The sequence below is a fragment of the Paenibacillus sp. LPE1-1-1.1 genome (genome assembly GCF_040676435.1).
In the GTDB taxonomy this organism is placed as follows: domain Bacteria; phylum Bacillota; class Bacilli; order Paenibacillales; family Paenibacillaceae; genus Pristimantibacillus.
Genome location: NZ_JBEGHY010000048.1, coordinates 1 through 57,671, shown reverse-complemented (window position 1 = coordinate 57,671; position 57,671 = coordinate 1). Strand labels below are relative to the sequence as shown.

The 57,671-nt window shown below is 49.6% G+C and carries 55 protein-coding genes and 2 riboswitches (1 of these 57 running past the window's edge); of the genes, 54 read left to right on the top strand and 1 reads right to left on the bottom strand.

Annotated features, from left to right (window positions below; translation table 11 throughout):
- The 12 genes from MRBLPE1_RS32985 to urtE all read left to right on the top strand — a co-directional run.
- Positions 1 to 280 carry the 3' end of a 50S ribosomal protein L25/general stress protein Ctc gene (locus MRBLPE1_RS32985; RefSeq protein WP_364154782.1) on the top strand. Its footprint begins 371 nt before the window's first position, so only the last 280 of its 651 coding nucleotides appear in the window; its start codon lies beyond the left edge, outside the window; the stop codon is at positions 278 to 280.
- Positions 281 to 459: 179 nt separating this feature from the next.
- Positions 460 to 1,020 carry an aminoacyl-tRNA hydrolase gene (pth, locus tag MRBLPE1_RS32980; RefSeq protein WP_364154780.1) on the top strand — a complete coding sequence of 187 codons (561 nt, stop codon included), beginning with the start codon at positions 460 to 462 and terminating at the stop codon, positions 1,018 to 1,020.
- Between the two features lie 63 nt (positions 1,021 to 1,083).
- Positions 1,084 to 1,314, top strand: a complete 231-nt coding sequence (locus tag MRBLPE1_RS32975; RefSeq protein ID WP_364154777.1) for an anti-sigma-F factor Fin family protein — start codon at positions 1,084 to 1,086, stop codon at positions 1,312 to 1,314.
- A 108-nt stretch (positions 1,315 to 1,422) separates the two neighbouring features.
- Positions 1,423 to 4,950, top strand: a complete 3,528-nt coding sequence (gene mfd / locus MRBLPE1_RS32970; protein ID WP_414698955.1) for a transcription-repair coupling factor — start codon at positions 1,423 to 1,425, stop codon at positions 4,948 to 4,950.
- 71 nt (positions 4,951 to 5,021) lie between these two features.
- Entirely contained in the window at positions 5,022 to 6,092 is a 1,071-nt protein-coding gene (locus tag MRBLPE1_RS32965) for a peptidylprolyl isomerase (protein WP_364154771.1), read from the top strand.
- An 86-nt stretch (positions 6,093 to 6,178) separates the two neighbouring features.
- Complete coding sequence (locus MRBLPE1_RS32960) at positions 6,179 to 7,765, top strand: AraC family transcriptional regulator (RefSeq protein ID WP_364154768.1); 1,587 nt, start codon at positions 6,179 to 6,181, stop codon at positions 7,763 to 7,765.
- A gap of 135 nt (positions 7,766 to 7,900) precedes the next feature.
- Positions 7,901 to 8,905, top strand: a complete 1,005-nt coding sequence (locus tag MRBLPE1_RS32955; protein ID WP_364154766.1) for an ABC transporter substrate-binding protein — start codon at positions 7,901 to 7,903, stop codon at positions 8,903 to 8,905.
- Positions 8,906 to 9,247: 342 nt separating this feature from the next.
- Entirely contained in the window at positions 9,248 to 10,522 is a 1,275-nt protein-coding gene (gene urtA / locus MRBLPE1_RS32950; protein WP_364154763.1) for an urea ABC transporter substrate-binding protein, read from the top strand.
- A gap of 108 nt (positions 10,523 to 10,630) precedes the next feature.
- Positions 10,631 to 11,536, top strand: a complete 906-nt coding sequence (urtB, locus tag MRBLPE1_RS32945) for an urea ABC transporter permease subunit UrtB (protein WP_364154760.1) — start codon at positions 10,631 to 10,633, stop codon at positions 11,534 to 11,536.
- Between the two features lie 21 nt (positions 11,537 to 11,557).
- A complete protein-coding gene (gene urtC / locus MRBLPE1_RS32940) occupies positions 11,558 to 12,640 on the top strand; it encodes an urea ABC transporter permease subunit UrtC (protein WP_364154757.1) in 1,083 nt (360 codons plus the stop codon).
- The gene (gene urtD / locus MRBLPE1_RS32935) at positions 12,612 to 13,385 is read left to right on the top strand and encodes an urea ABC transporter ATP-binding protein UrtD (protein ID WP_364154754.1); all 774 of its coding nucleotides are present in this window, start codon (positions 12,612 to 12,614) and stop codon (positions 13,383 to 13,385) included. Before urtC ends, urtD begins: the two co-directional genes overlap by 29 nt.
- Positions 13,363 to 14,058 (top strand): urea ABC transporter ATP-binding subunit UrtE, encoded by a 696-nt coding sequence (urtE, locus tag MRBLPE1_RS32930; RefSeq protein ID WP_364154752.1) that lies wholly within the window; start codon positions 13,363 to 13,365, stop codon positions 14,056 to 14,058. The genes urtD and urtE overlap by 23 nt, the downstream gene beginning before the upstream one ends.
- A 76-nt stretch (positions 14,059 to 14,134) precedes the next feature.
- On the opposite strand, the gene MRBLPE1_RS32925 is transcribed toward urtE, so the two are convergent.
- The gene (locus MRBLPE1_RS32925; RefSeq protein ID WP_364154749.1) at positions 14,135 to 14,500 is read right to left on the bottom strand and encodes a MerR family transcriptional regulator; all 366 of its coding nucleotides are present in this window, start codon (positions 14,498 to 14,500) and stop codon (positions 14,135 to 14,137) included.
- Positions 14,501 to 14,735: 235 nt separating this feature from the next.
- Between MRBLPE1_RS32925 and MRBLPE1_RS32920 the strand changes: the two genes are divergently transcribed.
- From MRBLPE1_RS32920 to MRBLPE1_RS32715, 42 genes are all read left to right on the top strand, one after another.
- On the top strand, positions 14,736 to 15,608 hold the full coding sequence (locus MRBLPE1_RS32920; RefSeq protein WP_364154746.1) for an SPFH domain-containing protein: 873 nt from the start codon (positions 14,736 to 14,738) through the stop codon (positions 15,606 to 15,608).
- Positions 15,609 to 15,620: 12 nt separating this feature from the next.
- Positions 15,621 to 15,794, top strand: coding sequence for a toxin-antitoxin system HicB family antitoxin (locus MRBLPE1_RS32915; RefSeq protein ID WP_364154743.1), 174 nt, complete (start codon positions 15,621 to 15,623; stop codon positions 15,792 to 15,794).
- Between the two features lie 208 nt (positions 15,795 to 16,002).
- Positions 16,003 to 16,162: riboswitch (guanidine-I (ykkC/yxkD leader) on the top strand.
- Between the two features lie 47 nt (positions 16,163 to 16,209).
- A complete protein-coding gene (locus tag MRBLPE1_RS32910; RefSeq protein ID WP_364154736.1) occupies positions 16,210 to 16,983 on the top strand; it encodes an ABC transporter ATP-binding protein in 774 nt (257 codons plus the stop codon).
- 61 nt (positions 16,984 to 17,044) lie between these two features.
- Positions 17,045 to 17,167 carry a hypothetical protein gene (locus MRBLPE1_RS32905; RefSeq protein ID WP_364154733.1) on the top strand — a complete coding sequence of 41 codons (123 nt, stop codon included), beginning with the start codon at positions 17,045 to 17,047 and terminating at the stop codon, positions 17,165 to 17,167.
- A gap of 297 nt (positions 17,168 to 17,464) precedes the next feature.
- On the top strand, positions 17,465 to 18,007 hold the full coding sequence (spoVT, locus tag MRBLPE1_RS32900) for a stage V sporulation protein T (RefSeq protein ID WP_364154730.1): 543 nt from the start codon (positions 17,465 to 17,467) through the stop codon (positions 18,005 to 18,007).
- Positions 18,008 to 18,230: 223 nt separating this feature from the next.
- Positions 18,231 to 19,991 (top strand): polysaccharide biosynthesis protein, encoded by a 1,761-nt coding sequence (locus MRBLPE1_RS32895; protein ID WP_364154727.1) that lies wholly within the window; start codon positions 18,231 to 18,233, stop codon positions 19,989 to 19,991.
- Between the two features lie 190 nt (positions 19,992 to 20,181).
- Positions 20,182 to 21,675 (top strand): nucleoside triphosphate pyrophosphohydrolase, encoded by a 1,494-nt coding sequence (gene mazG, locus MRBLPE1_RS32890; protein ID WP_364154724.1) that lies wholly within the window; start codon positions 20,182 to 20,184, stop codon positions 21,673 to 21,675.
- Between the two features lie 183 nt (positions 21,676 to 21,858).
- Positions 21,859 to 22,131, top strand: coding sequence for an HU family DNA-binding protein (locus MRBLPE1_RS32885; RefSeq protein WP_053373361.1), 273 nt, complete (start codon positions 21,859 to 21,861; stop codon positions 22,129 to 22,131).
- Between the two features lie 3 nt (positions 22,132 to 22,134).
- Complete coding sequence (locus MRBLPE1_RS32880) at positions 22,135 to 22,419, top strand: RNA-binding S4 domain-containing protein (RefSeq protein WP_364154720.1); 285 nt, start codon at positions 22,135 to 22,137, stop codon at positions 22,417 to 22,419.
- Between the two features lie 137 nt (positions 22,420 to 22,556).
- Positions 22,557 to 23,291 (top strand): hypothetical protein, encoded by a 735-nt coding sequence (locus tag MRBLPE1_RS32875; protein WP_364154717.1) that lies wholly within the window; start codon positions 22,557 to 22,559, stop codon positions 23,289 to 23,291.
- Positions 23,292 to 23,462: 171 nt separating this feature from the next.
- Entirely contained in the window at positions 23,463 to 23,750 is a 288-nt protein-coding gene (yabP, locus tag MRBLPE1_RS32870; protein ID WP_364154714.1) for a sporulation protein YabP, read from the top strand.
- Entirely contained in the window at positions 23,747 to 24,355 is a 609-nt protein-coding gene (gene yabQ, locus MRBLPE1_RS32865; RefSeq protein ID WP_364154711.1) for a spore cortex biosynthesis protein YabQ, read from the top strand. Before yabP ends, yabQ begins: the two co-directional genes overlap by 4 nt.
- 8 nt (positions 24,356 to 24,363) lie before the next feature.
- Entirely contained in the window at positions 24,364 to 24,672 is a 309-nt protein-coding gene (locus tag MRBLPE1_RS32860) for an FtsB family cell division protein (protein WP_364154708.1), read from the top strand.
- A gap of 148 nt (positions 24,673 to 24,820) precedes the next feature.
- Positions 24,821 to 25,339 carry a S1 domain-containing RNA-binding protein gene (locus tag MRBLPE1_RS32855; RefSeq protein ID WP_053373356.1) on the top strand — a complete coding sequence of 173 codons (519 nt, stop codon included), beginning with the start codon at positions 24,821 to 24,823 and terminating at the stop codon, positions 25,337 to 25,339.
- A gap of 502 nt (positions 25,340 to 25,841) precedes the next feature.
- Positions 25,842 to 28,334 carry a stage II sporulation protein E gene (spoIIE, locus tag MRBLPE1_RS32850; protein ID WP_364154705.1) on the top strand — a complete coding sequence of 831 codons (2,493 nt, stop codon included), beginning with the start codon at positions 25,842 to 25,844 and terminating at the stop codon, positions 28,332 to 28,334.
- Positions 28,335 to 28,848: 514 nt separating this feature from the next.
- On the top strand, positions 28,849 to 29,574 hold the full coding sequence (locus tag MRBLPE1_RS32845) for a VWA domain-containing protein (RefSeq protein WP_364154703.1): 726 nt from the start codon (positions 28,849 to 28,851) through the stop codon (positions 29,572 to 29,574).
- Positions 29,558 to 30,481, top strand: a complete 924-nt coding sequence (locus MRBLPE1_RS32840; RefSeq protein ID WP_364154700.1) for a protein kinase domain-containing protein — start codon at positions 29,558 to 29,560, stop codon at positions 30,479 to 30,481. The genes MRBLPE1_RS32845 and MRBLPE1_RS32840 overlap by 17 nt, the downstream gene beginning before the upstream one ends.
- Before the next feature lie 42 nt (positions 30,482 to 30,523).
- A complete protein-coding gene (tilS, locus tag MRBLPE1_RS32835) occupies positions 30,524 to 31,936 on the top strand; it encodes a tRNA lysidine(34) synthetase TilS (protein ID WP_364154697.1) in 1,413 nt (470 codons plus the stop codon).
- A gap of 51 nt (positions 31,937 to 31,987) precedes the next feature.
- The gene (gene hpt, locus MRBLPE1_RS32830) at positions 31,988 to 32,527 is read left to right on the top strand and encodes a hypoxanthine phosphoribosyltransferase (RefSeq protein WP_364154694.1); all 540 of its coding nucleotides are present in this window, start codon (positions 31,988 to 31,990) and stop codon (positions 32,525 to 32,527) included.
- A 98-nt stretch (positions 32,528 to 32,625) separates the two neighbouring features.
- Entirely contained in the window at positions 32,626 to 34,626 is a 2,001-nt protein-coding gene (ftsH, locus tag MRBLPE1_RS32825; RefSeq protein WP_364154691.1) for an ATP-dependent zinc metalloprotease FtsH, read from the top strand.
- Between the two features lie 349 nt (positions 34,627 to 34,975).
- Positions 34,976 to 36,031, top strand: coding sequence for a BMP family lipoprotein (locus MRBLPE1_RS32820; protein WP_364154688.1), 1,056 nt, complete (start codon positions 34,976 to 34,978; stop codon positions 36,029 to 36,031).
- Between the two features lie 179 nt (positions 36,032 to 36,210).
- Positions 36,211 to 37,755 carry an ABC transporter ATP-binding protein gene (locus tag MRBLPE1_RS32815; RefSeq protein WP_364154686.1) on the top strand — a complete coding sequence of 515 codons (1,545 nt, stop codon included), beginning with the start codon at positions 36,211 to 36,213 and terminating at the stop codon, positions 37,753 to 37,755.
- Between the two features lie 5 nt (positions 37,756 to 37,760).
- Positions 37,761 to 38,843, top strand: coding sequence for an ABC transporter permease (locus MRBLPE1_RS32810; RefSeq protein WP_364154683.1), 1,083 nt, complete (start codon positions 37,761 to 37,763; stop codon positions 38,841 to 38,843).
- A 1-nt stretch (position 38,844) separates the two neighbouring features.
- Positions 38,845 to 39,807: an ABC transporter permease gene (locus MRBLPE1_RS32805; RefSeq protein ID WP_364154680.1), complete on the top strand. Its 963-nt coding sequence runs from the start codon at positions 38,845 to 38,847 to the stop codon at positions 39,805 to 39,807.
- A 357-nt stretch (positions 39,808 to 40,164) separates the two neighbouring features.
- The gene (gene nadA / locus MRBLPE1_RS32800; protein ID WP_364154678.1) at positions 40,165 to 41,103 is read left to right on the top strand and encodes a quinolinate synthase NadA; all 939 of its coding nucleotides are present in this window, start codon (positions 40,165 to 40,167) and stop codon (positions 41,101 to 41,103) included.
- A 132-nt stretch (positions 41,104 to 41,235) separates the two neighbouring features.
- Positions 41,236 to 42,849, top strand: a complete 1,614-nt coding sequence (gene nadB / locus MRBLPE1_RS32795) for an L-aspartate oxidase (RefSeq protein WP_364154675.1) — start codon at positions 41,236 to 41,238, stop codon at positions 42,847 to 42,849.
- Positions 42,842 to 43,726, top strand: a complete 885-nt coding sequence (gene nadC, locus MRBLPE1_RS32790; protein ID WP_364154672.1) for a carboxylating nicotinate-nucleotide diphosphorylase — start codon at positions 42,842 to 42,844, stop codon at positions 43,724 to 43,726. Before nadB ends, nadC begins: the two co-directional genes overlap by 8 nt.
- Positions 43,723 to 44,496, top strand: coding sequence for a type III pantothenate kinase (locus tag MRBLPE1_RS32785; protein WP_364154669.1), 774 nt, complete (start codon positions 43,723 to 43,725; stop codon positions 44,494 to 44,496). The genes nadC and MRBLPE1_RS32785 overlap by 4 nt, the downstream gene beginning before the upstream one ends.
- Positions 44,496 to 45,401, top strand: coding sequence for an Hsp33 family molecular chaperone HslO (gene hslO / locus MRBLPE1_RS32780; RefSeq protein ID WP_364154666.1), 906 nt, complete (start codon positions 44,496 to 44,498; stop codon positions 45,399 to 45,401). Before MRBLPE1_RS32785 ends, hslO begins: the two co-directional genes overlap by 1 nt.
- A 17-nt stretch (positions 45,402 to 45,418) precedes the next feature.
- Entirely contained in the window at positions 45,419 to 46,411 is a 993-nt protein-coding gene (locus MRBLPE1_RS32775) for a peptidylprolyl isomerase (RefSeq protein WP_364154663.1), read from the top strand.
- 127 nt (positions 46,412 to 46,538) lie between these two features.
- The gene (gene cysK, locus MRBLPE1_RS32770; protein WP_364154660.1) at positions 46,539 to 47,477 is read left to right on the top strand and encodes a cysteine synthase A; all 939 of its coding nucleotides are present in this window, start codon (positions 46,539 to 46,541) and stop codon (positions 47,475 to 47,477) included.
- Between the two features lie 125 nt (positions 47,478 to 47,602).
- The gene (locus MRBLPE1_RS32765) at positions 47,603 to 49,195 is read left to right on the top strand and encodes an anthranilate synthase component I family protein (RefSeq protein ID WP_364154657.1); all 1,593 of its coding nucleotides are present in this window, start codon (positions 47,603 to 47,605) and stop codon (positions 49,193 to 49,195) included.
- Positions 49,192 to 49,773 (top strand): aminodeoxychorismate/anthranilate synthase component II, encoded by a 582-nt coding sequence (gene pabA / locus MRBLPE1_RS32760; RefSeq protein WP_364154654.1) that lies wholly within the window; start codon positions 49,192 to 49,194, stop codon positions 49,771 to 49,773. Before MRBLPE1_RS32765 ends, pabA begins: the two co-directional genes overlap by 4 nt.
- Entirely contained in the window at positions 49,770 to 50,645 is an 876-nt protein-coding gene (gene pabC / locus MRBLPE1_RS32755) for an aminodeoxychorismate lyase (protein WP_364154651.1), read from the top strand. The genes pabA and pabC overlap by 4 nt, the downstream gene beginning before the upstream one ends.
- 62 nt (positions 50,646 to 50,707) lie before the next feature.
- Positions 50,708 to 51,556, top strand: coding sequence for a dihydropteroate synthase (gene folP / locus MRBLPE1_RS32750; protein ID WP_364154649.1), 849 nt, complete (start codon positions 50,708 to 50,710; stop codon positions 51,554 to 51,556).
- Between the two features lie 72 nt (positions 51,557 to 51,628).
- Complete coding sequence (gene folB / locus MRBLPE1_RS32745) at positions 51,629 to 52,015, top strand: dihydroneopterin aldolase (protein ID WP_364154646.1); 387 nt, start codon at positions 51,629 to 51,631, stop codon at positions 52,013 to 52,015.
- Positions 51,993 to 52,541: a 2-amino-4-hydroxy-6-hydroxymethyldihydropteridine diphosphokinase gene (folK, locus tag MRBLPE1_RS32740; protein WP_364154644.1), complete on the top strand. Its 549-nt coding sequence runs from the start codon at positions 51,993 to 51,995 to the stop codon at positions 52,539 to 52,541. The genes folB and folK overlap by 23 nt, the downstream gene beginning before the upstream one ends.
- Positions 52,493 to 52,705, top strand: coding sequence for a helix-turn-helix domain-containing protein (locus tag MRBLPE1_RS32735; protein WP_364154641.1), 213 nt, complete (start codon positions 52,493 to 52,495; stop codon positions 52,703 to 52,705). The genes folK and MRBLPE1_RS32735 overlap by 49 nt, the downstream gene beginning before the upstream one ends.
- A 31-nt stretch (positions 52,706 to 52,736) precedes the next feature.
- Positions 52,737 to 53,732, top strand: a complete 996-nt coding sequence (gene dusB / locus MRBLPE1_RS32730) for a tRNA dihydrouridine synthase DusB (protein WP_364154638.1) — start codon at positions 52,737 to 52,739, stop codon at positions 53,730 to 53,732.
- A gap of 346 nt (positions 53,733 to 54,078) precedes the next feature.
- Positions 54,079 to 54,555 (top strand): transcription elongation factor GreA, encoded by a 477-nt coding sequence (greA, locus tag MRBLPE1_RS32725; protein ID WP_053373331.1) that lies wholly within the window; start codon positions 54,079 to 54,081, stop codon positions 54,553 to 54,555.
- A gap of 177 nt (positions 54,556 to 54,732) precedes the next feature.
- The gene (lysS, locus tag MRBLPE1_RS32720; protein WP_364154635.1) at positions 54,733 to 56,241 is read left to right on the top strand and encodes a lysine--tRNA ligase; all 1,509 of its coding nucleotides are present in this window, start codon (positions 54,733 to 54,735) and stop codon (positions 56,239 to 56,241) included.
- A gap of 179 nt (positions 56,242 to 56,420) precedes the next feature.
- Positions 56,421 to 56,499, top strand: a riboswitch (cyclic di-GMP riboswitch).
- A 13-nt stretch (positions 56,500 to 56,512) separates the two neighbouring features.
- Positions 56,513 to 57,322 (top strand): transglutaminase-like domain-containing protein, encoded by an 810-nt coding sequence (locus MRBLPE1_RS32715; protein ID WP_364154633.1) that lies wholly within the window; start codon positions 56,513 to 56,515, stop codon positions 57,320 to 57,322.
- Positions 57,323 to 57,671: the final 349 nt, after the last annotated feature.

Here is a 57,671-nt window from a genome sequence, read left to right as displayed (position 1 = left end):
GATCCTGCATGAGCTTGAGGTGCAATGCTTGCCGGGCAATATCCCTGATGCCCTATCGGTTGATATCTCGACATTAGACATAGGCGGCAGCATACTGGTAAGCGATCTGCAGCTCCCTAAGGGCGTAGAGGTCTTCGCGGACCCGGAGCAGGTTGTAGCAACGATACTTGCACCGCAAAAAGAGCTTACCGAGGAAGAGGCAGAAGACGCTGCCGTGGAAACGGCAGAGGCGGAATCTCGCTCCAAGGAAGCGAAGCTTGAAGGCGTTAAGAGCCTGTAGCTGATTTTTGGAATTGGCAGCATCCAGCATAATACGGCGCCGTCCTTTTATAGGGCGGCGTTGTTTGCGATTGCGGTAAGAGTTATCGCTGCGATGAGCGTGCCTTCTTCGGTCACCTTCACATATTTACGCTTGCAACAGATTATGATACATTTGTCCGTAAAGGAGTGGAGCAAGCAATGAGGTGGATTGCAGGGTTGGGAAATCCCGGCGCGGCTTATCAGAATACGAGACATAATGTCGGGTTTATGGTCATTGACGAGCTGGCAAAGCGCTGGGGTGTTAGCGTAACGCAAAGCAAATGCAAAGCATTAATCGGTGAGGGAAATGTACAAGGCACGAAGGTCGTTCTCATTAAGCCGATGACATATATGAATTTGTCCGGGGAATCCGTTCGGTCATTCCTGGACTATTTTAAGGCGGAGGTTGAAGACGGGGTCATTGTCTATGATGATCTGGATACCGAAATCGGAAAACTCCGGCTGCGCTATCAAGGCAGCGCAGGCGGGCATAACGGCATAAAATCGCTCATCCAGCATTTAGGCACGCAGACATTCGACCGCGTTCGTATGGGGATCTCGCGTCCGAAGCCGGGGATGAATATTGCGGATTACGTGCTCTCTACCTTTCCAAAGGGCGAGCAGGAGTTATTGTCAGCCATGATTTCAGATGCTTGCGATGCGATCGAGTTTAGGTTGAAAGCGCCTTTTGAAGAAACGATGGCAAAGTTTAACCGATAATCTGTTAGATTGCGTAATTACGGGCATACTGAAGGGTATAACGACCCTTCAGGAGGCATACATATGGCTGTAAACTATATCTGTCGGCACTGCAGAACGTCAATTGGATCACTCAACGGGTCAAATTTAACCGAGCATCAGCTCGGTTTCCATTTCTTGACCCCTGAAGAACGCAGCGATATAATAGCGTATGACCCAAATGGAGATGTGACGGTAAAGGTGGTCTGCGATTATTGCCGCGAGGCGATTGACGCGAACCCGGAGCTTCATTTGGTAGCAAATCCGTTGCAATGACGGAAAGTGAATAATTTGAGCCTTAGCGTTGGCTGAGGCTTCTTTTCAATGTACAGGGAGCGATCGTATCACTCTCCGATTGTGTATAGAAACGGGGTGTCGCAAAAGTTGAAAGCGTTAATCAATGCTTTTGCCGCGGATGCGGACGTTCAGTCCGTCATATCCGGTATTCGTAAAGGCATGCGTGAACAGATGATATCTGGGCTCGCAGGCTCTTCCAGGCAGGTGCTCATAGCAGCCCTGCAGGAAGAAGTAGATCGTCCAATGCTTGTTGTTACTCATAACATGTTCTCTGCGCAGAAGATTGCGGAAGATTTGCAGGAATGTCTTTCTCCAGACCATGTGTTGCTTTATCCCGCGAATGAGCTGGTAGCTGCCGAAGCGGCGATCTCGAGTCCCGAGACGCTTGCGCAGCGAATGGATGTGCTGATCAAGCTGTCCAAAGGCTATCGCGGGATTGTTGTCGTGCCATTCTCAGGGGTACGGCGTTATTTGCCTATAAGCAGCGTGATGGCGGAAGCCCAAATCGCGGTTAACGTGGGCGATTCTCTTCCGATTGATACTTTTTTGCGTCAAATGACGGCGCTCGGTTATACGAGGGCAGACCGCGTGGAACTGCGCGGGGAGATGAGCGTTCGCGGCGGCATTGTGGATTTTTATCCGTTAACGGCTTCCCATGCCTACCGGATCGAGTGGTTCGGAGATGATATTGACTCCATTCGCGCCTTCGATCCAGCCGATCAACGTTCTTCCGACCGTTTAGAGTCCTATATTGTTCCTCCATGCCAGGAGCTGCTCGCCGATGGCCATCGGATGGAGATTGCAGCCAATCATGCGCAGCGGCTGCTTGAGAAGCAGCTCGATAAAATGACGGACCGCACGGCAAAAGACCGTCTTCGCACGGAGCTTGGCGGCGAGATCGAACGTATGCGCGAGCATGTTTATTTCCCGGAAATTTATAAATATGTATCTTTGTTATACCCGGAGCGTCAAACCATTCTTGACTATATGCCGAGTGACACGCTGCTCATACTAGACGAGCCGACGCGTTTAATAGAGACGTCTAAGCAGCTGGAGCGGGATGAAGCGGAGTGGTCGATGCATTTGCTGCAAAACGGCAAGTCGCTTCCGGATCTTGCTTTAGCGCGCGATACGGAGGAGATCCTTCACCATCGCCCGTTCCCGACGCTTTTCTTGTCATTGTTTCTAAGGCAGATCCCGCATTCGCAGCCGCAAAATATTTTGAACATGACCAGCCGTTCGATGCAAAATTTCCATGGGCAGATGAATTTGCTCAAGACCGAAATGGAGCGCTGGCATAAGACGGGCGCAACGGTCATGATGCTGGCCGGCAATGCCGAGCGCATGGAGCGCATGCGCCGCGTTCTTGATGATTACAGCATTGAGATGCCTACTCTGCTGGAGGGAAATTTGCAGTCGGGGTTTGAGCTGCCATCCGCCCATCTAGTCATTATTACAGAAGGCGAGATGTTCTCGCAGAAGCAGCGCAAAGCAAGAAGAATGGACAAAAAGGTAGACAATGCCGAACGTATTAAGAGTTATACGGAGCTCAAGGTCGGTGACTACGTTGTTCACCACAATCACGGGATCGGTAAGTATGTAGGTATCGGAACGCTCGAGATTGCAGGCATTCATAAAGATTATTTGCATATTCTTTACGCTGGCGGCGATAAGCTGTCCGTTCCAATCGAGCAAGTGGACATGATTCAGAAATATGTCGGCAACGAAGAGAGAGAGCCGAAGGTCAATAAGCTTGGCGGCAGCGAATGGACCCGTGCGAAGAGCAAAGTAAAAGCCTCCGTTCAGGATATCGCTGACGATTTGATCAAGCTGTATGCGGAGCGGCAGACGGCGCCAGGCTACTCTTTTGGACAAGATACCTCTTATCAGAACGAATTCGAGGCTATGTTTCCTTATGATGAGACGCGTGACCAGCTTCGGGCCATTGAAGAGATTAAAAAGGATATGGAAAAAACGCAGCCGATGGACCGTCTCCTTTGCGGTGACGTGGGTTACGGCAAAACCGAGGTTGCGATCCGTGCAGCGTTCAAAGCGGCGATGGACAGCAAGCAGGTAGCGGTACTTGTACCGACCACGATCTTGGCGCAGCAGCATTATGAGACATTCCGCGAGCGTTTTGCGGGTTATCCGATTAATGTACAGGTACTGAGCCGCTTCCGTTCGCGGAAAGAACAAAATGATACGATGAAGGGGCTGAAAGCGGGAACGGTTGACGTCGTCATCGGAACGCATCGCTTGCTTTCACAGGATATTATTTTTAAATCACTAGGGCTATTGATTGTCGATGAGGAACAGCGCTTTGGCGTATCCCATAAGGAAAAGCTGAAGAAGCTGAAAACCAATGTCGATGTGCTTACGTTAACGGCTACTCCGATACCGAGAACGCTGCATATGTCGATGCTCGGCGTAAGGGACTTGTCGGTTATTGAGACGCCGCCTGAGAACCGGTTTCCCGTACAAACCTATGTGGTCGAATACAGCCCGTCCCTTGTTCGCGAGGCGATCGAGCGCGAGCTTGCGCGCGGCGGCCAGGTCTATTATTTATATAACCGGGTACAGGGCATCTATCAAATGGCAGAGCAGATTAATGCGCTTGTGCCAGGTGCTAGAGTCGCTGTTGGCCATGGGCAGATGTCGGAACAGGAGCTGGAGAAGACCATCCTCGATTTCCTTGATGGTGAGTCGGATGTGCTCGTCAGCACGAGCATTATCGAAACCGGTGTTGATATTCCGAACGTCAATACGTTAATCGTACATGATGCGGACAAAATGGGACTCTCTCAGCTCTATCAGCTGCGCGGCCGTGTGGGACGTTCAAACCGGATCGCATACGCTTATTTTACGTATCAACGGGATAAGGTGCTCACGGAGGTAGCGGAAAAACGTTTGCAATCGATCAAGGAGTTTACGGAGCTTGGGTCCGGCTTCAAAATCGCGATGCGGGATCTATCGATCCGCGGAGCGGGCAACCTGCTTGGGGCGGAGCAGCATGGCTTTATCGCTTCCGTAGGATTCGATATGTACTCGCAAATGCTTGCCGATGAGATTGCCAAGCGTAAAGCGGAAATGAGCGGCGAAGAAATCAAGGAAGAGAAGCCGGTTAGCACCATAATCGATGTCAGCATAGATGCTTATTTGCCTTCCGACTATATTTACGACAGCATCCAAAAAATCGAAATTTACAAAAAGGTTGCGGCCATTCGAACGTTTGAAGAGTCGGATGATGTTATTGACGAGCTAGTCGACCGCTTTGGCGATTTGCCGCAAGCAGTAAGCAATTTGCTGGCAGTGGCGAGAATGAAGGTATACGGCACGATGTACGGCATTGAGCAAATAAGCGGCAAGGGCGATGACATCTTGCTCCGCTTCGCAGCTGCCGAGAAACGCCGTATCGATCGTAAAAGGGTTGATCAGCTCTGCCTGAAGCACGAGAACCGTTTCAAGCAGGGAAGCGATCAAGAACCTAATCCAAGCATCCTGCTGCGCGGCAAGGGATTGAATATGGAGCAGAAGATTCATATGATCGAACAGTTTTTGCAAGGATACAAGGATACGCTCCTTTTTACGGACCAATTGCAAAACGTGACGCCATAGACAATATTCGCTTTATATGTCCCTTTTCTGATACAATACTATCAAGTTCACAATATGAAAGGGGATTCAACATGTTACACAATTCACGCAAATTGGCATGGCGCAAGGGCGCGCTGCTTATCGTGGCAGTGCTGCTGGTCATGACAATGGCGGCATGCGGCGCGAAAGAAACAGAAGTTGCAACGTATAAAGGCGGTAATGTAACAGATAAGGAATTCAACAAGTATTTGGATGTATTCACTGTTATCCAGCCTACCTATGCGCAGCTTATTGAAATTCCGCAATTTAAGGAGCAGTTGCTCCAGCAGTATATTTCTTACAAAATTTTAGGCAGCCAGGCTTCCAAGGAGGCCGTTAAAGAGGCTGAAACGGAAGTAGAAGAACAAATGAAGCAGTTCAAGACAGAGCTTGAGACGAATACAGAATTGAAAGCCGCGCTGGATGAGAAGAAATTGAAAAACAAAGACATGGAAAACTATTTGCTGCTTACTTCGAAAGTAGTTGCACATATGAATTCCCAAGTAACGGAAGAGCAAATGAAAACGGAATATGAAACGAACGGCGCTGATTACGCGACGGTAACGGTTCGTCATATTTTGGTAGCAACAAAAACAACGGACGAAACCACGCAAGAAGAGAAAGAGCTTCGTACGTCGGAAGAAGCTTTGGCTCGTGCTAAAGAAGTGAAACAAAAGCTTGAAGCAGGCGGAGACTGGGCGGCCCTTGCGAAAGAGTACTCCGACGATCCAGGCTCCAAGGAAACGGGCGGCCTATACGCTGACAAGAAAAACGGAAGCTGGGTTGAGGAGTTCAAACAAGCCGCTTACAAACAAGAAGTTGGCGTGATCGGCGATCCGGTAGAAACGGAATACGGCTACCATGTTATTCTTGTCGAGAAGCGCGATACGCCGGCATTCGATAAATTGAGCGAAACGGATAAAGATGCAGTAAAAAGCGCAGTAGCGTACACGCTCATGAACAAATACATGACGGACGAGCTTCCGAAGCAAGAAATCGTTAGTAAGCTTCCTAAAGCTGAAGAGGAGACTCCTGCAAGCGATGCTCCTGCCGGCGAAGAAACACCTGCGACTGATGCTCCTGCAACAGAAGCGCCTGCAACAGAAGCTCCTGCAGCAAAATAATTAGAGCATTAGCTCATCAGACCCTTTAACCCATTGTGGTTAAGGGGTCTTTTTACAAAACTAAGCAAGGTAGGATGGGCAGCCTGATGAAGACAAACCAATATTTGCTCCGCAAGGCAGAAAGCATCGTACTAAAAGCCCCTGAAACATCTGCCTTAATGAAGATTAGTTCGCCAACCATCATGATTCTTAGCGAGGGCTGCGGAACGATGGCCATAAACGAGAGGGCTTTTGAGCTTAGCTTCGGCTACCTCTTATTCGTACATGCCGGGGCTAATGTTGAAATAACTAGCTTAAACAGCAGTAATTTGCATATGTATGTGATTCAATTTGATCAATATAAAAGGGTTATTAATGAACGCGAGCAGCTGCTTTACTACAATGACGGAGAGGGACTTCCTGAAAACGGGCTTTTAGCTGCGCCTCGGTTTGGCATTGTGCTCGGGTTGTTTAAAGCGATTATCGAGACCGGCATGCAGCCCGAAGGGACCGGTAATCCGTTTGACGAGCAGCGGCTGCTGCTTGAGCTGTTGCACGAGGTGTTCATTGCCGGCCCCAAAATACCCTATTATAATCAAGAAACGCCGGTTCAAAGGGCTATTCACTATATTAAGGAAAACTACAATACCAAGCTGAAGCGTCCTTTTCTGGCTCAATTAACCGGCTATCATCCCCATTATTTATCCAAGCAGTTCAACAAAGAAACGGGCCAAAGCATATCGGACTTCATTCTACAGCTGCGAACAGTCAAAGCGAAGGAGCTTCTCTCTACAACTAGCAGCCATATTAATGAGATAGCTTCTGTTGTGGGGTATCAGGATGCTTTGTATTTCAGCCGCAAATTTAACCAGGCGACGGGCATGTATCCGACGGAGTTCCGCCTAATGCCAAAACGTATCGTTGCCTTTCAATATATCGGTACCCTTCTGGCTTTAGGCATTGCACCCGTTGGCGTGGAGTCGCGCATTCTGCATTATTCCCAGCAGCTTAAGCATGAACTGGCAGGCGTGCCGGGCTTTGCGGAATGGGATTTCAATCAAGTCCGCATGCTTCGGCCCGATATCATTGTAGCGCCGAATTATTTAAGACCGGATCAGCTTCAGCAGTTGCGTGCCCTTGCTCCTGTCCTTTCCCAGCCGTGGGAAGAAGTTTGCCCGATTGAGCGTATTCGCAAGATGGGACAAATTCTTGGGAAGCAAATGGAGGCGGAGACTTGGATTTCCGGCTTTAACCAGTTGGCGGACCAGCTTAAAAATAGACTGAAGCAGATATGGCGGCCGGAAGAGACCGCGGCAGCCTATGAAATTGCGGATGGGCATATTTATGCGCTGTCCCGGCAGGATCGCGGGGCTTTCGCTATTTATGATGTTTTAGGGTTGCGGCCGCCCGAAGCCTTACTAAACAACGTATTAAATGCCGGAAAAAGCAAAAGGATAACGCTTGATGAACTGCAAGGCTATGGCGCCGACCATATGGTCGTAAGCGTTTATGAAGAGGATGGAATGGAGAAAACAACAAGGTTGCTGGCAGATCCGGTGTGGAAGCAGCTATCTGCCGTCCGAAATAACCGGGTTTACACGATTCCTGTCAATAAATGCTTCTCCAACGACGGCATATCCTTACAGAAGCTTACAAATATGATTGCTCAACTCCTTCTTTCCCGAAGCGGCTGAGGTGACAATAATCCATGTAATAAGGTGACTTCTATCTATGGACGATTACTGCAGGCATTTGATATGCTTCTAACGATAATGATTCCCATTATCAAATGAGAGGTTTATCGTCCAAAGAGAAAAGGGAGGCACACCATGTTAAAGAAGAATTCAACCATCATGATTAGCGCGCTTATTCTAATATTGTCAGTCCTCGTATCTGCCTGCGGCGGAACAAACAATACCGAAGGAAGTCAAGCAACGACGAATTCGCCAGCAGCGGAGTCCGAGACCCCTGAGACAGAGGCGCCGGCAGCCCAACTGCGCAGCTATGAAACGGCAAAGGGAGCCGTAGAAATTCCAACAAAGCCGCTAAGAGTGGTTACGGACTATTACGGCGGCGAGTTACTTGCCGTAGGGGCTAACGTAGTAGGCGTTGAGCCAAGCGCCTTCGATAATCCATTTCTGAAGGAACAGCTTAAAGGCGCGGAGGATGTTGGCGCACCAATTAACGTGGAGAAGGTATTGGAGCTCAAGCCCGACTTGATCGTCGTTATGTATGACGAGAGCTACGAATCATTATCGAAAATTGCTCCTACCCTGCATATTCCCTATGGTACCGCGACAAATATTTATGAGACAGTAAAATTGTTTGGCGATATTGCCGGTTCTCAAGACAAGGCGAAGCAGTTTATAGCTGATTTTGATAAAAAAGCGGCTGAGGGCCGTGAAAAGCTAAAAGGCGTGGTGGATGAGAATGCGACCTTTGGCCTTTACGAGCTAACGGACAAAGGCGAGCTTTGGATATTCGGCGATAACGCAGGACGCGGCGGACAGGCTGTCTATAATGCCCTGAAGCTGAAAATGCCGGCGGTTAACGAGACCGCCAAGGAACAGACGGTCCAATTATCGCTAGAGGTATTGCCCGAATATGCAGCCGACTATATGTTCCTAACGACCTACGACCCCGAGAAAAAGGGCGAAGAGCTTAAAAAGCTGAAGGAGTCAGGCGTCTGGAGCGGATTGAATGCGTCCAAAAACAATACGATATTCTATAACGACTTCGACACTTATTATCGTTATGATCCGATAGCCATTATGGGACAAATAGATCTCTTTGTTGAAATGCTTGTGAAGCGGGCCGAAGAGAACAAAAAATAAAAATGTAACGGTTTAGAAACCAAACTCATCTTAAGGCATTTTGCCTTGAGATGAGTTTTTTTGATTGAACGTAATGTTAATTTAGTTATCATAAAAAACACGGAAAGCGAATATATGAAGAAGTAACACTCATTTTATGTCAATATACATAACATAAATTAAATAAAAATACCTCAGTATGACTAGTTTATCGTTAAATCCTCCTCTTTGATTCTTTTTTAATGTAAACTATATTGACATCCATATAATGGTCGAACTATAATGAGACCACGAACGTTGGATAGGGTTTATTGGAGAATGTTCGGAAATAGAGACAAATATGAGGATTTGGGGAGTGGGAAGATGAAAAAGAGTATGTTTTATGGGTTTAGCTTGTTGCTTGTCGCGGTAACAATCGTACTGGCAGGCTGCGGCGCCAATAACAACAAAGAGGCATCTACCAACGGAGAAACAGATCAGGCGACGAACGCCGTAAATTCGGGAGCTAGCGCAGAGGGGGAAATTAAAGTAGGTATACTGCACTCGCAGAGCGGCACAATGGCGATCAGCGAGGTATCCGTTATCGATGCAGAGATGATGGCCATTGATGAAATCAATGCGGCTGGCGGTGTTTTGGGCAAAAAAATCGTACCGGTACTTGAGGATGGCGCATCCGATTGGCCTACCTTCGCAGAGAAAGCGCGCAAGCTGATCTCTGAAGACAACGTCGCTACCGTATTTGGCGGGTGGACATCTGCAAGCCGGAAGGCGATGAAGCCGGTGTTCGAGGAGTTAAACGGACTGCTTTGGTACCCGGTTCAATACGAAGGACTAGAATCATCCCCCAATATTTTCTACACAGGCGCTACGACAAACCAACAAATTGTACCCTCGGTTTCATGGCTGCTTGAAAATCGCGGCAAGAAATTTTACTTGCTCGGTTCGGATTACGTATTCCCTCGTACGGCAAACCTCGTCATTAAAGAGCAGTTGAAGGCGGAAGGCGGCGAGCTGGTTGGCGAAGAATACACACCGCTTGGCCATACCGACTACAGTACGCTGATTAGCAAAATCAAAGAAGCGAAGCCGGATGTCGTCTATAACACTTTGAACGGCGACAGCAACGTTGCATTCTTTAAGCAATTGAAGGATGCGGGGATTACGGCCAAGGATTTGACGACTTTGTCTGTATCGGTTGCCGAGGAAGAAATTCGCGGTATTGGCGTCGATGTGCTGGAAGGCCACTTGGCGGCGTGGAACTACTATCAAACCACGGATACGCCGGCTAACAAGACTTTTGTTGAAAACTACAAAAAGAAATATGGCGATGAGCGCGTAACCGCGGATCCGATCGAGGCTGGCTACACGGCTGTGTACCTATGGGCTGCGGCAGTTGAGAAGGCAGGCTCCATTGAAGTGGATAAAGTGAAGGAAGCTGCAAAAGAGCTGGAGTGGGAAGCTCCCGAGGGCAAAGTGAAAATTGACGGCGCTACTCAGCACATATACAAAACGGTTCGTATCGGAGAAGTGCAAGCCGACGGCCAGTTCAAGGAACTTTGGAATTCGGGTGAAGCAGTCAAGCCTGATCCATATCTGAAGGGCTATGATTGGGCGGCAAGCATTCAACCTACGGAATAATCCATAAGCAAGCTTTTGTCTACTACGCAGCAATACAAGGGGGAGTATTCGATCGCTTCGAATACTTCCCTTCTGTTTTATTGGTTCACGCTGGAAAGGAGCGGTCATATGGAAGTGTTTCTGCTGCAGCTTTTTAACGGTTTAAGCATTAGCTCCATTTTATTGCTTGTTGCCTTGGGGCTTGCCATTACATTCGGGCTGATGAAGGTCATCAATATGGCGCATGGCGAGCTCATTATGATTGGCGCTTACTCTACGTACCTCACGCAAAATCTATTTCAAGATTATTTGCCGAAATCGATGTTTGATTGGTATTTCGTACTGGCTGTACCGGTTAGCTTTATCATTGCCTTTCTATTCGGACTCATTTTAGAGATGTCGCTTATTCGTTTCCTTTACGGTCGTCCGCTCGATAGCCTGCTTGCAACCTGGGGCGTCGGACTGGTGCTGCAGCAGCTGGCAAGGTCGATCTTCGGTGCGCCAAACGTAGCGGTGACGAGCCCTGCTTGGCTCAATGGCGGATTGAAAATTATGGATGGTACTCTGCTTCCTTACAAACGGATATTTATTATCGCTCTTGTTATAGCTTGTTTGGTGGCGATGTATTTCTATATTTACCGCAGCCATGAGGGAAGAAGAATGCGGGCGGTTATGCAAAACCGCGACATGGCTTCGTGTCTTGGGATATCGACGCGCCGCGTGGACGCAATGACCTTTGCTATCGGTTCCGGCATTGCCGGCATTGCCGGCTGTGCGCTGACGCTGCTCGGTCCGATAGGCCCGTCGCTTGGCACTTATTATATCGTTGATGCCTTTATGGTGGTTGTGCTCGGCGGAGTCGGTAAGCTTGTCGGAACCGTGCTTGGAGCAACGGGCATCGGCATGTTCAATACTTTGTTTGAGTATTGGACGAATGCTTCGCTTGGCAAGGTGCTCGTGTTTGTCTGTATCGTCGCATTCCTGCAATGGAAGCCTATGGGGCTTGTGGCTATGCGTACGCGTTCTCTTGATTAGGATAAGAAAGGTGGGACCCTCATGCGATTGCAAAAATTCACGCCACAGCGTATTTGGATATTAATCGGCTACGCGGTCGCGGCCGCGGCGTTATTCTCTGCTCCGCTTTTCGTAAGCGATTTTCGGCTTAATTTGCTCGCGAAATTTCTAGCCTTTGCCATCGTGGCGCTGGGGCTTGATCTTATATGGGGCTATACCGGCATATTAAGCTTAGGGCACGGGATTTTCTTTGGACTCGGCGCCTATGCCATGGCCATGTATTTGAAGCTGGAAGCCAGCGGAGGGAAGCCGCCTGATTTTATGGGTTGGAGCGGCTTGAAGGAGCTGCCCCTATTTTGGCAGCCGTTCCAAAACTTTTGGTTCGCGGCGGCGATGGGGATTGCGATACCCGCGCTGCTTGCGCTGGTGCTTGGTTATTTCACCTTCCGCAACCGGATTCGCGGCGTTTATTTTACGATTCTGACGCAGGCGCTCGTCATTATCACGACAACGCTTCTGATCGGTCAACAAGCCTTCACGGGTGGAACGAACGGAATTACGGGCTACTCGACCGTGCTCGGACACGCGATAGGCGCTCCGGAAACAAAACGCGCTTTGTATTACATCACGGTTGTCGCTCTCATAGCAATTTTCGTATTTTGCCGGTATGTGATCGGCAGCCGCTTTGGCAAGGTGCTGCGCGCCATTCGTGACGGGGAAAACCGAGTGCGCTTTATCGGCTATAACCCGGCTATCTATCAAATGGTCGTGTTTACGATTTCGGCGGGCATCGCAGGTGTTGCAGGTATGCTGTTTGTGCTCCATGTCGGCATTATCTCACCTTCGATGCTGGGTATCGTGCCGTCGATCGAGATGGTTCTCTGGGTAGCCATTGGCGGACGCGGGACGCTTGTCGGAGCGGCGCTAGGCGCCATTTTGATGAACTGGGCAAAAAGCGAGTTCAGCACGGCGTATCCGCAGGGCTGGCTTTTCTTCATGGGCTTGCTGTTTGTCGTCGTCGTTGTCTTCATGCCGAAAGGTGTGGCGGGTTTGGTTAGCCAATTGAAATTACGCAAAAAGAGGAGGGAGCCGAACCATGAAGGAGTCCGCAATCCTGCTGTGTGATGACGTGACGGTTGAGTTCGACGGCTTTAAGGCGGTGCAAGGGATGAACCTGAGGCTGGAGAAGGGTGAGCTTCGGTTTCTTATTGGTCCGAACGGAGCGGGCAAAACGACGATTCTGGATGTGATTTGCGGAAAAGTAAGGCCGACCGGGGGGCGCGTGACCTTCGGCAGGATCGATATAACGAAAAAGAAGGAGCATCAAATAGCGGAGCTGGGCATTGGACGCAAGTTCCAGGCGCCTTCCATTTTCCCGTCCATGACGGTGGCTGAGAATTTAGAGATTGCGATGCGACAGAAACGCAGCGTTTTTGCTACTCTTTTCGCCAAGATGGCGGAGGAGGAGCGTGCGAAAATCGATGCGCAGCTTACCATGATCGGCTTGCAAAAGAAAGCGGAATGGCGGGCAGGCGGTTTGTCGCACGGCGAGAAGCAGTGGCTGGAGATCGGCATGATGCTGCTGCAAGAGCCTGAAATATTGCTGCTGGATGAACCGGTCGCGGGGATGACGGATAAAGAAACGGATAAGACGGGCGAGCTGCTTCATCAGATTGCCCTCAAGCGTTCAATCGTTGTCGTGGAGCATGATATGGAGTTTGTTCGAAATTTTGCAAGCAAGGTCACGGTCATGCATGAAGGGAAATTGCTGAAGGAAGGTTCGATGGATGAGATTCAGCGGGATGACCGCGTAGCGGAAGTGTATTTGGGGAAAAGGCGGGATGCCGATGTTAGCCGTTCAACAGCTTGAAGCCGGTTATGGCGAAAGTATCATATTGCGGGATGTTTCTCTGAAGGTGAAGCAGGGGCAGGTAGTCTGCCTGCTGGGACGTAACGGCGTAGGCAAGACAACGCTGATGAAAAGCATTATGGGACTGCTGAAGGCGCGCGAAGGTTCTGTATCTTACAATGGCTCGGATTTGACCAAGAAGGCGCCTGGGCTGCGGGCAAAGAGCGGGATTGGCTATGTGCCGCAGGGACGCGAAATATTTGCGCAGCTCTCGGTTTATGAGAATTTGCTGCTTGGTCTAGAAGCCTCGCGGGTGAAGGTTTCTTCTGTGCCGGAGGAAGCGATTGCGAAATTTCCTGTGCTGCCGACCATGTATACGCGCCGGGGAGGCGATCTGAGCGGCGGACAGCAGCAGCAGCTTGCATTCGCAAGGGCGCTTGCTTCCAAGCCGGAGGTGCTGCTGCTGGATGAGCCTTGCGAAGGTATACAGCCCTCTATCGTAGACGATATACGCGATGTTATTCGTTCGATTAAAGCTGAAGGCAAGACCGCAATCCTGCTGGTGGAGCAGAGCCTTGATTTTGTGAAGAGCGTTGGCGATTATTTCTATGTGCTGGAGAAGGGTGCCATTGCGTGGGAGGGTGGCTTAGAGTCGCTTGACGATGAAGTGATCCGTAAATATTTGACCGTGTAGCAAAGCAGTTGTTGCTGATGCAAAAGCGCCCCTAAGAGAAGGCGCTTTTTTTTGCTGTACCGGTATTTAAATCGTTCTATTCGTTCTTGACCTGCTCCTCCTGCTGGAGGGAGTTGATCCGATCGATTAAATTCGTTTTAATTTGATCCAATTGCTTGAGCTGATGTTCAATGTCGGCTAATTTCTTGCGGTAAACCGGTAAAACCTCGGCGCAGAATGCCTCTTTGTTCTTGAGCACGCAGGTGAGGAATGCCGCGATTTGTTCCGTGGTTAAGCCGAGATTCAAATAGAACTTTATGGTGTCCACTGTCTCGGTTGTGAGCGGGGAGTAGTCGCGGTAGCCGTTAGGGAGACGCACGGAAGCGATCAAGCCTTTTTTCTCGTAATGACGCAAGGAACGGACGCTAACACCCGTCAAATGCGATAATTCACCGATTTTCATAGCAAGCCTCCGGATAAATGGAATGGTCTAGGATGAGTATAAACGCTGACATCAGTGTCAGGGTCAATATAACGGGAAATGTCTTAGATTTGGAATTCTATATCTTACGAGGTTTTCCTCCATCCATTATTTTTATATTCATTGGGTAAAACTGCAATTGCTTATTATTGTAAAAAGTGATATCATTTTTATATCATAATAATATAAATAACTGCAGGCGAAGGGGCGGAATGCAATGAACGAAAAGAAGGCTTGGTACGTAAGCGGGTATTTAGCGCTGTTATTTTCTTTGGCGGCGGCTGCCGGCGGCGCGTTTTTGATCATTTACGAGGCATCCAAAGACAGTGTGTCGCCGTTTGGGATCGGCGCGGGCATCTTTTTAGTGCTTTTAGCCGCAATCTGTATGTCCTCTCTTATGATCGTACAGCCTAATGAGGCGAAGGTTGTCACGTTTTTCGGAACGTATATGGGCTCCGTGCTTGAGAGCGGCCTTTGGATGGTGCTGCCGCTAACGAACAAAACGAACATTTCGCTGAAAGTTCGCAATTTTAACAGCCAAACGCTGAAGGTAAATGATGCCGAAGGGAATCCCATCGAAATTGGGGCGGTTGTTGTGTTTAAGGTCATGGATACGGCAAGAGCAAGCTATGATGTCGATAACTATGAGCGGTTTGTTGAAATACAGAGCGAGACAGCGGTCAGACATATTGCGGCGCAATATCCGTACGATACCTTTTCAGATGATGCGGCTGTATCGCTAAGGGGAAATGCGGATGAGGTAGCGGCCGAGCTTAACCGCGAGCTGCAGAACCGTCTAGCGGTTGCGGGGGTTAAGGTGCTTGAGACGCGTCTGACGCATTTGGCCTATGCGCAGGAAATTGCCAGTGCGATGCTTCAGCGACAGCAGGCGATTGCAATCGTGGCCGCGCGCTCGAAAATCGTGGAGGGCGCGGTTGGCATGGTGGATATGGCGCTTCGCCAGCTTGAAGAAAACGGGATCAGCCTAGACGATGAGCGCCGGGCGGCGATGGTGAACAATTTAATGGTATCGATCGTGTCCGATCGTGCCGCTACTCCTGTTATTAATACAGGAACGCTGTACGGCTAGAGGCTGATTAATATGGCAAAAGAAAAGAAAGCATTTCCGCTTCGATTGGATCCTGATCTTCATCGTGCGCTTGAACAATGGGCAGCAGATGAATTTCGGAGCGTCAATGGGCACATTGAATTTTTGCTGAGAGAAGCGCTGGGCAAGGCAGGCAGGCTGAAACGGCCTAACAAAGAACAGGAATAGCATTATTCCAATGGCGTAAATAGTTGCAGGCGGTTGTCGGCTTTAGTTGATGGCCGCTTTTTTGCTATTTAAGCGTTATGAATGGATTTGATGTAATAAAACCTAACATAACAATTGACAGACACGGACGTTTCGCACTATACTACGAATTAACGTTAGGTTTCATCACAAATGAATATTGGCTTTCACAAGCAGTTCACCGTGAGAGCAAAAAGCCGTCTAGGGTTCCGTTTGAACCGTTTGCCGCGCCTCGCAATGAGCGAGCGGGCCAATGCGTTTAAGGTCTGGTCCGAGAGATGGCGTATGGAACGCGGATGTCTTGCTGACTCCCGGGCTGTATAACACGGAAGGATAAAAGCCTGGGAGATTCTCTCCCGGGCTTTTCATATTTTAAAAAAACGTTGGGAGTGATCCTATGCTGGCCGCTGAATCGACAAACGGAACGATAAAAATTGAGGGATTACAGAAGGTATACGAGTCGAAAAAAAGCCGGTTTGAGGCGCTTCAGGGCATTGACCTGACCATCGGCCAAAATGAATTCCTTACAATCGTGGGGCCTTCCGGCTGCGGCAAGTCGACGCTGCTTCGCATGGTGGCAGGTCTGGATGAGCCTAGCGGCGGATCGCTCCAGGTAGACGGGGAGGATATTATCGGGCCGGGGGCTGACCGGGGCATGGTGTTTCAAGGCTATACGCTGTTTCCGTGGTTAACCGTACGCGAGAATATTGAATACGGGCTGAAGCTTAAGGGCGTGCCTATTTTGGAGCGCCGGAAAATTTCGAACTACTTTTTGAAAGTCATTCGGCTTGAATCCTTCGATAAAGCTTACCCGAAGCAGCTCTCGGGCGGCATGAAGCAAAGGGTTGCCATCGCGCGTGCACTGGCTAACCGGCCGAAGGTGCTCTTAATGGATGAGCCGTTCGGCGCGCTTGACGCACAGACGAAGCTGGAAATGCAGGAGATGCTGCTGGAGGTATGGGAGAAGGAAAAGACAACGGTTCTCTTCATTACGCATGATATTGACGAGGCAATTTTCTTATCGCAGCGGATTGTCGTTATGGGAGCGGGCCCTGGACGGATTTTGAAGGAATTCCGCGTAGAGCTTCCGGAAGGACGCACGCCGGAGGTTCGCGAGCATCCTGACTTTCTTTCCTTGAAACGGGAGCTGGCACAGCTTCTTAAGCACTAACGCCATACAGGCGATTTCTGCTTGGCGGAATCCTTAGCAATGAAATAGAGGAGGGATAATGATGATGAAACAACAACGTTTTCTAAGGGTGCTCGGCATCATTGTAATCGCCATGTTTTTTAGACATCCTGCAGCTCTTACCGGAGCGGCAGGATGTTTTCTGTTTAAAGGGCCAAAACGCTGAACGGGAAGCGAGGATGGAAATGAATCTTCGCCGCATGCAAGCATAAGGGAGAAATGGGGAATGCTGAAAAAGGATAATAAGGAAGCGGAAACGCGGAGGCTTAGTGAACGATTCGGCGGCCTTTTCAAAAAGAGATGGAACGTTTGGCTGGAACTGTAATCCGTGCATAAGAATTTGGGAGCGGATGAATACTATGGTCAGATTCAAAATCTCTTGAAGGAAGTTTCTTCTTCGTTATAAACAAGCTGCAAAAATCCAGTCGATTCAAAATCCTCTAGGAAAGCGGGGCAACAAGAAATGAAAGCAACTGGAATTGTACGTCGCATCGATGATCTCGGGCGTGTGGTGATTCCGAAGGAGATCCGCCGTACACTGCGTATTCGCGAGGGTGACCCTCTAGAAATATTTGTAGACCGTGATGGCGAAGTTATTTTGAAGAAATATTCTCCTATCGGCGAGCTTGGCGACTTTGCGAAAGAATATGCAGAGTCCCTATTTGAGGGCACGAACCACATTACATTGATCACGGACCGGGATACCATAATCGCTGTCGCAGGTGCCTCTAAGAAAGAACTGTTGGATAAACAAGTGGGCTCCGTGCTGGAGAGCTGCATGGAAAACCGCAAAACGCAGGCCGAACCAAACGGCGGGGCTTTCGAGATCGTGAAGGACACGCAGGAAACGTACAGCTCCTTCGTTATTGCGCCGATCATCGCGGGCGGCGATCCTATCGGTACGGTCGTACTGCTTAGCAAGGACGAATCCGTGAAAATGGCGAATATGGAAACGAAAATGGCGGAGACGGCTGCGGGCTTTTTGGCTAAGCAGATGGAGCAGTAGAAGAGCGTTATGCGCTGGCAATGCTTGAAAAAAGCTAGACAGAGGCTTGAAAAAGAATGAAAAAGCATGAAAAAGCATGAAAAAGCATGAAAAAGCATGAAAAAGGAAAATGACAGCTTCTTTGGTCGAGAGAAATCTCGATTGGGGAAGCTTTTTCAACGTTTGCGATTGTGAGGTATAATAGATACCAATATCAATCAAGGGATAGGCAGGAGTGTGGGGAATGAACCGTGAGCCGGGGGAAAGAGGCCATTCAGCGGAGACGGTGAAAACGGTGGATTCGCCTGCCGAGAGCCGTGTTCGGGTTGCGCGCAGCTCGAAGCGGCTGATGACAAACGGCGTCGTGTTAATGGCAGGCGCGGCATTATTATCTAAGCTTATCGGCGTTTTTCAAAAAATCCCGCTGCAAAACCTGGCGGGAGACCGCGTGTTTGGCATATACAATGCGGTATATCCGTTCTATCAGCTGGCGGCCGTGCTCGCAACCGCAGGCCTGCCAACGGCCGTATCGCTGCTCATTGCCGAAAGGCTGCGCAAGGGAGATGATCCGGAGGGCGTAAGGCGGACCTTATACGCAGCGCTGCTGCTGCTTGGCATAACGGGCATTGCGGCTTTTGGCTTCATGTGGTCCGGGGCGGACCGGGCAGCCGGATGGATCGGTGATTCCGAGACTGCGGGCGCCATACGCTCCGTGTCGTTCGCGCTGTTATTGGCCCCGTTTGTTGCCGCGCTAAGAGGCTATACGCAGGGGCTTGGAAGAATGGGTTTATCGGCTGCATCGCAGGTTGCGGAGCAAATGATCCGCGTGGCCGTCATGCTCTTTGTTCTTGCTCTGGGCTGGTCTGCCGGCTGGGGGGAATCTACGGTTGCGGCCGGCGTCATGAGCGGATCGGCCTTCGGCGCATGCGCGTCCCTTGCGGTTCTTGCCTTTTATTTATGGCGGGGGCGCAGAAGAGGACGGCTTTCATCTAAGGCAGGCATGCTGCGGGCAGAGTTGAAAAAGCTTGCGGCGATTGCGCTGCCTGTTGCCCTTGGGGCGGTGGTGGTTCCCGTTCTTGGCGTTGTGGATGCTTTTATGGTTCCGAGGCTATTGCAGGCCGGGGGTGCGTCGGAAGGCGGTTCTTTGGCATTATTCGGAATATACAGCCGGGCACAGCCGCTGGTGCAGCTGGTTGTCATGGTTGCCGGCGCCGCGGCGGCTGCGCTCGTCCCGGGCTTGGCTCTCGCAAGAATGCGGGGAGCATACGGGCAGCTGCGGGTGCAGCTTGCATTTGTCGAAAGAGCGGCGTGGGCGATCGGTGCGGCGGCCGCTATTGGCCTAGCTATGCTGGCCGGGCCGCTTAATATTATGCTTTACCAGGATTCGGCGGGTACCTATGCTTTTGCGCTCGTTGGCTGCACGGCGCTTGCGGGCAGCGTGAATGCCATAACGGCGCCAGTGCTCCAAGGGCTTGGCGCGGTGCGAATTCCCGCCCTGCTGCTGCTTGCAGCGGCGCTGCTAAAAGGTGTATTAAATGCCGTTCTGGTGCCTTTATACGGCATTGAAGGCGCGGCAATCGCGGGTATTACGGCCTTAACGGCGGCTGCGTTGCTCGGAACGATCGCGGTCCGCTATAAAGCGGCCGAAGCGGGAGCATCGCTCGCCGGCAGCTGGAAAGAGCGGCGGAGCGCGGGGGTGAAAAGACGCCGGCCGCTGCTCAGTAACGCGGCCGCAGGCACGGGCCTTGCGCTCGCGGTCATGGCCGCGGCGCTTGCTGTCGCCGAGCGGGCGCTGGGCGCAGCGCTGGGCGGGCTGCCGCCTCGGGCGGCAGCAGCTGCGCTTGCGCTGACGTGCGTAGCCGTCGGCGCTTGCGCCTTCGGCGCCGCGGCATTGCGCGGCGGCGCTTTAAGCGCGCGCGAATTGCGCGCGTTGCCGGGCGGCGGCGTGCTTGCCGCCCGGCTGCAGCGCTGGCGGATTATGCCGCGGGCGCGGGATGAGGGCTAGCCCTGCAGAGGACGTTGCGGGGCGCCGTTATATAAAGTAATATTTGTCATGATGAAATGAAACGTATCGCATGTACAGAAAATAATCGTCATTCGGCGCTCGGCATCCTATTTTTGCGATGGGCCGGCTCCAAGCGGCTTCGACTCCGACATGACCATCAAACCTATCATTCCAAGGAGGCTAAAGAAGGATGGCAACCCCACACCTTACCGTTGTCGGGCTCGGCTCAGGCGATCCGGATCAATTGACGCTGGGCGTATGGCGCAGACTGCAGGCGGCAGAGCGCGTTTTTGTTCGCACTGCGCAGCATCCCGCCCTATCTTTGCTGAATGAAAACAGCATTGCCTATACGTCATTCGACGCGTTATACGAACAGCATGATTCATTCCCTGATGTGTACAAGGCCATTGCGGATACATTGGTCGCCGAAGCCAAAAGCATGACTGCCGGCGAGAGCACGGCTATCGTTTACGCGGTGCCCGGCCACCCGATGGTAGCCGAGCGCACGGTTCAGCTGCTGCGCGAGCAGTGCCCGGAAGCGGGCATTTCGCTGCAAATTATCGGGGGCGAGAGCTTTCTGGATCAAGCGTTCGTCAGTCTTGGCATTGATCCCATTGAAGGTTTTGCGCTGCTTGATGCCGCGGAGCTGCAGCCTTCTCTCTTGCAGCCGCAGTTACATACGCTAATCGGCCAAGTATACGATACTTACACGGCATCCGATGTGAAGCTCGCGTTGATGGAGCGATATCCCGACGATTACGAAGTAGTTGTCGGACATGCACTGGGCGTGGAATCCGAGCAGCAGATCCTTCGCGTACCGCTTTATGAGCTTGACCGTACGCCGGGTTACGGCAACCTGTCGCTCATTTGGGTACCGCGCTCGGACGACGCGGCGCTTCGCAATCGCTCCTTCGAGCGTTTGCATGAGATTGTATCCATCCTCCGCAGTCCCGAGGGCTGCCCATGGGATCGTGAGCAGACGCATCAATCGATTCGCAAAAATTTTATCGAGGAGCTGTATGAAGCGCTCGAAGCGATCGACAACGATGATCCCGACGGCATGCAGGAAGAATTTGGGGATGTTATCCTTCAAGTGATGCTTCACAGCCAAATGGAAGAAGAGACAGGCGCATTTTCGGTCTATGATGTGTTACAATCACTTAACGAGAAGCTTATTTTCCGCCATCCGCATGTATTTGGAGAGCTGGGCGCCAGCAATTCACAAGAGGCGCTGGTCAATTGGGAACAAATGAAGGCCGAGGAGAAACGGATGAAAGGGACTGATGTGAGCCGCACATCGGTGCTTGACGGTATTCCGCCTGATCTGCCAGCCCTGATGAAAGCTTATAAACTTCAGAAAAAAGCAGCCAAGGTAGGTTTTGATTGGGACGAGCTTGATCCGGTGCTTAACAAGATTGAAGAGGAGCTCGCAGAGCTTCGCGAAGCAATTGCTTCACAGTCCGAGGAGGAGCAGGCCTCCGAGCTTGGCGATTTGCTGTTTGCGGTTGTCAATGCCTCTCGCTTCATCCATGCCGATCCGGAAGAGGCGCTTTCGCGTACGAACAAAAAATTTCGCAATAGATTTGCGTATATTGAGGAGCAGCTTCGTATAAGCGGCAAGCAATTTGACCAGACTGATTTAACAGAAATGGATCGTTGGTGGGAAGAGGCTAAGCGTCAATAATTGTTTTCATTTCGTCATGAATCGCCTTTATTCCGCACCAATCGCAAAAAAATTTCAAATAGCGGCAGGATTTAATTGCTAGTAGGCAGAATAAGTATTCTTCGTGAGAGTAAGAATTTGAAGCAACGGCGGCGCTTTCGGCGTCGACCACAAATAACGGTAAACAATTAGGAGGATTTTATAATGAACAAAACAGACTTGATCAACAACATTGCAGAAAAAAGCGGTTTGACTAAACGTGACGTAGAAGCAGTACTTAACGGCTTCTTGGGCGAAGTAACAGATGCACTTGCAGGCGGCGACAAAGTACAATTGATCGGCTTCGGTACTTTCGAAACTCGCAAACGTGCTGGACGCACGGGCCGCAACCCGCAAACAGGCGCTCCAATCGAAATCTCGGAAGCAAAAGTTCCTGCATTCAAAGCAGGCAACAAGTTGAAAGAAGCTATCCAATAATTTATGCGATTAGATAAATTTCTTAAGGTATCCCGGCTGATCAAACGCCGTACCGTTGCGAAGGATGTTTCCGAGCAAGGACGCGTATGGATCAACGGCCGCGAAGCGAAAGCCAGCAGCGCCGTCAAAGTCGGTGATGAGCTCCAAATCCAATACGGTCAAAAAATCGTAACCGTACGCGTTGAGCGAATTGCGGAGACGACCCGTAAGGATGAAGCCGGAGAGCTGTATACCTTGGTGAAAGAAGAACAACGCCAGCGCGAGAATACGCTCGACTGGGAAAAATAGCAATGACAACGAGGCTGCTTACAAGCATAAAAACTTGTAGGCGGCCTTTTTGCATGGCATCAGGCCAGTAAACATCTTTTTTGAATTCCACTGTTTCATTATCATGAATTTGGTTTATTTATTCGGAGGATTAAGCTATGAACTATCTGCAGCTCTCCGTTCCCGATTATCGGCGGAAGGGTTTTTCTTTGCTCAAGCATGCGGTTGCTCTCTTCTTTAAAAACGCTCTGCCTATTCTGTTCATCGTAGCCATAATGGCTGTTCCGGTCGAGATCATCAAAAATTACTATTTTTATGAACCGTCGGACAGTGATATCTTTTTATCGGGCAGCCGGATGGATAACCTGGTTTATTTATTGTTTCTGAGCGCTATAACGCCAATGGTCATTCACTTTGTTCTTGGCCGGATGTCGGGAGAAAGTGCCGGTATCAGAGCATCCCTTCTTTGGGGTTTGCGCAAATGGCCGCGTATGCTCGTGTACAGCTTTTTGAATGGCGCCGTGATTGCCGCCGGAATTGTCATGTTTGTAGTTCCAGGCTTGTTGTTCGCGGTTTGGCTCATGCTCCTGCCGGTCGTTGTTTCGGTTATGGATACGTCAAGGATCAATCCGCTGACGGTATGCCGGGAGCTGGCGCGCAGGCGTTACTTTAAATTCGTTTTGTATGCGCTAGGAGGTTACGCTGCGTTTGCAGTGCTTTTTGCCATTCTGATTGCGTTATTCTATTTCCTTGCGAATGAATCCTGGATAACGGCAGCGCTGTTTGATATATGCTTTGATTGGCTCATTCAGCTGATTTCGATCATGCTGCTATTAGTTTTTCTACAGGTGAAGACGGAAATGAAAGAGCGGTCCCTGGAACCTATTGATTAAGCAGAATAGTTCTAAATCTCGTCCCCGCCCCATAAGCTAGTCTTAAAATATAAGGCAGGAGAAGCTTCTCGCTTATCGCCCCTTATATTAATAGCGAAACGTATGCTGCGCCGCCGCAGGCCGGCGATAGCCGTTGCGCCTAGACATGTTAACGAAGCGGAGGACGAGTCTATGGTTGACCAAGGCAAGGAGCAGAAGCGCCAGGAAGTCAAAATGCTAAATCGAAAGCTGCTGGAGCTTACCGGAGTCGTGAACGTGGAGAGCTTCGACAGCGAGGAGTTTCTACTCGAGACAGAGCTTGGCTACCTGGCGGTAAAGGGCCAAAATTTGCATATGAAGCATCTTAGCCTTGAACAAGGAATGGTCGCAATTGAGGGGCTTGTCCATTCGCTCGCCTATATGGACGGCAATAATACCTCATCAAAATCAAAAGGGCTGTTCGGGAAGCTGTTTAAGTGACGCTCAGCATGCAGTGGTTAACGATGGCAGTCATGCTGCTGTCGGGCCTCGGCATGGGAACGGTATTCGACGGCTATCGGGTCGTGACGAATGAGCTCAAGTTCCCGCGCTGGTGGCTTCCCGTGCTTGACGTCATCTACTGGATGGCGGCGGCGCTAGTCATCTTTCGGGTGTTGTACGCCAGCAACAACGGCGAGGTGCGGGCGTACGTTTTTATCGGACTGGCTATTGGCATCGTAATCTATTATTTTTTGTTTAGCAGAATGGTCATCGCAGCCGTAAAATGGCTGATTGGAGCGGTGAGAAAGCTAATTTCCTTCGTACTCCGATGCTTGGACATTCTGATCGTGAAGCCTTTGCTTTTACTCTACAAAATGGTTCTAGTTATTTTTGCATTTGGGTCCGCGCTCACTATTTTCATATTAAAAATTGTGATACAATTAGTGCGTCCATTTTGGAAATTGTTTGTTTGGATGGTAAGACCAATAACTCGCCCGCTTGGGCGCTGGTTATCTCATTATCTATCCAAATGGCAAGCGGCCGAGAGGTTCAGCAAAATGGGACAACTAATTGCTCGATTGTGGAGCAAATGGTTTAGGAGGTAACACCGCTCATGGCAGCAGCAGTTGATAATAAGGGGCCAGGGAATGCTGGCACAAAACGCCGGTTTAAACTTTGGATGATGTTCATCGTGCTATTTATGGGTTGGGCGGCGTATACGATCTTCGGCCAAATGCAGCAGAAGGATGCTACCGGCGTAAAGCTAACTACAATCCAAGGGCAGATTGATGCTTCTTCCAAAGAAACCGAAGAGCTCAAACGTCAAATTGAACGGTTAAACGACCCAGAATATATCGAACAGCTAGCAACGAAAGAGCAGGGCATGGTTAAGAAGGGCGCGCAACAGATTTTCAGTGATTAAATAGGGCTTCAAATCGGGTGAACGTCTGTTGACCTTACTTGAACGGTTCGGTTATAATCACGTTAATAGCGTTTTCGCAAAACTTTTAGCATATGCTTATGAATTCAGTTTTGCTTCGCATAACTTTTAGGGAGGAACATTTTATTTTATGGCAATTGAAGTGGGCGCTAAGTTAGAAGGAAAAGTGACAGGCATTACGCATTTTGGGGCATTTGTCGACTTGTCGGGAGGTGTCACGGGTCTTGTTCACATTTCGGAAATTGCTGATAATTACGTCAAAGACGTGAAGGATCACCTGAAAATCGACGATGTCGTGAAAGTAAAAGTGATCAACGTGGACAAAGACGGAAAGATCGGGCTTTCCATTAAGCAAGCCATTGACCGGCCAGAAGGCCAACCAGCGCCACAACAACGCGAGCGTCATAGCGGAGGCGGCGGTGGAAGCACTGGCGGTAGTGGTGGTGGTGGCGAACGTTTCAACCGCGGTGGCGGCGGCGGTGGCGGCGGACGTCCCTTCAACAAGCAATCGTCTGGCAGACCGGCATACGGTAAACCGTCATTCGAGGATAAAGTGTCACGGTTCCTGAAAGACAGCGAAGAGCGCATCTCCTCTTTGAAGAAGAATACGGAGGGCAAACGCGGCGGACGCGGTGCCAAGCGGGTATAAGCTGGATTGTCATAAACCTATACATGGAGCAGAACCTAACCGGTTCTGCTTTTTTTGCGTTCTGCGGTATGGCTGTGGGTAAATATTTTAGAAAGCGCTTACCAAATGCTGTCGAAGCAGGACGTAAAGTCTGTATATACAGGAGAATGACTGCATTTGCGAGGTTTTGGCACGGTCGTTGTCGTTTATAAGCTTTGCTTTTTTGGAAAAAAAATACTTTTCTCTCATCCTCCTTCATTCCCGACACGTTACAACGTAGATTCGCCATCATATGAAAAAAATTCAGCACACAATTTGTTGTCGGCTATATGCGCTGCGCTTGTGCTGGAGGCACGTCAAACCTATACGGGGCATAAGTTTGACGGCATACTGACAAAGGTGAAAGCGCCATTTATTTTTGTCGGAAAAAATTTTTGAGCGTGTTACGTTAACTGACAAACTTCATGCGGACAACCTCCTATAATGAAAAACACATTACATTCGGAAATGGTGGTGTCTGCTCATGGAAAAGGAGAACACGGTTGTGCTTCCCGGTATTAAACGGACTGGATTGGCTCAGACGATGATGCAGAAAGGGCGGGAATGGGCGGCAGCGCGCCGGTTCATTCAGGTCATTTTGGCCAAAAAGTGGACATTTTTACTAGTAGGTGTAGCTTTCTTATTAGGAAGGGCGGTTATCCTTGAATCGCTAATGCCGTTTGCCATTGCTTATTTTGCCGTTATTTACTTTATGAGAAGGGATATATATCCTTGGGTGGCCGTATCCCTGGTAGCAGGCAGCTGGCTTGCGGCTGACCCGGCACCCATGTGGATCGCCATGGAGATTGCGGTGCTGTTCCTGTTCCTGAAGGGACTGGAGGCATACGAGAGGGCAGAGCTGTCGTCGGCGCCGATTCTGGTATTTGCGTCAACGCTGCTCGTACAGATGTTTAGCGTGTTTATCGGGGACGAGCTAAGCTGGTACAATTTCATGCTCGTTGTGGTGGAGGCCGCGCTCGGATTTGTGCTTACTTTGGTTTTCATTCAAGCGATTCCCGTGCTTACGATGACCAAAAAATCCGCGTCGCTCAAAAACGAAGAGATTATATGTTTGATGATCTTGCTCGCTTCTGTCATGACAGGGGCAGTCGGCTGGGTGTTCTATGGGCTCTCGGCTGAACATGTGATGTCTCGTTATATGCTGCTGCTCTTTGCGCTAGCAGGCGGCGCACCGTTAGGCGCTTCGGTCGGTGTTGTTGCAGGACTCATTCTAAGCTTGGCTGACTTTGGTGCAGTCGTTCAAATGAGCTTACTCGCTTTTGCGGGATTGCTCGCTGGCTTGCTGCGTGACGGCGGCAAAATGGCAGCGGCATTCGGAATGTTGCTTGGGACATCGATTTTATCCATATATGTAGGGAGCCAGGCCGATGTTATGAGCTCGACTTGGGAATCGGTAGCGGCCGCGACGCTGCTTATGCTGACACCGCGCAGCATGATTCGTACGATCTCCCGGTACGTGCCAGGAACGAATGAGCATGCGAAGTCGCAGCATGACTATGCGAAGAGAGTCCGGGAGGTGACGGCGGATCGCGTATCCCAATATTCGGAGGTGTTTCAACAGCTGTCCCGCAGCTTCGGGCAGCTCAATAACAGTGTAACGACCATAAATAAGGAGGAAGAGATCAGTCACTTTATGAATGCGGTTGCTGAGCGCAGCTGTTCCAGCTGCCATAGGCAAAACGCTTGCTGGGAGGACAAGTTCTTTCATACGTACAAAATGATGACGGATATGATGACGGTCGTGGAGGAGAAACGTGTTCCGTCTGGCAAGGAAATACCGAAGGCCTGGTCAGCGCATTGCGTCAAATCGTCGCAGGTGCTTGTAGACATGAGCCAGCAATACGAGCTATACCAAAATAATATGCACTGGAAGAAACAAATATACGACTCTCGCCAACTTGTGGCGGATCAACTGCAAGGCGTATCGCAGGTCATGGAGGATTTGGCAAAAGAAATTAAACGGGAGGGGCAGACGCTGCATTTACAAGAGGAGCAAATCCGAGAGGCGGTGGAAGGACTGGGGTTATCCGTACAGGGTATTGATATTGTGAGCTTAGAGGAGGGGAATGTGGATATAGAGGTATATCATTCGTTTGGACAAGGCTACGACGAATGCCGGAAAATTATTGCGCCGCTGTTAAGCGATATCTTGGGTGAGCATATCGCGGTAAAATCCGAGTTTCCTCCAACGAGAAGCGGGGAGCCGACGCTGGTAGCTTTTGGCTCGGCGAAGCAATATGGAGTAGAGACCGGAATTGCGGGCGCCGCCAAGGGAGGAGATCTGCTGTCAGGGGACAGCTTTAGCATGGTTGAGCTTGGAAACGGAAAGTTTGCGGTCGCAATCAGCGACGGCATGGGGAATGGCGAGCGCGCGCGGCAGGAAAGCAGTGCGGCGTTATCGATTCTCCAGCAATTGCTTCAATCCGGCATGGATGAGAAGCTGGCAGTGAAATCAGTAAATTCCGTGCTCTTATTGCGTTCATCCGATGAAGTATTTGCTACCGTCGATTTAGCGATCGTGGATTTGTACACGGCGCAAACGACGTTTATGAAGATAGGCTCTACCCCAAGCTTTATTAAACGAGGAAATGAGGTTATTCCAATTACTGCCAATAACTTGCCTATCGGCATTCTTCAGGATATCGACGTCGACTTTGTATCTATGCAAATGCAATCGGGCGACACCCTTGTCATGATGAGCGACGGCATTTACGATGCGCCAGGGCTTGCGGTTAATAAGGAGCTCTGGATGAAGCGTATTATTAATGAGTTGGAGACGGAAGATCCTCAGGAAATGGCGGACGCGCTGCTTGAGAAGGTGGTACGCCACCATAATGGAGAAATTATTGACGATATGACGGTGGTTGTTGCGCGGATTGATAAGCATTTGCCGGAGTGGGCTTCGTTCCGCTTCCCTGGGGTGACACGTATGGAGCGTCCAAGGACGGTGAGCTGATACTATTTTTAAAGCCATGCAGAATGAACGTCAGAACGGTGAGCTGGCGTTTTATTCAATCGCTTGGAGGATAGGCTGTAGCCCTTTTGTCTGTCGGCTGAGTTGCAGCTGGCGGTCATGGGGCTTCTTTTTTGATTATAAGCACAAAAAATTTCTATTTATTTCTAATTAACCCACTATGGAGGATGTGAAACGGCTCGGTAAATTTTAAAGCGTACATAATGCTAGAGCAGAAAATGATATAAGAATGTTGTTCTTACATAACGCAGGTACCGGATAGATGAAAGCAGGCATAACGGTGATTATGTATCTTTTTTGCTAGACTAGCTGTTTAACCCTCTTAAAAAAGGCAAAGCTAATAGGAAGGCTGGGGGCGAAGCCTATGCTTACGAAGCAGTGTTTGTTACACAAACACAAAGCCTATGCTTACGAAGCAGTGTTTGTTACACAAACACAAAGCCTATGCTTACGAAGCAGTGTTTGTTACACAAACACTTGAGGAGGGTAAACGATTATGAAACAAATATTGTTGATTACGGATGGCTGCTCCAATGTCGGGCTCAGTCCGGTGGTTGCTGCCGCGCATGCGCAGTCGGATGGCATTTCGGTTAATGTGGTTGGCGTATTGGACCATGGCGACGTAGGAGAGCTGGGCGCTGCGGAAATCGATGAAATTGCGCGTGCGGGCGGCGGGTTAAGCAGGATGGTCAATATGCGCCAGCTGTCGCAGACCGTACAGATGATGACGCGCAAGACTGTCGTGCAGACAATTCAGCTGGCCGTGCAGAAGGAGCTGAAGCATGTCCTTGGAAATGGATCGATTGAGGCGCTGCCGCCGGAGAAGCGCGGCGATGTGGTGCGCGTGATTGATGAGCTGGGGGAAACGTCGAGCCTGCAGGTAGCGCTGCTCATTGATGCGAGCGCCAGCATGAAGCCGAAGCTTGCGGCGGTGGAGGAAGCTATACGTGATTTGATGCTCAGCCTTCAAGCCAGGCAAGGGAAAAGCGAGATTTCGGTCTTTCATTTTCCGGGCTCGAGGCATGGCGATGATTGCGTGATGGATTTGGACTGGACGAGTCATCTGAACGGCGTGCATGCCATTTTCCCGAAACTGCAAATGGGTGGAACGACACCAACCGGCCCTGCGATAATGCAGATTGTTGATTTTTATCGCAAGGGCGCTTATGGTAGACAGAGCAGAGACGAAACGGATGGGATGATGAGTGACTACGTCGTTTAAGGTTGATCTTCGCCGGGGCATGGTAGTGACCGGAAAGTGGAGGCAAGGGCGGTACCGGGTGGAGAGGTTGCTTGGAGAAGGCGCAAACGGTAAAGTATATCTCGTACAGCGCGACCGCAACTGGTATGCGATGAAGCTTGGAATGGATGCGCTTGATCTTCAATCCGAAATCAATGTATTGCAGTCTATCGCGAAGCAGAAGCAGCGCGTGCAAGAGTCCTATCTCTTTGACGTGGATGATTTGTTTGGCCCGGACGGGAAGGAATATCCTTTTTATGTTATGCGCTATGTGCTTGGTGCCAAGGTGAATGAGTACTTGAAGCAGCAGGGAACGGAATGGTTTCCGCTGGTAGGCTTGAATCTGCTGGGCAAGCTGGACAAGCTGCATCAAGCAGGCTGGGTATTTGGCGATTTGAAGGTTGAGAATGTGCTGGTAGCCGACTATGGGCATGTTGAGCTTGTTGATTATGGCGGGGTGACAGCGGTGGGCAAGAGCATTCGCCAATTCACTGAAATCTATGATCGCGGCTACTGGAACGAAGGCTCGCGGTCGGCCGATCCGAGATACGATCTTTTTTCCTTTGCCATGCTCTGCATACAGCTGCATGAACCAAAGCGCCTGCATCAGCTCATAGCGGAGCTTTTGCCGCAAAACCGGTCTGCAATCGAGCTTATGCAATTAGCCGAATCGAGTCCGGCTTTAAAGCCGGTTTCAAGCTGGCTGCGGAAGGCTTTTGCCGGGCAATTTACGGATGCAGGCGATGCGGCTGCGGCATGGCGATTATTAATGCATCGGCGAGATACGCACAGAGCCTCTTCGACGCCAAAGTGGCTGAAGGGTCTCGCGGTTGCGTCTGCCGTATTGCTCGGAACATCGGCATATTGGCTGCTGCGTAATGTGCTGTAGCAGCAGGGGCAGGGAACGGGAAATGAAGGTGAGGAACTACCTATGAATCTGCGAAACGAACTTGGGAAGGCGGCCGTGGAGCGCAGGCTTTGGTCTGCCGGCGACTGTATCGTAGTGGCGGTATCCGGCGGACCGGATTCAATGGCGCTTTTACATATGCTCTCTGTTTTATCGAAGGAAAACCGTTTAACTATTATAGCGGCTCATGTGAACCACGGGTTCCGGGTAGAGGAATCCGCGCATGAGCTGATGGTCGTTCGGGCTTACGCGGAGCAGCTTAGGGTGATTTGCGAGACGGTCACGCTCGACATGCCGGCCTATATAGAGGAGACGCGCATGAACGGTCAGGCTGCTTCCCGCGAGAAGCGTTACGCTTTTCTGCATGAAGTTGCGGCGCGCTACGGCGCCTCGAAGATTGCGCTTGCCCATCACGCGGACGACCAAGCCGAAACGGTCCTTATGCGTTTGATCCGTGGAACGGGCTTAACCGGGCTCGCTGGAATGCTTAGCAAAAGAAGAGAAAAAAACGTGGAACTTATTCGCCCGCTGCTTCGTATGAACAAGTCAGACCTTCTGCGTTACTGCGAGGACTATCATATTCCTTATTGCACGGACAGCAGCAACAAGGAACGCCATTATTTCCGAAATATTATTCGGCTAGATATTTTACCGTATCTGTCCAAGCATAATCCGCAGCTGTCCCAATCGCTTCAACGGCTTGCCGAAGTAGCGGGGGCGGAGGACGAGTGGATGGAGAAACAAACCGAAGCGTTATTTGCGCAGCTCGTTACGTTATCCCCCAATGAATGCGCGATTAGCTGCAACGATTTGCACGGTCTCCACGTCGCTTTACAAAGGAGATTGATTAAACTAATATTAAGTTATCTTTCTAAGGAAACGGAAAAGATATCCTTCGAGCAGATTGAGACGATGAGGCTTGCCGCTTCCGCTCATGCCCCTGCAACCTGGCGAATCGATGCCGGAGCGGGCATTCGCTGTGCTCGAGAATACGATAGGATGCGATGGATCAGCGAGACGCAGCTTGCGTCAAGCGAGAGGGGCGCCTATATGTACGAGGTAGGCATGGGGACAACCGGTCTTGTGGTGGAGCCATGCGGGTGGACATTCGAGATTGTCCGTACTTCGGCTTTAGAGGGCCGCAAACCGATGTCGCGCTACGAGGCCATCTTCGATGCTTCGGAGTTATCGTATCCGCTTGTCGTTCGAAATCGGCGGCCGGGGGACAGAATTCAGGTTTTAGGATTAAATGGTTCAAAAAAAGTGCAAGATATGTTCGTTGATGAGAAAATTGCGCCGCTGAAGCGGGAGCTTTATCCTTTACTGTTCGATGCAGCGGGGAGATTGCTCTGGATTCCGGGCATCCGCAGGTCAAGTCATGCTCTTACGGAGACGCACACCAAAGACGTGTTGTTCATAAGGGCCGGCAACGAATAAGAAGCACTGGTACACTCATAAACATAGTTAAGGCGTAGGGGGATTTCTACTTTGCAGAACGATATTCAAGAAGTATTGTACGACGCGCAGCAAATTGGTGAGAAGGTAAAAGAGCTTGGCGCAACGCTGAGCAGAGATTTTGGCGGGCGTAATCCGCTCGTTATTTGTGTTTTGAAAGGCGCGTTTATTTTTATGGCCGATTTGGTCAAGGAAATAACAGTACCGCTTGAAATTGATTTTATGGCCGTGTCCAGCTACGGGCAATCCACGAAGTCATCCGGCGTTGTAAAAATCATCAAAGATCTAGATGTTTCGGTCGAAGGCCGCGATGTTCTAATCGTCGAGGATATTATCGACAGCGGGCTAACGCTCAGCTATTTAATTGATGTTCTAGAACGTCGAAATGCGAAGTCGGTTACAGTTGTGACCTTGTTCGATAAACCGGGGCGCCGCACAGTTGATCTGGAAGCGGATTACAAAGGCTTTACGCTGCCGGACGAGTTTGTTGTCGGTTATGGACTGGATTTTGCGGAGAAATACCGTAATTTGCCTTATATTGGCATTTTGAAACCGCAGGTCTATGAAAAATAGCAGCGATTCACCCGTACATGCCCTTCTCCGTATGCCTCTATTGTTATGGAAAGTCATGATATGGTAAAATATTTTAAGCGTCTGAGAGGAGGTTGGGGATGAATCGGATCATCCGTAATACTGGTTTTTATTTAATTATCTTTTTGGTGACCGTTGGGATTTTTCAATTTATCAGCAGCCAAAATGACACGACAGTTGGATTGCGATATGACGAGCTTCGCGCTGCGGTTGAATCAGGCAATGTTAAAGAACTGAGTGTTAAGTATGAGAACCAAACTTATTTTGTTTCTGGTAAATATAATACAAAGCCTGCAGGCGCAGAAAGCGATCAATTCGTATCGAGGGTCAGCGTCAAAGCAGAGGAGAAGATCCTCGCTTGGCAGGAGCAGTTTGGCTTTAAGCTAGAGAGCAAGGAAATGGATCAGCCGAGCATTTGGCTTACATTCCTCACCTCCATTATTCCGTTTGTCATCATTTTTGTCCTGTTCTTCTTCTTAATGAATCAAGCGCAGGGCGGCGGCGGCAAAGTCATGAACTTTGGCAAGAGCAAAGCGCGGCTTTACGATAATGAGAAGAAACGGATTACGTTCGAGGATGTTGCAGGCGCCGACGAGGAGAAGCAAGAACTCGTTGAGGTTGTCGACTTCTTGAAGGATCCGCGGAAGTTCAATTTAGTTGGCGCACGTATTCCGAAGGGCGTATTGCTTGTCGGTCCTCCGGGTACAGGTAAAACTTTGCTTGCCCGTGCGGTAGCAGGGGAAGCTGGCGTACCATTCTTTAGTATCTCCGGTTCTGATTTCGTAGAGATGTTCGTCGGTGTCGGCGCATCCCGCGTACGCGATCTATTCGAGAATGCGAAGAAAAATGCTCCATGTATCATTTTTATCGATGAGATTGATGCGGTAGGCCGTCAGCGCGGCGCCGGTCTTGGCGGCGGACATGACGAACGTGAACAAACGCTCAATCAGCTGCTTGTTGAAATGGATGGATTCGGCGCTAACGAAGGCATTATTATCGTTGCGGCAACAAACCGTCCGGACATTCTTGATCCAGCCCTTCTCCGTCCAGGCCGTTTTGACCGTCAAATCACGGTTGATCGTCCAGATGTGAAAGGCCGCGAAGCTGTATTGAAAGTACATGCTCGCAATAAGCCGCTTGCTAAGGACGTTAAGCTTGAAGTTATTGCGAAACGTACGACTGGCTTCAGCGGTGCAGACCTTGAAAACTTACTAAATGAAGCAGCGCTTCTGGCTGCCCGTCGCAATAAGAAAGATATCGCTATGGTTGAGGTAGATGATGCCATTGACCGGATCATTGTCGGGACGGAGAAGAAAAGCCGTGTCGTTAGTGATCGCGAGAAACGGATCGTCGCTTACCATGAGGCGGGACATACCATTGCAGGCTACTTCTTGGAGCATGCGGATATGGTTCATAAAGTTACGATTATTCCGCGCGGTCGTGCCGGCGGATACGTCATCATGCTTCCGAAGGAAGATCGCATGCTTGTAACCAAGCAGGAGCTTCTTGATAAGATTACCGGCTTGCTTGCAGGCCGTGTTGCGGAAGAGCTGTTTATTGGGGAGATCGGAACAGGCGCTTACAGCGACTTTAAGCAAGCGACCAGCATCGTGCGTGCTATGATTATGGAATACGGGATGAGCGACAAGCTTGGACCAATGCAATTTGGCAGTTCGCAAGGGCAAGTATTCCTAGGCCGCGATATCGGTCATGAACAGAACTATTCGGATGCGATTGCTTACGAGATCGATCAAGAAATGCAATCTATCATAACGGGCTGCTACGATCGTGCGAAGAAGCTATTGTCAGAGAAGAGCAAGGAAATGCATTTGATTGCTCAAACGCTGCTTAGCGAGGAAACGCTTGAACTCGAGCAAATCAAACGACTAGTTGAAACGGGTTCTTTGAACGGCAGTTCATCTTCAGACACAACTGCGACAACTGTCGAACCAACTGCAGAACCGATTGTAGAAACAATTGGCGATGTGAAGGTGCGTATCCAGACTCATGATCAGGATGAAGTAAAAGATCCGGTTCTTGAGAAACGCGACAGCTCGGAAGATCCGGACAAAAAAGAGTAAATATCTGATATTAATGATTGGTTATAGTCGTCTTGCTACTTGTAAGGAGTAGCAGGACGACTATTTTTTTCCTTTATTAATGTTCGGATATAGCCTATAATACGGGTATAAACCATTAGCGGAAAAACAAAAAAGCTAACATAATGGTTTATATTTTTTGGCCGAACATCACATAAATGTTACATTAAAATAGAATCATTGGTTTTATGTTACATAACCTTACATTAAATCATTGACGTTTATTTTTTTGTAACTATAATGAAATAATAGCGGCCAGGATCAGCAAGAATAAGAAGGTAAACAGGGGTTGCAAGGCATCACCAAATCCTAAGCAAGGGAGAGAACACGCATGAAAAAAACATTTAGCTTTATGCTTGTGATGATGATCGCGCTGACACTAGTGTTGTCGGCTTGCGGAGCGAAGAATAACAATGAGGGCGGAGCAAACACGGGTACGAATGAAGGTACCAAAGTTGAATCCGACGGAACAGGCAAAGATTTTAAGATCGGCATGGTTACTGACGTAGGCGGCGTGCATGACAAATCGTTCAACCAGAGCGCATGGGAGGCTCTTGAGACGGTAACGGCTGAGACGGGCGCTGCTACTAAATTTTTGGAAAGTAAAGGCGAAGCCGATATGGAGCCGAACCTGAACAGCTTCGTTAAAGAAGGCTACAACCTGACTTGGGGTATCGGTTTCTTGTTCAATGACGCGCTAAGCAAAGTTGCGAAAGAAAACCCGGATGCTAAGCTGGCTGTTATCGACAGCGTAATCGAAGCGCCAAACGTGGCTTCCATTACTTTTGCCGAGCATGAAGGTTCATTCTTGGTTGGCGTTGTTGCGGGTATGATGACCAAAACCAACAAAATCGGATTTGTAGGCGGAATGGAAATTCCGGTTATCAAAAAGTTCGAGGCAGGCTTTAAAGCAGGTGTTGCTGCCGTTAAACCGGATGCTAAGGTTGAGGTAGACTATACAGGCGATTTCGGTAAGCCGGATCTTGGTAAATTGGCTGCAGCAACGATGTATGACGGCGGAGTGGACATCATTTTCCACGCGGCTGGCGGTACAGGAAACGGTGTATTCAACGAAGCCAAAGCCCGTAAGGATAATGGCGACGATGTATGGGTTATCGGTGTAGATAAAGACCAATCGCTCGAATTCGGCGATGAAATTACGCTTACCTCGATGATGAAGGGCGTTGAAGCAGCGGTTCATAAAGTATCGAAAGACTTGATCGCTGGAAACTTTGCAGGCGGTACGACGCAAGAGCTTGGTTTGAAAGATGATGCTGTAGGCTTGCCGGATACATCTGAAAAGAACGTTCCTGCTGATGTGCTTGCTAAAGTAGAAGAATACAAAGCAAAAATCGTTAGCGGCGAAATTAAAGTACCGACTGAATAGTTTTCATCATTCATTGGTATCCTTTGATTGAGGAGCGTTCGTCGATGGATCAGACAAAGACCGGCTTCGGCCGGTCTTATTCTTTTTTCAAATGAAGATTTTATAAGTTTTCTAGCTTATAGGGTTCTTCATTTGCGATTCGTGTTTACATAGGGGTAAAACCGGGGAGATGATAAGGAATGGACCGGAGCATAACAGCAGTAGAGTTAAAAGGAATTACAAAACGGTTTCCTGGGCTCGTTGCCAACGATTCCATCAATTTTGAATTGAAAAAAGGCGAAATCCATGCGCTCCTAGGCGAGAATGGCGCAGGGAAATCGACGCTTATGAATATTCTGTTTGGCCTTTATCAGCCGGATGAGGGCGAAATTTGGATTAACGGAAAACAGACTGTTATTGAGGGTGCATCGAAGGCCATTGATCTTGGCATCGGCATGGTGCATCAGCATTTTAAGCTCGTTCAGCCGTTTACGGTATCGGAAAATATTGTACTTGGAAACGAGCCCGTAAAAGGGTTGAAAATTGACTACAAGCTTGCAAATGAGAAGGTTCGGACGATCTCCGAACGTTATGGTCTTAAAGTGGATCCTCAGGCGCGAATTAAAGATATTACGGTAGGCATGCAGCAGCGCGTTGAAATTTTAAAAACGTTATACCGCGGAGCGGAAATCGTTATTTTTGACGAGCCGACTGCCGTTTTGACCGTTCAGGAAATCGAAGAGCTAATCGAGATTATTCGCAACCTGGCTGCGGAAGGCAAATCGATCATTATCATTACGCATAAATTAAAAGAGGTTATGGCGCTCGCTGACTCAGTAACCGTTATACGGCGCGGCAAGGTAATCAAGACTGTTACGACGAAAGAGACAAATGAGCAGCAGCTTGCGGAGCTAATGGTTGGCCGTGACGTTTCCTTTGAGGTTCAGAAGACAAAGCAAAAGCCGGGAGAGGTTATTTTATCGGTGGATGCCTTGCAAATGAAAGGCGAGCAGGGCAAAAATGCTTTGAATGGCGTTACTTTTAATATCCGGGCCGGCGAAATTGTCGGTATAGCAGGCGTTGACGGCAATGGGCAAAGCGAGCTCATCTATGCGATCACGGGAATGCGCAAGGTCGATAGCGGCAGCGTGAAGCTGAACGGCCACGACATGACCAATCATTCACCGCGGCAAGTCTCGGTTGCCGGCGTAGGCCATATTCCGGAGGACAGGCATAAGCATGGTTTAGTGCTCGACTTCAGCGTCAGCGAAAATATGATTTTGAACACTTACTTCGAACCGGAGTTCGGAAGCTCGATGTTTATTGATTATAAAGCAATGGATGTGCTGTCCGATAAGCTTGTAAAGGAATTTGACGTTCGGTCATCAGGCATCCATACGCATGCTCGCGCGTTGTCTGGCGGTAATCAGCAAAAGGCCATTATCGCTCGTGAGCTGCACAAGGACCCGGACTTATTGATTGCCGTGCAGCCGACCCGCGGGTTGGATATCGGCGCCATTGAATATGTGCATAAACGGTTAGTTCAAGCCCGAAACGAAGGAAAAGCCATTTTGCTAGTGTCCTTTGAGCTCGATGAGTTGTATGCCTTGTCTGATCGCATCGCGGTCATGTACGAGGGCCGGCTGATGGGTGAGGTTGATGCAGAACGCAGAGACGATCAGCAGCTTGGTCTTATGATGGCAGGAAACAAATCTGCCGCAGCTGCAGCGGAAGGGAGAGGATAGCGTAAATGGATACTTTGAAGAAAATTTTTAATAAATCGTCTATCCTCATACCGGTTGTGGCCATTATCCTCGGCCTTATCGTCGGGGCTATTGCGATGCTGGCCGGCGGGTACAGACCAATCCTAGCGTATACTTCTTTGCTGGATAAGCTGTTTAGTTCCCCTTATAACATAGGCGAAGCGATCCGTGCGATTACGCCGTTGATTTTTACCGGACTTGCGGTATCGTTTGCATTCCGCACTGGACTGTTCAATATCGGGGTAGAAGGCCAGTTTGTAATGGGTATGACCGGGGCGACAATTATTGGCGTGCTGCTCGATTTGCCATGGTACATTCATGCTCCGTTGGCTGTAATTACTGGTGCTCTCTTCGGTGGGTTATGGGCAGGCATAGCGGGATACTTGAAAGCAAAGCGCGGCGTGAATGAAGTTATATCTTCCATCATGCTGAACTGGATTGCGCTTTTCCTATCCAATTTTATCGTTGCGAAGTTCCTTGTTGAGAAAGGTCAGCAAAAATCAATGCCGATTCACGAGTCTGCGATGATGAAAATTGACTGGCTCGTCAAATTGATGGACAACGCCCGCATGCACTGGGGAACCGTCATTGCCATCCTTTGCATCATTTTGTTCTATATCGTGCTTTGGCGCACGAAACAGGGTTATGAGCTTCGCGCGGTTGGCCATAATCCGGATGCCGCTCAGTATGCGGGTATGAACGTCAATGTCACGATGGTTAAATCGATGTTTATTAGCGGTATTTTCGCAGGACTCGGCGGCGTCTTTGAAATTTTGGGCGTCTTCGGCAATCAGACCGTTATGGCCGCTTCGCCGGGTTATGGTTTCGACGGTATTGCGGTTGCCCTTCTTGGGGGAAATACGCCGATTGGCGTACTCCTTGGGGCCATTTTATTCGGCGGGCTTAGCTACGGCTCGGCAGGCATGAGCTTTGGTGCCGGCGTACCTCCAGAGGTCGTGCGGATCGTCATCGGCGCCGTTATTTTCTTCGTTGCTTCGCATGGATTAGTGAAATGGTTCTTGAAGCCTTTTCTAAATAAACGTGCAAGCAAGCGGAAGGAGGCGGTGTAGAATGAACGTACTCGATGTCATTGGACAGCTTATTAATACTACGCTCGTGTTCTCCACCGCGCTCATTTTTGCGGCGTTAGGCGGGATGTACTCCGAGCGCTCGGGCGTCGTTAACATTGGTCTGGAAGGCTTGATGGTGTCCGGCGCGTTTGCTGCGGCAGTCGCTACCGAATACGCCATACAGGCAGGTATGGGCAATGTATCGCCATGGATCGGATTTATCGCTGCGGGTATCTACGGGGTTCTGGTCTCTTTATTGCATGCGATATCAACGATAACGTTCCGGGCCGACCAAACCGTCGTGGGTGTGGTTATTAATATCCTATCACTCGGTTTGTCGCTTTATCTAACCAAAAGCTTGTATGCAGGATCAGGACAAACGCCGCTTTTGGAAAATGTATTCCATAAGTGGCAGATTCCTTTCTTATCGGACATCCCTTTGCTCGGAAAAGCGATTTTCACCGCGTATCCGACGACTTATATCGTTATCGCGCTTGCTTTTATCAGCTACTTCGTCTTGTTCCGTACGCCTTTCGGCTTGCGTCTGCGGGCGGTTGGCGAGCACCCAAGCTCTGCGGACACCGTGGGCATCAGCGTAACGAAATACCGTTACATTGGCGTCCTTCTCAGCGGCGCTCTGGCGGGTCTTGGCGGCGCAACGATCACGTTGACGACGACAAGCAGCTTTGCGCATAACACGATCTCCGGTCAAGGCTTTATCGCGCTCGCGGCACTGATTTTCGGCAAGTGGAACCCGCTCGGCGTCGTTGGCGCGGCGATGTTCTTTGGACTCGCGCAGGCGCTCAGAAGCTTTATGCAGCGCTTTGAGTTCGCACAGCAAATTCCGGCTGAATTTTTCTACATGCTGCCCTATATTTTGACGCTCATCGTTCTAGCTGGCGCTGTCGGCCGCTCGAATGCTCCATCGGCGCTTGGGCAGCCTTACGATCCTGCGAAGCGTTAATTGATCGACGGTCTCTTTCCAAAACGGAGAGAGACCTTTTCTATTTATAAAAGAGCATAGCGCACAGGCCCTGTTTAACCTTGTACGTTGCAATAAAAGGCTCGTTTTCGCCGAAGGTTGCCCGGAGACGGCCTGCAAAATAATTAATTTTGACTTGCTGCCCTAAAATGGCCTTTAATACATTGACAGTAGCATCCACCGCGTGTAAATTAAAACTTAATCAAATGAATTTATCCCTTTTGGTTTAAACTATAGGTAAGCGACTTTCTAAGTTTGTGCATCAATTCACAAAGTTGTGCTTGCCGTATAACGGAATGGGCATTATCCCCCATCCCTCATAAGAGGAGAGGATCTACTGTGGAAGCACTGGCACTGGAACGCAAGGCGGAGCAAAACCGAGAGCTGCGTGAACGGTTGTTACAGTTGAAGAAAGAACGGAATGCGATCATTTTAGCCCATTATTACCAGCGTGATGAAATTCAAGAGGTTGCCGATTTCCGCGGGGACTCCTTCCTGCTTGCGCAGAAGGCAGCCCAAACCGATGCCGAAGTCATCGTTTTTTGCGGCGTTCATTTTATGGGCGAGAGCGCAAAGATTTTGGCGCCAAACAAAACGGTTATTATTCCCGATGAGCGTGCCGGCTGCCCGATGGCGGACATGGTAAGCGTGGATGGCCTGCGTAAGCTGAAGGCTCAGCATCCGAATGCAAAGGTCGTCACTTACATCAACTCGTCTGCTGAAATCAAAGCGGAGACTGACATCTGCTGTACGTCGGCGAATGCGGTTAAAGTCGTCAATTCCGTTGAGGGTGACGAGGTTATTTGGGTACCGGACAAAAACCTGGGCCATTATGTGCAGCAGAATACCGATAAGAAAATGATTATCTGGGAAGGTTACTGCAATACGCATGATATGCTTACGGTTAAAGACGTGGAAGAAATGAAAGCGAAATACCCGAATGCGCAATTTGTCGTACATCCCGAATGCCGTCCGGAAGTTGTTGAACTTGGCGACTTTGTAGGCAGCACAACCGCTATCATAAAATATTGTAAAGAATCGGATTGCCAAGAGTTTATCGTGGGCACGGAGGATGGTACAGGCTACCAGCTGCGTTTAGACAGCCCGGGCAAAACGTTCCATTTTGCATCTAAATATTTGGTTTGCCCTAACATGAAGGTTAATAATTTGAAGAAACTCGTTAAGGCGTTAGAGACGATGCAGCCTCAAATTTATGTACCGCCACATGTTGCGGATCAAGCCCGTTTATCCTTGGAGCGCATGTTACTCGTGAAGTAATAGGCGCTGCTCCTATGCTTAAAATATAAGAATCGCTAAGCTATGCCTTTATTTTATGTTTATTTTTCATTATGAGACATAAGCAGCCCAGCAAAAGGTCGGCTTTTGCCGTTTACCCTTGGAGGAGCCATGATGATTCCCAGATATTTAGTTGATGTGCAGCTGAATGAGCTGCCTGTTATTGAAAAAGATGTGATCGTTATCGGGGCCGGCATTGCCGGTCTTTTTACCGCTATACGGGCAAGTGAAAACAACTCGGTCCTAATGATTACGAAAAAATCGCTGCTGGACAGCAACACTCGTTATGCGCAGGGCGGTATTGCCGCCGTGATTTCGGACGAGGATTCGCCAGCATACCATAGGCAGGATACGCTTATAGCCGGCGCGGGCTTATGCTCGAATGAAGCCGTCGATATACTCGTTCACGAAGGGCCAAAAGGCGTTCGCCGTTTGATCCAAATGGGCACGCAGTTCGATTTGGAAAATGGCGAATTTGCGCTTACGAAGGAAGGCGCGCACAGCCAGCGGCGTATTTTACATGCCAATGGCGATGCTACCGGCTTCGAAATTGTACGGGCTTTGTCCGAAACAGCGGTTGCCAATCCGAAAATCGAAGTTTGGGATGACCATTTCGTCATCGATCTGGTTACGCAGGACGGCGTTTGCTGCGGTGCCATCGTACAAAAGCCTGGCGGTCAGCGGTTATTCGTTAAGGGGAAAGCGGTTATTCTCAGCTCAGGCGGCGCGGGTCAGCTGTACCGGTATACAACCAATCCTGAAGTCGCAACGGGAGACGGTATCGCAATGGCTTATCGAGCGGGCGCTTACATACAAGACGTAGAGTTTATTCAGTTTCATCCAACCTCGCTCTGTTATCCGGGTGCACCGAGATTTCTGATTTCGGAAGCTGTACGGGGTGAAGGGGCGTATCTTCGCAATATTAAGGGAGAACGCTTCATGGATCGTTATCATGAGCAGCTGGAGCTCGCTCCAAGGGATGTCGTGGCGCGCGCGATCGTCAGCGAAATGGAAGAGACGAAGTCGACCTTTGTTTATATTGATATTACGCATGAATCAGCGGAAATGGTCAAACATCGTTTTCCTACTATATATGAATACTGCTTGAAATATGGACTAGACCTAACCTCGGACTGGATACCGGTTGCGCCGGCTATGCATTATATGATGGGCGGAGTGAAAACCGATCTAAATGGGGAAACGAATATAAAGCGCTTGTTCGCTTGCGGAGAAGTTTCGTCAACCGGCGTACACGGAGCGAATCGGCTTGCCAGCAACTCGCTCTCCGAAGCGATTGTCTTTGGGAGAAGAATCGTAAAGCGAATAGACGAGCTTCCAAGCCATTCGGTTCAGCCTGTTATCGAGAATGAAACCGAACGCAGCAGCACGCCGATACAGGCAGTCGTAGAGAGACGGCTTAAGCTGCAAAAAATTATGGTGCGGTATGCAGGCTTGCGGAGAGATGCCAAGGGTCTTGAAAAAGGGCTTGAGGAATTGAAGCGGCAGCTGCCGATTTATCAATCGATACTTACAGAGCGCGAAGAGTATGAATTTGCTAATTTGCTAACGTGCGCGCTGCTAACTACGGAAGCTGCGCTCTCGCGCGAGGAAAGCCGCGGTGCGCATTACCGCGAGGATTTCCCGGTACGCGACGATGTGATGTGGAGAAAGCATACGGTGTTGCACCGTCTATATGGATTGACGGAGGAGCGAATAGAGGATGTATGAATGGACGGCAGGCGGTTATGATGCAGCAGTTCGCGAGCAAATCCGCGGCTGGCTGGCTGAGGATATAGGCAGCGGAGATATAACGACGGAGACGACGATTCCCAGGGATTCGCGTTCGAAGGCGGTTATTCATGTCAAAGAAAGCGGTATTATCGCGGGGCTTCCGATTGCGAAGCTTGTGTTTGAGGTTGTGGATCCATCGCTTGCATTCCTTCCGAATGTGCAGGACGGTGACAGCGTGAGTAAAGGAACCGTGATCGCTACAGTGGAGGGCAGCACGCACAGCTTGCTCATTGGTGAGCGCCTTGCGCTTAATTTGATGCAAAGGCTGTCAGGCATAGCGACCAAGACTCGCGCTTTTGTCGATGCGCTTGAGGGGCTTCCGGTTCGGCTTGTCGATACGCGCAAAACAACGCCAGGTCACCGCATGCTGGAGAAATACGCGGTGCGCGTAGGCGGCGGAGCTAATCATCGGTTTGGTTTGTATGATGCCGTGATGATTAAGGATAACCATATTAAAGGCTCTGGCGGCATTCGCGCCGCGGTTGAGGCCGCCCGCAGCAAAATTCCGCATACGATGAAAATCGAAGTCGAGACGGAATCGCTTGAGCAGGTAGGCGAAGCGCTGGCTTGCGGAGCAGATATCATTATGCTGGACAACATGGCCCCAGCTTTGATGAAGGATTCGGTAGCCCTTATAAAAGCGACCTCTCCTCATGTCATTGTTGAGGCGTCCGGCGGCGTTTCACTAGAGACGATAAAGGGTATTGCAGATTGTGGCGTGGATGTCATTTCGGTAGGCGGATTGACTTACTCCTTCCATGCGCTGGATATCAGCTTGGATTTGAATGCGAAGAAGGGTGGGGAGCCGCTTTGATCCTCGTCATTGATGTCGGGAATACGAACATCGTACTTGGCATATACAAAGGAAAAGATCTTCTGCATCATTGGCGGCTAAGCACGAATCGTTCAGCGACAGTAGATGAGTACGGCATTAATATCCATAATCTGTTTCATTATGCAGGCGTAAAGCTTGAACAGATGGACGGTGTCATTATTTCCTCCGTGGTACCTCCTTTAATGCGAACCTTAGAGCAGCTATGCTTAAAATATTTGCGTAAAACGCCTTTAGTCGTGGGGCCAGGCGTAAAAACCGGACTGAATATCCGTTATGAAAACCCGCGTGAGGTGGGGGCGGACCGTATCGTGAATTCGGTAGCCGGTATCGAAAAATACGGTACGCCGCTTATTGTCGTTGATTTTGGCACGGCTACGACCTTCGATTACATTGATGAAGGCGGCAACTATCTCGGCGGCGCCATTGTGCCTGGGATTGGCATTTCAACAGAAGCGCTATATCAGCGCGCCGCTAAGCTGCCGCGCATCGAGCTGGTGAAGCCGAAGAGCGTCATTGGCCGCAATCCGGTAACGTCAATGCAGGCGGGAATTATTTTCGGCTATGCAGGACAGGTGGATGGGATTGTAAATCGAATCCGTGCGGAATTCGGCGTCTCGCCTCGCGTGATCGCTACCGGTGGTCTGGCGGAGTTAATCGCCGCGGAATCGGAAACGATAGAAGAGGTAGATCCATTGCTTACGCTTGAAGGATTAAGAATTATATATGAACGCAATCAGGAGGGATTATGATGGACAATCAGCTGAAGGACGTGCTGGTGCGTGGGACGGCATGGAACGGCAAAATCCGAGTGTTCGCGGCTTGCACGACTCAGCTTGTTGAAGAGCTTCGTCAAAGGCATGGCACCTATCCAACGGCTACAGCGGCTCTAGGACGGACATTGACGGCAGGTGCCATCATGGGAGCCATGCTGAAAGGGCAAGAGAAGCTGACGATTCAAGTGAAGGGCGACGGGCCGATTGGGCATATTGTCGTTGATGCTAACGCAGACGGGGAAGTTCGCGGATATGTTGATCATCCGGAGGTGCATCTGGCAAGCAATGCGCAAGGCAAGCTGGACGTGGCAGGAGCAGTCGGACGCAGCGGACATCTTCATATAACAAAGGATTTAGGAATGAAAGAGCCTTACCGCGGCAGTATTCCGATCGTTTCGGGCGAGCTCGGCGAGGATTTTACTTATTATTTCGCTGTTTCGGAGCAGACGCCTTCCGCGGTAGGCCTGGGAGTGCTTGTCGATACGGATAATTCCGTACTGCATGCCGGCGGATTTATCGTTCAGCTTATGCCTGGATTAACCGATGAGGAAATTACAAGGCTCGAGCAAGCGGTTAGCGCGATGCCGCCCGTGACGGCATTGCTTGATCAAGGTGAAACGCCTGAAGGTATACTGCGCCGGATCGTCGGTGATAGCGAACTTCAGATTCACGATACGATGGATTTGAAATTCCAATGTTTTTGTTCCTCTGAGCGCGTGGAGCAGACGCTTCTAAGCTTAGGCGAGCATGAGCTGCAGCAAATTATCGAAGAAGACGGAAAAGCGGAAGTCGTTTGCCAATTTTGCAACGAAGCGTATACATTTGAACGGGCCCAGCTGGAGCTGCTGCTTGCTCAAGCGAAACCGAAGCCGATCCATTAATCGGAGGCATTAGGGGAATGAGGAAATACGAGATGCTGAGGGCCGTTGTCATCCTTCAAGCCGTATGTATGGTTGTTTTGACGGTAGTCGTAGTCATAAAAGTGTGGCCGGGGAATGAACGCCAGCTGGATCAACAGCCGCAAACGAATGTTGGCAGCGAGGAGGATCCGGCAGACCCGAGCAAGCCAGGCGCGGATTCGTCCGAAATGGCCGACGGACGGCGGGTTGTTGCCAGGGTAGGCAAGGTAATGATTACGGCGGCTGAACTGAAGAGCGAGCTGCAGAAGCAATATGGGGAAGCTGTATTGCGCACGTTAATGGTACACAAAGCGATCGATTTGGAGGCAGCGGCATCCGGGCTCAACATATCGGCGGAAGAACAAAGCCGGGAGCTGAAGAAGCTGGCCGAGGGTTACGAAAGCGAATCGCGCTATTATGAAGTGATGCAGGAACAGCTTGGCATGAATAAGGAGCAGGTACAGGAAGATCTGCGTTACCGGTTGCTGCTCGAGGAAATCGCCGTTCGCAGCGTCGATGTCTCGGATGAAGAGGTCGATCGTTATATTGCCGATCATCCGGAGGAATTTGAAGCGCGAACACAGCTCCATCTGCAGTGGATTATGACCGAAACGTCAAGAGAAGCGAATACCGTGCTGGGGCTCCTTGCGGACGGGGAAGATTTTGCTGAGCTGGCGCGAACCTATTCGGTTGATGCCTTTACGGCGGATGCCGGCGGTGATCTCGGCTTAATTGACGAGGATGATCCTTTCTACGACCGTGATATGCTGGATACGGCCAGCCGGTTGCAAATTGCCGAAATGGCCGGTCCCCTGAAGGTTGACGGAGGCTTTGCGGTTATTCGTCTTATTGAACGACAAATGACAACGAATTTGACAGGAAGCAGGCTGCACGAAGCCGTTCGCAAACAACTGGCACTGGAGCGTGCAGACTCGCTGACAGAAATGGAAGATAAGCTGCTGATTAAATATGATGCGATGAAAACCGAATAGCACTGTGTTTGGTCAGGTTTTCGGCGGAGTGTTAAAGTCACTATTGACAACGGATGCAAGACATTGATAAGATGGAATTAGTGAAAAAACCAACTGAATTAGTCGGAATAAGGAGGCAGTTATTTCCATGGCCAAAATTGTGCAAAGCGTTCTAGATCTTATCGGTGATACTCCGCTTGTTCGTTTAAATCGTCTTGTGCCTGAAGGCAGTGCAGAAGTTTACGTTAAGCTTGAATACCAGAATCCGGGTGCAAGCGTAAAAGACCGTATTGCAATCAGCATGATCGAGGTAGCTGAGCAAGAAGGAATCATTAAACCAGGCGATACCATCATTGAGCCTACCAGCGGCAACACAGGAATCGGACTAGCACTCGTAGCAGCAGCAAAAGGCTACAGGGCTATTCTTGTTATGCCAGAAACAATGAGTATTGAACGTCGCAACCTGCTTCGCGCTTACGGCGCAGAGCTAGTACTGACGCCAGGCTCCGAGGGAATGAACGGTGCCGTTCGCAAAGCAGAAGAGCTTGCTGCTGAGAACCCTAACTATTTCCTGCCGCAGCAATTCAAAAACCAAGCGAACGTTAAGATCCACCGTGAAACGACAGGACCTGAGATCGTGGAAGCAATCAACTCCCTTGACGGCAAGTTGGATGCATTCGTAGCCGGTATCGGTACGGGCGGCACGATTTCTGGTACGGGCGAAGTGCTTAAGAAAAACTTTGACGGAATTAAAATTTACGCGGTAGAGCCTGCTGCTTCCCCGATTCTATCCGGCGGTAAACCAGGCGCTCACAAAATTCAAGGTATCGGCGCTAACTTCGTACCTGAAATTTTGAACCGTGAAATTTATGACGCTGTAATTACAATCGAGAATGAAGATGCGTTTGAATACGCTCGTCGCGCAGCGAAAGAAGAAGGTATCCTTTGCGGTATTTCTTCGGGCGCAGCAATTTACGCGGCACTGCAAGTTGCTAAAGAGCTTGGCGCAGGCAAACGTGTGGTTGCGATCGTTCCAAGCAACGGCGAACGTTACCTTTCCACGCCATTGTTCAACTTCGAAAACTAATTTTTATTCCCTATAGCAGACAGCCTTTCATTCCCCGGAATGGAAGGCTTTCTTTTTACCTTGCTATTCTGTATACTGAGCAAAATAAGTCAAGTTATCGGGGGTCGAAGGTGATGGTCACCGCTATGGAGCAATGGACTCGGTGGCACGCCGAACGGAAGTTTACAACGCTGCCGCTAGTTAAGGAACTGCCTTTCCAGCTGGAAAACAGGGCAGGTGTCGCATCATGGGAAGAGGTGTGGCAGGATGCTTCGCCTTATGCTTTTGTACTGGAGAGCGGCAAGGACGGGCGTTATACGTATTTGGGCTTGCACCCTGACGCGATCATACGGGGCAAGGGTTTATCTGCCGAATCGGTAGCGTTTCATTCGTTAGAGGAGCAAAGCAAGTGTCATTGGGACGGAAAACCTCTTGAAGTAGTGAGGGAATGGATGAGCGGCCTGCTCGGACCAAGGGCTACGGATGGACCGAAATGGATTGGCGGCTGCGTCGGTTTTTGGGGCTACGACATTATTCGTTCTATTGAACGCTTGCCGGAGGTAGCCTTGGATGATCGGAGCATGCCGGATTATTTGTTTATGCAAATAAACGAGCTTTGGATCATTGATCATGTGGAGGATAAGGTGTATTGTTCCGTCCATACAAGGATCGAGCCCGGTGCCGATGATGAAGCGCTGCGTGATGCTTATGAACGTGCCTTATCGAAAGCCGAAGGGATGACCGATTATTGGTTAACCTGGTTTGATGAAGAACAAGCGAAGAAAAAAGCAGCTTCGCTTCGGGCGAAGCGGCAGCTTTTACTTGAGGATGACCAGCTGCAAATGGATGTCGATTCCCTCTCTGGCATCACTTCTCCTTTTTCGAAGGAAGCCTATATGGAGGCGGTTCGCCGCATACAGCGGTATATTGAGCAAGGCGATGTCTTTCAAGTGAATCTTTCCGTAAGGCAAAGCAAGGAAGTGAAAGCCTCGCCCGAAGAGCTGTATGAATGGCTGAGACTGGTAAACCCTTCGCCTTACATGGGCTTTCTGCGCTGTCCTGATTTCCAGCTCGTATCTGCCTCGCCTGAGCTTTTGGTTGAGCTTCAAGAGAGCAAGCTTGCAACAAGGCCAATCGCCGGCACGCGGAGGCGCGGACGCACTGAAGAGGAAGACCTGCGGCTGGCTGACGAGCTTCTCTCGAACGAGAAGGAGCGAGCAGAGCATATTATGCTTGTGGATTTGGAAAGAAATGATCTGGGACGCATTTCTGCTTATGGCACGGTAAAGGTCGAAGAGCTTATGGTCATTGAACAATATTCGCATGTCATGCATCTTGTTTCGCAGGTGGAAGGCCAATTGGCCGGCGGCAAGGATGCTTATGATGTTATTTCGGCCACTTTCCCGGGCGGGACGATAACCGGCGCGCCAAAAATCCGTACGATGGAGATCATTGAAGAGCTTGAGCCGACAAGGCGCGGTCCTTATACAGGCTCCCTCGGATGGATTGACTACAATGGGGATATGGAATTTAATATTATTATTAGAACTATGGCGCTGCGGGATGGGATTGTTCATATTCAAGCAGGAGCGGGTATCGTTATCGATTCCGATCCGGAGCGGGAGTACAAAGAATCTTTAAACAAGGCAAAGGCGTTATGGAAGGCCATTCAGTACAGCGAGCGGTTTGCTGCGCATGACCGGGCGGCAGAGCCGGATAAAGGGGGAGCCTTAACATGATACTGGTAATCGATAACTATGATTCTTTTACGTACAATTTAGTGCAGTATTTGGGTGAGCTTGGCGAAGAAATTACGGTAAAACGCAATGATGAAATCGATTTGGCGGGGATTGAAGCGCTGGCACCCGACCATATCTTGATATCGCCAGGTCCTTGCTCTCCGAATGAAGCAGGCATCAGCCTATCGTTGATTGAACATTTTAAAGGGAAAATTCCGATTTTTGGCGTTTGCCTGGGCCATCAATCGATTGGACAGGCTTTCGGAGGCGAGGTTGTGCGCGCGGAGAAGCTGATGCACGGCAAAACATCCGAGATCCATCACGATGAAAAATCGATATTCGCGGGCATGCCTACTCCGTTTACTGCTACGCGCTACCATTCGCTTATCGTGCGCCGTGAGACATTGCCGGATTGCTTGGAAATTACCGCAGAAACAGACGAAGGTGAAATTATGGGCCTGCGTCATAAGGAATACCCGATTGAAGGCGTGCAATTCCACCCTGAATCGATAATAACGGAGCATGGCCTCACGATGCTTCGTAATTTCTTGCAAAACCGGACGGGCGCAGTGCGATGAAAATCGGACTGAATGGCTCCGTTTTGGAAGCGAGCGAAGCCGTGATCTCAGTTTATGATCACGGTTTTTTGTACGGCATGGGCTTATTCGAGACATTTCGCACCTATAAAGGGACACCTTATTTATTGGAACGGCATTTGAGCCGTTTGCTCGCGGGCTGTGAGCAGCTTGGTATCCGGTATCGGCCGGATGCCGAACAGGTTACAGAGTGGGTGAAAGCTTTGCTTGCGGCGAACGGGCTTGAGGATGGTTATGTTCGCCTGACCGTTAGTGCGGGGGAAGCGGAGCTTGGCCTTCCAACCGGCGACTATGAGAAGCCGAATGTGTTGATGCTTGTAAAAGCTTTGCCTCCCGTCAATGATGCGGTTCATATGCGCGGACGGGAGCTGCGGCTTATGCAGACGCGGCGAAACACGCCGGAGGGCGATGTCCGCTACAAGTCTCTCCATTATATGAACAATATTATTGCGAAGCGGGAATTGCTGGCTAGCGAAGCATCTGCAGGAGCCGAGGGACTGATGCTCAGCCATGAAGGCTGGTTGGCGGAGGGAATCGTCAGCAATTTATTTTTTGCGAAGGATAACGTGATTTTTACGCCGGCTATTTCCACGGGCATCCTGCCGGGCATTACGCGTGAGCAGGTGTTGAGGCTTGCACAAAAAGAAGGCTGCCGTACGGAAGAAGGGCTTTACAGCTGGGAGATGCTGCAGGAGGCCGATGAGATTTGGCTGACCAATTCGATTCAGGAGCTTGTTCCCGTCACGAAATTATCGGATGCCAGTGGAAAAAGCAGGGTCGTCAGTGACGGTACAGCAGGGGCTTTGACCAGACAGCTACTAGCGGTATACCGGCTAACTACGGGCGTTGAATAGGATTGGCAGCTAGTTGACTGCGCCATTCAAAGAAGAAAACAGTGAAGAACGGAGGCTGCAAATTGAATCAAAGACCAGATTTTTATAAGAGGACATATGAATTCGGAAGCGGAACGAAGCTGGAATTGGGTGACCGTACGCTTATTATGGGTATTTTGAACGCTACGCCGGATTCTTTCTCGGACGGGGGGCGCTATACGAACGTAGAGGCTGCCGTTGCACACGCCATATCCATGGTGGAGGACGGCGCTGACATTCTTGATATCGGCGGTGAATCGACACGTCCCGGCTTTGAACCGGTAAGCGCAGAGGAAGAGCTGCGGCGCATCCTTCCCGTCATTCGCGCGGTGCGCCAGGCGCTGCCGCATATCCCGCTCTCCATTGATACGTACAAAGCGGAGACAGCCCGCCAAGCCTTAGAGGCAGGCGCCCATATCATCAATGACATCTGGGGTCTTAAGGGCGATCCCAATATGGCTGCGGTTGTCGCTGAGTATAGATGTCCGGTTATTATCAACCACAACCGTCATGCAAGGGACTACAATGACCTTGTCCCGGATGTGCTTGCTGATCTGCAAGGCAGCGTCAGTTTGGCGCATGCCGCTGGAATCGAAGAGGACCAGATATGGCTTGATCCGGGCATCGGTTTTGCCAAAACCCATGAAGACAATTTAGAAATGCTTGGTCGGCTGTCTGAGCTGTCGGCGCTCGGTTATCCGGTGCTGCTTGGGACTTCGCGCAAAAGGTTCATTAAGCAGACGCTGAATCTGCCAGTAGACGAGCTTGTTGAGGGGACGGCAGCGACCGTTGTTCTCGGAATCGCTTATGGCTGCCAGGTGATGCGCGTGCATGATGTGAAGGCAATCAAACGCGCCGCGCTTATGGCGGACGCGATCGTATATCGCAGCTAAGCGGAAGCTGCAGCGTTTAAGAGCGGCTTTTTTATCATTAGAATAACTGCATCGCAAGGGGGAGTGACGATCATGGATAAAATGTTTATAAAAGGAATGAAGTTTTACGGTTATCACGGCGTTTTTCCCGAAGAGAACAAGCTCGGCCAAAAATATTACGTGGATATCGAGCTAGATATGGATTTAGAACAGGCCGCGGTAACGGATGATTTGAACAGGACGGTCAATTATGTTGAAATACACGCTCTTGCAAAAACGATTGTAGAGGGCCCGCCATATAAGCTTATTGAAGCTTTAACGGGTCACATTGCAACACGGGTACTGGAAGTTTATACTATGGTAAATGAAGTGACGGTTCGAGTAACCAAGCCGAACCCGCCGTTTGATATTCATTTTGACGGAGTAACGGTGGAGCTGCGCAGAAAGCGGGACGCTGATGGACGAACAATACCCGCTTAATGGGGCAGAGGCTTATATAGCATTAGGTTCCAACATGGGAAATCGTGAACAACTGCTGCTTGCAGCGATTGGACTGCTGGACGCACATCCGGAAATAGCGATAAGCAAGGTATCCGGCATGTATGAGACGGACCCGGTAGGCTATACGGATCAACCGCCGTTTCTCAATATGGCGCTCGCTTTGCGAACGACGCTTTCCCCATTAATACTACTGAGGCAGCTTCTGGAATTTGAGCAGCAATTAGGAAGAGTTCGACAAATACGTTGGGGACCTAGAACCATTGACCTTGATCTTCTCCTATACGATAATGTCAGAATGGATCAAGAGGAACTAACCTTGCCGCATCCGCGCATGATGGAGCGGGCGTTTGTGCTTGTGCCGCTGCATGATGTTCTGGATCAATCGCATCGGCTGCAGGCAGAAGTAAGCGCAGAGTCAAAGGCGGCGCTTCTGGATGGAAAGGAAGGCATTACGTTATGGAAAACAATCAATTGGCGCAGCGCGTCAGAGCCTTTCGAAAGCTGAAGGGCTATACTCAGCAGGAGCTGGCCAAGGAACTTGGTGTATCGGTAGCTGTTCTCGGTTCATTGGAACGCGGAACAAGGAAGACAGATCCGAAGCTGCTAAGTCATATAGCCAAAACGCTAGGAATCAGTTACGAGGAATTAATGTCTGATTCACGTGAATAACGATGCATATCTTATGGGGGCAAGGAGCGACATGCTGAAAATCGGAGACATCGAGATGAAGAACAGAGTGGTGCTAGCGCCGATGGCAGGCGTGTGCAACCCTGCTTTTCGATTGATAGCCAAAGAGTTTGGAACAGGTCTTGTATGTGCGGAGATGGTGAGCGACAAGGCGATTTTACACGGGAACAAAAGAACGCTCGAAATGCTGTTTGTCGATGAGCGCGAGAAGCCGCTCAGCCTGCAAATATTCGGCGGTGACCGCGAGTCGCTTGTAGAAGCGGCAAAGGTCGTAGACAAGCAGACCAACGCGGATATTATCGATATCAACATGGGTTGTCCGGTACCGAAGGTAACGAAATGCGATGCGGGTGCCCGCTGGCTGCTCGATCCCAATAAGATTTATGAGATGGTCTCGTCCGTTGTGGATGCGGTCCAGAAGCCGGTGACGGTAAAAATGCGCATTGGGTGGGACGACCAGCATATTTACGCGGTTGAGAATGCCCGTGCCGTTGAACGCGCCGGCGGGAAAGCCGTAAGCGTACACGGACGCACACGCGAGCAATTGTATACAGGCAAGGCCAATTGGGACATCATAAAAGATGTCAAAGAAGCGGTATCCATTCCTGTAATAGGCAATGGGGACGTTTTCTCGCCAGAGGATGCCAAACGCCTTCTGGATCACACGGGCTGCGACGGCGTGATGATCGGACGCGGCGCGTTAGGAAACCCTTGGATGCTTTACCGGACCATTCAATATTTGACGAATGGTGAGCTGCTTAGCGATCCGACGCCGCGTGAGAAATTGGAAGTAGCTATTTTGCATCTCGATCGTTTAGTGGCATTGAAGAACGAGGCGGTTGCGGTACGCGAGATGCGCAAGCACCTAGCATGGTACCTGAAGGGACTTCCAGGCGGCGCTCGCGTAAAAGATGTCATTATGGAAGAAACCGGCCGTGACCCGATGGTAGCAATCTTGGAAAACTATGTACGGTCTCTTGAAGAGGATGCGGAATTCCAATCCGCTTAAACTGCAGGCGGAACATCAGGCGCTGCGGAAGAGGTCGCCTACTAAAATACACATAGACCGGTTATAAGCATGATCCTGAATCGGTCGTTAATGACACCATTCGACAAAAGCCGCTATCCAGCGGCTTCTGTTACATTTTCAAAAAATGAAACGGTTTCAATGGGTCGTTTGGCTTTGATTGACATTCATGGTACCTTTGCAATATAATCGTGCAATATAAATAACGAACGCATCAAGAGCGCTTCAAACAACAGTAGGTATGAGGATTAAGAAGCGTAATATATTAGGTATCAGTGAATTCATACAAGGTATGAAAAATTAGTCACATGACAGGAGAATCGGAAAGATGAACGATAAGCAAATCATTCTGACTCAAGAAGGGCTGCGCAAGCTCGAAGATGAATTAGAGAACTTGAAATCGGTCAAGCGTCGTGAAGTTGCTGAACGTATTAAAGTAGCCATCGGCTATGGTGATATAAGTGAAAACTCGGAGTACGAGGATGCGAAGAACGAGCAAGCATTTATCGAAGGCCGCGTGCTTACCCTTGAGAAAATGCTGCGCAACGCGCGTATTATAAATAATGATGATATTGATATTGATACCGTTAGCATCGGTTCTATTGTTACGGTTGAAGATATGGAATACGGCGATACGATGGAGTACTCTATTGTCGGTACAGCTGAAGCCGATCCTTTGCAAAACAAGATCTCAAACGAGAGCCCGGTTGGCAAAGCGATTTTGGGCAAGAAAAAAGGAACGGTTGTCGAAGTCAACGTACCTGTCGGCATCATTCAATACAAAATTCTCGATATCAAAAAATAAGGTTTGCAATGCGCGGATCAAAAAGCTTCCTTGTGGGAAGCTTTTTGAACGTTTAAAATATAAGAACGTATATTTCATAGGAATACAGGGCTTATATTTTATCGGAAAACGAGTTTTTATCGCAACAATCCGGCCACAGCCGCTTACGCTTGCCGAACGATCAAGGAGATGAAAGTAGTGGAACATGAAAACAATGAGCAGGAGCTAAGTGAACTCTTGCAAATTCGCAGAGACAAACTAGACGAGCTTAGAGGACTAGGCGTGGACCCTTTCGGACGCAAGTTCGAACGCACGCATAACGCCAAAGAAATTGTACAGGCTCATGAAGGGCACAGCAAAGAAGAGCTGGAAGGCCAAGCTGTTACCGTACGTATTGCAGGACGCATTATGCAAAAACGCGGAATGGGCAAAGCCGGATTTGCTACGATCCAGGATTTGAGCGGCAGGATTCAAATTTATGTTCGCAAGGATACCGTCGAAGAGCATAAATTTGCCGCATTCGATTTACTGGATATTGGCGATATCATTGGCGTGCAAGGCGTCGTTTTCAAAACGAACACGGGCGAAGTCTCGGTCAAAGCGCATGATATTGAAGTGTTGACGAAGTCGCTGCTTCCTTTGCCTGATAAATATCATGGGCTGAAGGATGTTGAGCTTCGTTACCGCCAGCGTTATGTTGACCTTATCGTGAATCCGGATGTACAGCAAACCTTCATTACCCGTTCCAAAATCATTCAATCCATGCGCCGCTATTTGGATTCCCGCGGTTATCTGGAGGTAGAAACGCCTACTTTGCATTCTATTGCAGGCGGTGCGGCAGCCAGACCGTTCGAAACGCATCATAACGCGCTCGACATGCAGCTTTACATGCGTATTGCTATCGAGCTGCATCTGAAGCGTCTAATTGTAGGCGGTTTGGAGAAGGTATATGAAATTGGACGCGTGTATCGGAATGAAGGAATTTCGACACGGCACAATCCAGAGTTCACCATGATTGAACTGTATGAGGCTTATGCCGACTACAAGGATATTATGGCGCTAACCGAAAACGTCATTGCACATATCGCGCAAGAAGTACTCGGCACAACGAAAATCACTTATCAAGGCCAAGAGATTGATTTAACTCCGCAGTGGCGCCGTGTTTCGATGGTCGAGCTGGTTAAAGAAACGACTGGCGTTGATTTTGGGATCGAGATGAGTGACGAAGAAGCACAGCGTCTGGCGAAGGAGCATAAGGTCCCGGTTGATCCGCATATGACTTTTGGTCATATTCTTAATGCCTTTTTCGAACAATTTTGCGAGCACACGCTTATCCAGCCGACTTTCGTGACCGGACATCCCGTTGCGATTTCTCCTCTTGCGAAAAAGAGCGAGACGGATCCGCGGTTTACAGATCGTTTCGAGCTATTTATTGTGGCGCGCGAGCATGCCAACGCCTTTACGGAGCTTAACGATCCGATCGACCAACGTGAGCGGTTCGAATCGCAGCTGGTTGAACGTGAGCATGGCAACGATGAAGCGCATGAGATGGATGAAGACTTTATCCGCGCTCTTGAATACGGCATGCCGCCAACAGGCGGGCTTGGAATCGGTATCGACCGGTTGATCATGCTGCTTACGGATGCGCCATCCATTCGCGACGTGCTATTGTTCCCTCATATGAGAGATCAACGTTCCGCCGAATAAAAATGAAATAATAGAACCGCACGGCAGTCAGCTGCCGGCGGTTCTTTTTGTATTTAGAGGAGAGCGCTGCCGCAGCAAATCTGAAAAACTACCAAAATATGATAATATTTTAAGTACTCGTATTGATTTGATAGATTCATATGGTATATTAGAACTAATATTAGTGTTAATGAAGCTTCACACGATAATGGCAAACCTATCGAAAGGTAGGGACGCAAAGCTATAGGGCCTTCCTGAAGATGGCAGCCAGCTACCGAAAGGAGTTTTTTTCATGCGTAAATTTATTTGCATAATCGCGGCATTTGTACTTATCGCGTCGATAAATGCCACCACAGCACAGGCAAGTGAAGCAGCGGCTTCAGACTGGCTGGATACGTCTCATCTTAGTAACGGTGTTATTGCTATCGATTACCCCGTTAATGCCAAAGTGAAAACAAAACTTATGGTTGCTAAGGGCCAAACGAACTATACCTATAACCTGACCTCCGGTAAAACATCAGAGCAATTCCCTCTGCAGCTCGGAAACGGACAATATACGATTTCGGTTTTAGAGAATACATCAGGCAGCAAATACAAGCTGGTCAGAAAACAAACGGTTACGCTTAGTTTGAAGGACAGCAAGGTATTATACTTGAACTCCATTCAAAATATCAGTTGGACAAATACAAGCAGCGCGATTGTGAAAGCAAAAGAGCTTGCGAAAAATAAAAAGACAGATATGGAGAAAGTAAAAGCTATCTACGATTTTATTATCACGAACATTAATTACGATCATCAACTGGCGGCTAATCTTTCGGTGGATTACCTTCCGAACATCGATCGCACCTTAAAATCAAAAAAAGATATTTGCTACGGTTATGCAGCTTTGTTTGCAGGGATGCTTCGCGGCTTGGATATTCCAACGAAGCTGATGATGGGAAAATCGACATATGTAGATGTTTACCACGCATGGAATGAAGTCTACTTAGGCGGCAAGTGGGTTACGATAGATACAACAGTAGATGCGGGTTTGAAGAAGGGCAATAAAAAATTCGAATTGATTAAAGATGCTGCAAAATATACGGCCTCAAAACAATACTAATAAAAGTAAACGAATAACGAGCATGCGCATAGGCGCATCGCTCGTTTTTTTATTTCTTTCTTCATTATATAGACGATTAGTTTTTCGCGAGCTAAGCATGAAACGAGGGGATTCGAGGACGTAAATCTTTTTATTACTTTTTTAAAAAAAGTTCTTGCATTGTTATAGGCGAACGTGATATATTATCTAGGTCGCCAACGAGACATACGGCTGACACGAAAGAAAAGATTGCTCTTTGAAAACTGAACAACGAGTAATAACTGCCCTTACGATCCTAACGGATCGTTAGAAAAGCGATAAAAAAGTAATGAGCATTTCAAACACCAATTTGGAGAGTTTGATCCTGGCT

Excerpts from the sequence above, each read along its gene's own strand:
- pth (WP_364154780.1), top strand. The coding sequence starts at position 460 with ATGAGGTGGATTGCAGGGTTGGGAAATCCCGGCGCGGCTTATCAGAAT.
- MRBLPE1_RS32975 (WP_364154777.1), top strand. The coding sequence starts at position 1,084 with ATGGCTGTAAACTATATCTGTCGGCACTGCAGAACGTCAATTGGATCA.
- MRBLPE1_RS32965 (WP_364154771.1), top strand. The coding sequence starts at position 5,022 with ATGTTACACAATTCACGCAAATTGGCATGGCGCAAGGGCGCGCTGCTT.
- MRBLPE1_RS32960 (WP_364154768.1), top strand. The coding sequence starts at position 6,179 with ATGAAGACAAACCAATATTTGCTCCGCAAGGCAGAAAGCATCGTACTA.
- MRBLPE1_RS32955 (WP_364154766.1), top strand. The coding sequence starts at position 7,901 with ATGTTAAAGAAGAATTCAACCATCATGATTAGCGCGCTTATTCTAATA.
- urtA (WP_364154763.1), top strand. The coding sequence starts at position 9,248 with ATGAAAAAGAGTATGTTTTATGGGTTTAGCTTGTTGCTTGTCGCGGTA.
- urtB (WP_364154760.1), top strand. The coding sequence starts at position 10,631 with ATGGAAGTGTTTCTGCTGCAGCTTTTTAACGGTTTAAGCATTAGCTCC.
- urtC (WP_364154757.1), top strand. The coding sequence starts at position 11,558 with ATGCGATTGCAAAAATTCACGCCACAGCGTATTTGGATATTAATCGGC.
- urtD (WP_364154754.1), top strand. The coding sequence starts at position 12,612 with ATGAAGGAGTCCGCAATCCTGCTGTGTGATGACGTGACGGTTGAGTTC.
- urtE (WP_364154752.1), top strand. The coding sequence starts at position 13,363 with ATGTTAGCCGTTCAACAGCTTGAAGCCGGTTATGGCGAAAGTATCATA.
- MRBLPE1_RS32925 (WP_364154749.1), bottom strand. The coding sequence starts at position 14,500 with ATGAAAATCGGTGAATTATCGCATTTGACGGGTGTTAGCGTCCGTTCC.
- MRBLPE1_RS32920 (WP_364154746.1), top strand. The coding sequence starts at position 14,736 with ATGAACGAAAAGAAGGCTTGGTACGTAAGCGGGTATTTAGCGCTGTTA.
- MRBLPE1_RS32915 (WP_364154743.1), top strand. The coding sequence starts at position 15,621 with ATGGCAAAAGAAAAGAAAGCATTTCCGCTTCGATTGGATCCTGATCTT.
- MRBLPE1_RS32910 (WP_364154736.1), top strand. The coding sequence starts at position 16,210 with ATGCTGGCCGCTGAATCGACAAACGGAACGATAAAAATTGAGGGATTA.
- MRBLPE1_RS32905 (WP_364154733.1), top strand. The coding sequence starts at position 17,045 with ATGATGAAACAACAACGTTTTCTAAGGGTGCTCGGCATCATTGTAATC.
- spoVT (WP_364154730.1), top strand. The coding sequence starts at position 17,465 with ATGAAAGCAACTGGAATTGTACGTCGCATCGATGATCTCGGGCGTGTG.
- MRBLPE1_RS32895 (WP_364154727.1), top strand. The coding sequence starts at position 18,231 with ATGAACCGTGAGCCGGGGGAAAGAGGCCATTCAGCGGAGACGGTGAAA.
- mazG (WP_364154724.1), top strand. The coding sequence starts at position 20,182 with ATGGCAACCCCACACCTTACCGTTGTCGGGCTCGGCTCAGGCGATCCG.
- MRBLPE1_RS32885 (WP_053373361.1), top strand. The coding sequence starts at position 21,859 with ATGAACAAAACAGACTTGATCAACAACATTGCAGAAAAAAGCGGTTTG.
- MRBLPE1_RS32880 (WP_364154720.1), top strand. The coding sequence starts at position 22,135 with ATGCGATTAGATAAATTTCTTAAGGTATCCCGGCTGATCAAACGCCGT.
- MRBLPE1_RS32875 (WP_364154717.1), top strand. The coding sequence starts at position 22,557 with ATGAACTATCTGCAGCTCTCCGTTCCCGATTATCGGCGGAAGGGTTTT.
- yabP (WP_364154714.1), top strand. The coding sequence starts at position 23,463 with ATGGTTGACCAAGGCAAGGAGCAGAAGCGCCAGGAAGTCAAAATGCTA.
- MRBLPE1_RS32860 (WP_364154708.1), top strand. The coding sequence starts at position 24,364 with ATGGCAGCAGCAGTTGATAATAAGGGGCCAGGGAATGCTGGCACAAAA.
- MRBLPE1_RS32855 (WP_053373356.1), top strand. The coding sequence starts at position 24,821 with ATGGCAATTGAAGTGGGCGCTAAGTTAGAAGGAAAAGTGACAGGCATT.
- spoIIE (WP_364154705.1), top strand. The coding sequence starts at position 25,842 with ATGGAAAAGGAGAACACGGTTGTGCTTCCCGGTATTAAACGGACTGGA.
- MRBLPE1_RS32845 (WP_364154703.1), top strand. The coding sequence starts at position 28,849 with ATGAAACAAATATTGTTGATTACGGATGGCTGCTCCAATGTCGGGCTC.
- tilS (WP_364154697.1), top strand. The coding sequence starts at position 30,524 with ATGAATCTGCGAAACGAACTTGGGAAGGCGGCCGTGGAGCGCAGGCTT.
- ftsH (WP_364154691.1), top strand. The coding sequence starts at position 32,626 with ATGAATCGGATCATCCGTAATACTGGTTTTTATTTAATTATCTTTTTG.
- MRBLPE1_RS32820 (WP_364154688.1), top strand. The coding sequence starts at position 34,976 with ATGAAAAAAACATTTAGCTTTATGCTTGTGATGATGATCGCGCTGACA.
- MRBLPE1_RS32815 (WP_364154686.1), top strand. The coding sequence starts at position 36,211 with ATGGACCGGAGCATAACAGCAGTAGAGTTAAAAGGAATTACAAAACGG.
- MRBLPE1_RS32810 (WP_364154683.1), top strand. The coding sequence starts at position 37,761 with ATGGATACTTTGAAGAAAATTTTTAATAAATCGTCTATCCTCATACCG.
- MRBLPE1_RS32805 (WP_364154680.1), top strand. The coding sequence starts at position 38,845 with ATGAACGTACTCGATGTCATTGGACAGCTTATTAATACTACGCTCGTG.
- nadB (WP_364154675.1), top strand. The coding sequence starts at position 41,236 with ATGATTCCCAGATATTTAGTTGATGTGCAGCTGAATGAGCTGCCTGTT.
- nadC (WP_364154672.1), top strand. The coding sequence starts at position 42,842 with ATGTATGAATGGACGGCAGGCGGTTATGATGCAGCAGTTCGCGAGCAA.
- hslO (WP_364154666.1), top strand. The coding sequence starts at position 44,496 with ATGGACAATCAGCTGAAGGACGTGCTGGTGCGTGGGACGGCATGGAAC.
- MRBLPE1_RS32775 (WP_364154663.1), top strand. The coding sequence starts at position 45,419 with ATGAGGAAATACGAGATGCTGAGGGCCGTTGTCATCCTTCAAGCCGTA.
- cysK (WP_364154660.1), top strand. The coding sequence starts at position 46,539 with ATGGCCAAAATTGTGCAAAGCGTTCTAGATCTTATCGGTGATACTCCG.
- MRBLPE1_RS32765 (WP_364154657.1), top strand. The coding sequence starts at position 47,603 with ATGGAGCAATGGACTCGGTGGCACGCCGAACGGAAGTTTACAACGCTG.
- pabA (WP_364154654.1), top strand. The coding sequence starts at position 49,192 with ATGATACTGGTAATCGATAACTATGATTCTTTTACGTACAATTTAGTG.
- pabC (WP_364154651.1), top strand. The coding sequence starts at position 49,770 with ATGAAAATCGGACTGAATGGCTCCGTTTTGGAAGCGAGCGAAGCCGTG.
- folB (WP_364154646.1), top strand. The coding sequence starts at position 51,629 with ATGGATAAAATGTTTATAAAAGGAATGAAGTTTTACGGTTATCACGGC.
- folK (WP_364154644.1), top strand. The coding sequence starts at position 51,993 with ATGGACGAACAATACCCGCTTAATGGGGCAGAGGCTTATATAGCATTA.
- MRBLPE1_RS32735 (WP_364154641.1), top strand. The coding sequence starts at position 52,493 with ATGGAAAACAATCAATTGGCGCAGCGCGTCAGAGCCTTTCGAAAGCTG.
- dusB (WP_364154638.1), top strand. The coding sequence starts at position 52,737 with ATGCTGAAAATCGGAGACATCGAGATGAAGAACAGAGTGGTGCTAGCG.
- greA (WP_053373331.1), top strand. The coding sequence starts at position 54,079 with ATGAACGATAAGCAAATCATTCTGACTCAAGAAGGGCTGCGCAAGCTC.
- MRBLPE1_RS32715 (WP_364154633.1), top strand. The coding sequence starts at position 56,513 with ATGCGTAAATTTATTTGCATAATCGCGGCATTTGTACTTATCGCGTCG.